The sequence below is a fragment of the Pseudokineococcus marinus genome, from assembly GCF_013004605.1.
Classification (GTDB): domain Bacteria; phylum Actinomycetota; class Actinomycetes; order Actinomycetales; family Quadrisphaeraceae; genus Pseudokineococcus; species Pseudokineococcus marinus.
The window spans coordinates 1-43,126 of sequence record NZ_JABEMA010000005.1 but is presented as its reverse complement, the minus strand read 5'-3'; the positions used below and the strand labels follow the sequence as shown (position 1 = coordinate 43,126).

General features: G+C 74.6%; 31 protein-coding genes. 19 read left to right on the top strand and 12 right to left on the bottom strand.

The window, feature by feature from the left end; all coding sequences use genetic code 11:
• Positions 1-37: 37 nt before the first annotated feature.
• The 3 genes from glmU to HLB09_RS01065 are packed head-to-tail and all read left to right on the top strand — an operon-like array spanning position 38 to position 3,034.
• The gene (glmU, locus tag HLB09_RS01075) at positions 38-1,555 is read left to right on the top strand and encodes a bifunctional UDP-N-acetylglucosamine diphosphorylase/glucosamine-1-phosphate N-acetyltransferase GlmU (protein WP_171201566.1); all 1,518 of its coding nucleotides are present in this window, start codon (positions 38-40) and stop codon (positions 1,553-1,555) included.
• The gene (locus HLB09_RS01070) at positions 1,552-2,529 is read left to right on the top strand and encodes a ribose-phosphate diphosphokinase (RefSeq protein WP_171201565.1); all 978 of its coding nucleotides are present in this window, start codon (positions 1,552-1,554) and stop codon (positions 2,527-2,529) included. The genes glmU and HLB09_RS01070 overlap by 4 nt, the downstream gene beginning before the upstream one ends.
• A 40-nt stretch (positions 2,530-2,569) precedes the next feature.
• Positions 2,570-3,034, top strand: coding sequence for an RrF2 family transcriptional regulator (locus HLB09_RS01065; protein WP_171201564.1), 465 nt, complete (start codon positions 2,570-2,572; stop codon positions 3,032-3,034).
• On the opposite strand, the gene HLB09_RS01060 is transcribed toward HLB09_RS01065, so the two are convergent.
• Positions 3,031-4,809, bottom strand: a complete 1,779-nt coding sequence (locus tag HLB09_RS01060) for a PHP domain-containing protein (protein WP_171201563.1) — start codon at positions 4,807-4,809, stop codon at positions 3,031-3,033. The genes HLB09_RS01065 and HLB09_RS01060 overlap by 4 nt on opposite strands.
• Positions 4,810-4,990: 181 nt before the next feature.
• Between HLB09_RS01060 and HLB09_RS01055 the strand changes: the two genes are divergently transcribed.
• The 9 genes from HLB09_RS01055 (at position 4,991) to HLB09_RS01015 (ending at position 13,727) form a co-directional block, all read left to right on the top strand.
• Complete coding sequence (locus HLB09_RS01055) at positions 4,991-5,929, top strand: sulfite exporter TauE/SafE family protein (RefSeq protein ID WP_171201562.1); 939 nt, start codon at positions 4,991-4,993, stop codon at positions 5,927-5,929.
• Positions 5,930-6,183: 254 nt separating this feature from the next.
• The gene (locus tag HLB09_RS01050) at positions 6,184-6,840 is read left to right on the top strand and encodes a 50S ribosomal protein L25/general stress protein Ctc (protein ID WP_171201561.1); all 657 of its coding nucleotides are present in this window, start codon (positions 6,184-6,186) and stop codon (positions 6,838-6,840) included.
• Positions 6,841-6,938: 98 nt separating this feature from the next.
• Complete coding sequence (gene pth / locus HLB09_RS01045) at positions 6,939-7,514, top strand: aminoacyl-tRNA hydrolase (protein ID WP_322789969.1); 576 nt, start codon at positions 6,939-6,941, stop codon at positions 7,512-7,514.
• Between the two features lie 184 nt (positions 7,515-7,698).
• Complete coding sequence (locus HLB09_RS01040; protein WP_171201560.1) at positions 7,699-9,276, top strand: sugar transferase; 1,578 nt, start codon at positions 7,699-7,701, stop codon at positions 9,274-9,276.
• Positions 9,277-9,453: 177 nt separating this feature from the next.
• Positions 9,454-10,275, top strand: coding sequence for a 3'(2'),5'-bisphosphate nucleotidase CysQ (locus HLB09_RS01035; protein WP_171201559.1), 822 nt, complete (start codon positions 9,454-9,456; stop codon positions 10,273-10,275).
• Positions 10,272-11,198, top strand: a complete 927-nt coding sequence (cysD, locus tag HLB09_RS01030; RefSeq protein ID WP_171201558.1) for a sulfate adenylyltransferase subunit CysD — start codon at positions 10,272-10,274, stop codon at positions 11,196-11,198. The genes HLB09_RS01035 and cysD overlap by 4 nt, the downstream gene beginning before the upstream one ends.
• Complete coding sequence (gene cysN, locus HLB09_RS01025) at positions 11,198-12,517, top strand: sulfate adenylyltransferase subunit CysN (protein WP_171201557.1); 1,320 nt, start codon at positions 11,198-11,200, stop codon at positions 12,515-12,517. Before cysD ends, cysN begins: the two co-directional genes overlap by 1 nt.
• Positions 12,518-12,612: 95 nt before the next feature.
• A complete protein-coding gene (locus HLB09_RS01020; RefSeq protein ID WP_409372968.1) occupies positions 12,613-13,116 on the top strand; it encodes a UDP-N-acetylglucosamine--LPS N-acetylglucosamine transferase in 504 nt (167 codons plus the stop codon).
• On the top strand, positions 13,113-13,727 hold the full coding sequence (locus tag HLB09_RS01015) for a glycosyltransferase (protein ID WP_212755682.1): 615 nt from the start codon (positions 13,113-13,115) through the stop codon (positions 13,725-13,727). Before HLB09_RS01020 ends, HLB09_RS01015 begins: the two co-directional genes overlap by 4 nt.
• A 1-nt stretch (position 13,728) precedes the next feature.
• Here HLB09_RS01015 and cysC read toward each other — a convergent pair whose 3' ends face one another.
• Entirely contained in the window at positions 13,729-15,126 is a 1,398-nt protein-coding gene (gene cysC, locus HLB09_RS19650; protein ID WP_171201555.1) for an adenylyl-sulfate kinase, read from the bottom strand.
• A 234-nt stretch (positions 15,127-15,360) separates the two neighbouring features.
• Between cysC and HLB09_RS01005 the strand changes: the two genes are divergently transcribed.
• A complete protein-coding gene (locus HLB09_RS01005; protein ID WP_171201554.1) occupies positions 15,361-16,884 on the top strand; it encodes a CBM96 family carbohydrate-binding protein in 1,524 nt (507 codons plus the stop codon).
• Between the two features lie 53 nt (positions 16,885-16,937).
• On the opposite strand, the gene HLB09_RS01000 is transcribed toward HLB09_RS01005, so the two are convergent.
• The 8 genes from HLB09_RS01000 to HLB09_RS00965 form a co-directional block, all read right to left on the bottom strand.
• A complete protein-coding gene (locus HLB09_RS01000; RefSeq protein WP_171201553.1) occupies positions 16,938-17,867 on the bottom strand; it encodes a glycosyltransferase family 2 protein in 930 nt (309 codons plus the stop codon).
• Positions 17,867-18,883, bottom strand: a complete 1,017-nt coding sequence (locus tag HLB09_RS00995) for a sulfotransferase family protein (protein ID WP_171201552.1) — start codon at positions 18,881-18,883, stop codon at positions 17,867-17,869. Before HLB09_RS00995 ends, HLB09_RS01000 begins: the two co-directional genes overlap by 1 nt.
• Positions 18,880-20,457: a lipopolysaccharide biosynthesis protein gene (locus HLB09_RS00990; protein ID WP_171201551.1), complete on the bottom strand. Its 1,578-nt coding sequence runs from the start codon at positions 20,455-20,457 to the stop codon at positions 18,880-18,882. The genes HLB09_RS00995 and HLB09_RS00990 overlap by 4 nt, the downstream gene beginning before the upstream one ends.
• Positions 20,454-21,320 carry a sulfotransferase family protein gene (locus tag HLB09_RS00985; RefSeq protein WP_171201550.1) on the bottom strand — a complete coding sequence of 289 codons (867 nt, stop codon included), beginning with the start codon at positions 21,318-21,320 and terminating at the stop codon, positions 20,454-20,456. The genes HLB09_RS00990 and HLB09_RS00985 overlap by 4 nt, the downstream gene beginning before the upstream one ends.
• Positions 21,317-22,171, bottom strand: coding sequence for a phosphotransferase (locus HLB09_RS00980; RefSeq protein WP_171201549.1), 855 nt, complete (start codon positions 22,169-22,171; stop codon positions 21,317-21,319). The genes HLB09_RS00985 and HLB09_RS00980 overlap by 4 nt, the downstream gene beginning before the upstream one ends.
• Positions 22,172-22,545: 374 nt before the next feature.
• Complete coding sequence (locus HLB09_RS00975; RefSeq protein ID WP_171201548.1) at positions 22,546-23,892, bottom strand: O-antigen ligase family protein; 1,347 nt, start codon at positions 23,890-23,892, stop codon at positions 22,546-22,548.
• 3 nt (positions 23,893-23,895) lie between these two features.
• Positions 23,896-25,389 (bottom strand): Wzz/FepE/Etk N-terminal domain-containing protein, encoded by a 1,494-nt coding sequence (locus HLB09_RS00970; protein ID WP_171201547.1) that lies wholly within the window; start codon positions 25,387-25,389, stop codon positions 23,896-23,898.
• A 106-nt stretch (positions 25,390-25,495) separates the two neighbouring features.
• Complete coding sequence (locus tag HLB09_RS00965; protein ID WP_171201546.1) at positions 25,496-26,299, bottom strand: sulfotransferase family protein; 804 nt, start codon at positions 26,297-26,299, stop codon at positions 25,496-25,498.
• Between the two features lie 203 nt (positions 26,300-26,502).
• Between HLB09_RS00965 and HLB09_RS00960 the strand changes: the two genes are divergently transcribed.
• The gene (locus tag HLB09_RS00960; protein ID WP_171201545.1) at positions 26,503-27,522 is read left to right on the top strand and encodes a glycosyl hydrolase; all 1,020 of its coding nucleotides are present in this window, start codon (positions 26,503-26,505) and stop codon (positions 27,520-27,522) included.
• A gap of 77 nt (positions 27,523-27,599) precedes the next feature.
• The gene (locus HLB09_RS00955) at positions 27,600-28,376 is read left to right on the top strand and encodes a LamG-like jellyroll fold domain-containing protein (protein ID WP_171201544.1); all 777 of its coding nucleotides are present in this window, start codon (positions 27,600-27,602) and stop codon (positions 28,374-28,376) included.
• 318 nt (positions 28,377-28,694) lie between these two features.
• Here the strand turns inward: HLB09_RS00955 and HLB09_RS00950 are convergent, their stop codons facing one another.
• A complete protein-coding gene (locus tag HLB09_RS00950) occupies positions 28,695-33,263 on the bottom strand; it encodes a PKD domain-containing protein (protein WP_171201543.1) in 4,569 nt (1,522 codons plus the stop codon).
• A gap of 365 nt (positions 33,264-33,628) precedes the next feature.
• A complete protein-coding gene (locus HLB09_RS19645) occupies positions 33,629-36,775 on the bottom strand; it encodes a PKD domain-containing protein (protein WP_171201542.1) in 3,147 nt (1,048 codons plus the stop codon).
• A 218-nt stretch (positions 36,776-36,993) separates the two neighbouring features.
• Between HLB09_RS19645 and HLB09_RS00940 the strand changes: the two genes are divergently transcribed.
• The 4 genes from HLB09_RS00940 to HLB09_RS00925 form a co-directional block, all read left to right on the top strand.
• Positions 36,994-37,770, top strand: coding sequence for a LamG-like jellyroll fold domain-containing protein (locus HLB09_RS00940; protein WP_171201541.1), 777 nt, complete (start codon positions 36,994-36,996; stop codon positions 37,768-37,770).
• 154 nt (positions 37,771-37,924) lie between these two features.
• Positions 37,925-41,536 (top strand): transcription-repair coupling factor, encoded by a 3,612-nt coding sequence (gene mfd, locus HLB09_RS00935; protein ID WP_171201540.1) that lies wholly within the window; start codon positions 37,925-37,927, stop codon positions 41,534-41,536.
• A 140-nt stretch (positions 41,537-41,676) separates the two neighbouring features.
• On the top strand, positions 41,677-42,606 hold the full coding sequence (locus tag HLB09_RS00930) for a TSUP family transporter (protein WP_171201568.1): 930 nt from the start codon (positions 41,677-41,679) through the stop codon (positions 42,604-42,606).
• On the top strand, positions 42,603-43,126 hold a 524-nt coding region (locus HLB09_RS00925), incomplete at its 3' end, for a MazG family protein (RefSeq protein ID WP_322789968.1). The genes HLB09_RS00930 and HLB09_RS00925, both read left to right, overlap by 4 nt.

Below are 43,126 nucleotides of genomic sequence, written 5' to 3'. Positions count from 1 at the left end.
CGGCGCCCCCGCACCCCGCCCCGAGGAGCCCGCTCGCGTGAGCAGCCCCAGGCCCGCCGCCGTCGTCGTCCTCGCCGCCGGGGAGGGCACCCGGATGCGCTCGGCCCTGCCGAAGGTGCTGCACCCCCTCGGCGGTCGCAGCCTCCTCGGCCACGCGCTCGTCGCGGCGCGCGGCGCCGATCCGGAGCGGCTCGTCGTCGTCGTCCGCCACGAGCGCGAGCGGGTCGCCGCCGAGGCGCGGGCGGTGGACGCGGACGTCGTCGTCGCCGAGCAGGACGACGTCCCCGGCACGGGCCGCGCCGTCGCCTGCGCCCTCGACGCCCTCGTGGCGGCGGCGGGCGCCGAGCCCTCCGGCACCGTCCTCGTGACGTGCGGGGACGCGCCGCTCCTGCAGCCGGCCACGCTGCGCGACCTCGCCGCCGCGCACGCCGCCGCCGGCAGCGCCGTCACCGTGCTCACCGCGGTCCTCGAGGACGCGACCGGGTACGGCCGGGTCCTGCGCGGCGCCGACGGCGGCGTCGAGCGCATCGTCGAGCAGAAGGACGCGACCGAGGCCGAGCGCGCCGTCACCGAGGTCAACAGCGGCGTCTACGCCTTCGACGCCGCGGTGCTCGCCTCCGCGCTCGCGCGCGTGGGCCGCGACAACGCCCAGGGCGAGGTGTACCTCACCGACGTCCTGGCCCTGGCCCGCGCGGACGGCCTGGCCGTCTCCGCCGTGCCGGTCGACGACGTCGCCCAGACCGAGGGCGTCAACGACCGGGTGCAGCTGGCCCGGGCCGGCGCCGAGCTCAACCGGCGCGTGCTCGAGGGGTGGATGCGGGCCGGGGTCACCGTGGTCGACCCGGCGACGACGTGGGTGGACGTCGACGTCGAGCTCGCCCCCGACGTGCGCCTCGAGCCCGGCGTGCAGCTGCTGGGCGCCACGCGCGTGGCCGCCGGCGCCGTCGTCGGGCCCGACGCGACCCTGCGCGACTGCGTCGTCGGCGCCGGCGCGTCCGTCGTGCGCACGCACGGCAGCGGCGCGGAGGTGGGGGAGGGGGCCTCCGTCGGGCCCTTCAGCTTCCTGCGCCCCGGCACCCGGCTCGGGCCCGAGGGGCGCATCGGCGCCTACGTGGAGACGAAGAACGCCGTCATCGGGCGCGGCTCGAAGGTGCCGCACCTGTCCTACGTCGGCGACGCCGAGATCGGCGAGGGCTCGAACATCGGCGCCGCCACCGTCTTCGTCAACTACGACGGCGTCGCCAAGCACCGCACCCGGGTCGGCGACCACGTGCGCGTCGGCAGCGACACCATGCTCGTGGCCCCCGTGGTCGTCGGCGACGGCGCCTACACGGCGGCGGGGTCCGTCATCGACGCCGACGTCCCGCCCGGCGCCATCGCGGTGGCGCGGGCGCGCCAGCGGACGATCGAGGGCTGGGTCGAGCGGCGGCGGGCCGGCAGCCCGTCGGCCGAGGCCGCCGCCCGCGCCCGGTCGGCCCGCGAGGGCGCGACCGGGGAGACCCCCAGCGAGACCACCAGCGACACCACCGGCGACACCTCGGGAGACGCGCGATGACGGGCATCAAGGCCACCGGCGAGAAGCGGCTCGTCCTGGTGAGCGGGCGGGCTCACCCGGAGCTCGCCGCGGAGGTCGCCGAGGAGCTCGGCGTCGAGCTGGTCCCGACGTCGGCGTACGACTTCGCCAACGGCGAGATCTACGTGCGCTTCGGGGAGTCGGTGCGCGGGGCCGACGCCTTCGTGCTGCAGAGCCACACCGCGCCGATCAACCAGTGGCTCATGGAGCAGCTGCTCATGGTCGACGCGCTGAAGCGCGCGTCCGCGAAGCGCACGACCGTCGTGGCGCCCTTCTTCCCCTACGCGCGCCAGGACAAGAAGCACCGCGGCCGCGAGCCGATCTCCTCGCGCCTCGTCTCGGACATGTTCAAGACGGCGGGCGCCAACCGCCTCATGAGCGTGGACCTCCACACGGCGCAGATCCAGGGCTTCTTCGACGGCCCCGTCGACCACCTCTGGGCCATGCCGCTGCTCGCCGACCACATCGCCTCGCGGGTCGACCGGCAGCAGCTGACCGTGGTGTCCCCGGACGCGGGGCGCGTGCGCCTGGCCGACCAGTGGTCGGACCGCCTGGGGGCGCCGCTCGCGATCATCCACAAGCGCCGCGACCCCACCGTGCCCAACCAGGTGAAGGTGCACGAGCTCGTCGGCGAGGTCGAGGGCCGCACCTGCGTGCTCGTCGACGACATGATCGACACCGGCGGCACCATCGTGCAGGCGGCCCAGGCGCTCGTCGACAACGGCGCGGCGCAGGTGCTCGTCGCGGCGACGCACGCCGTCCTCTCCGGGCCGGCGCCGGAGCGCCTGCGCGACAGCCCGATCACCGAGCTCGTCACGACGAACACGCTGCCGATCGCCGACGAGCGCCGGTTCCCCCAGCTCACGGTGCTGTCCATCGCCCCGCTCCTGGCCCGCGCGATCCGCGCCGTCTTCGACGAGGGCTCGGTCACGAGCCTCTTCGACGGCAACAGCTGAGCCCCCGGCTGCGACGACGGGGTCGAGGGGAGAGCCAGCGGTGCGCCTGACCGCCAAGACCGACTACGCGCTGCGGGCCGTGTGCCAGCTGGCCTCGCGGCCCGGTGGCGCCACGAGCGACCACATCTCCGAGGCCGAGGCCGTGCCGCAGCGCTTCCTCGAGGCGATCCTGCGCGACCTGCGGCGCGCCGGCCTCGTCACGAGCCGGCGCGGGCCCGACGGCGGGCACGCCCTGGCCGTCGACCCCGAGGAGCTCACGGTGGCCGACGTCATCCGGGCCATCGACGGCCCGCTGGCCCTCGTGCGCAACCTGCGTCCCGAGCAGCTCGACTACCGGGGGGCGTCCGTGGCGCTCCAGGACGTGTGGGTGGCCCTGCGCGCCAGCGAGCGCGCCATCCTCGAGGCCACGACCGTCGCCATGGTCGTGCGCGACCAGCTGCCCGACGTCGTCGTGGACCACCTGCCCGACCGGCGCCCGCCCTACGAGGTCGGGATGGACATCTAGCCGAGCCGCTCGGCAGGCGCCCCGGCGGGCGCCTCGTGCAGCATCCACAGGGGGTTGGAGAAGCCGACCAGGCTCCCGCCCGCGTCCCTGACCTCCACGCGCGCGTAGGCACCGCGGTCCCGGGACGCGTCCACGAGCGCCGTGCCGCCCGCGTCGAGCGGGACGCGCGTGACGCGCGGCGACAGGTCCGCTCGGCCGGCCATGTCCACGGCGCCGACGACGAGCGTCGTCGTCCCGCCCGCGGGAGCGGGGGTCGCGGTGGCGACGACCTCCACCGAGTCCGACCGGGTGAGGAGGACGCCGCCCATGCGCGTGCGCCCGTCGGCCAGCAGGTCCACCTGTCCGCGCCACGCTCGGGGGTCCCAGAACCAGGCGCGCCCCGCCCGCAGCGCCGCGGCGAGGTCGGGGAGGTCGGTCGACGGCGCCCACGCCGAGGTGAGCCAGCGCTGGGACTGGGCGAGCCAGTCGCGGCCGGTGTGGTCGTCGCTCACCCCGGTCGCGGTGACGAGCACCGCGTTGCGGGCGGCCACGTCGTAGGCGGCCACGGTCGAGGCCAGGTCCTCCTTGCTGCCGACCTCCACGACGTCCGCTCCCAGGGCCCTCGTCGAGACCAGCAGGTCGGCCAGCGCCTCGGTCGTCCGGGCGTCCTCGAGGGGGTGGTTGAACGCCACGAGGTCGGCGCTCGACCGGAGCTCCCGCACGGCCGCCGCGGCCGCGGCGACGCTCGTGTCCTTCGTCGCCCGAGGGGTCGGCGGCGTGGGCAGGACCAGCGCGTCGCCGTAGGCGTTGAGGTGGCGCACGAGCGAGATCTCGCTGCCCTGGTGCTGGCGGACGGACGGGTAGCGCTGCGCGTACGCCGCCATGGCCTCGCGCTGGAGGGCGAGCGGCTCGCCGCTGCGGCGGGCGCGGACGATCTCGAGGCGGTCGAGGACGACCTTCGCGGCGGCGCCCCGGCGCGAGCGGGCGCTGACGGCGACGCCGCAGAAGCCGGCGTCCACGGCCACGAGGTCCGGCCACAGGGCCTCGACGTCCGCCTGCAGGTCCAGCGCCAGGGACTGCCAGCCGGCGGCGACGGGCAGCCCGACGACGCCGACCAGGCCCCCCGACTCCGTCCAGCGCCCGGTGCGCCCGCCCATGCGGTACTCCAGGCGGTACTGGCCGGCGGGACGCCCCGCCGTCGCGGGGCGGTAGGACGACGTGACGGCCAGCACCAGCTCGGCGTCCGGGCCCAGCTCCTGGGCGAGGACGTCCAGCTCGAGGACCGTGGCCGCCAGGCTCGTCGTCGCCAGGGAGTTCTTCACCGAGCCGGTCAGGCGGGTCGAGCACCACGTGGTCGCGCGCGAGGGGGCGCGGTTCTGCAGGCGCAGGGCGCGCCCGTCCTGGCGGGGGGAGCGCGGGTCGGTCACGAAGGTGGCGGCCGCGTAGCTGGCGGTGCCCTCGTCGGCGCGCGTCCACGTCCACGTCGCCTTCACCGCGTCGTCCTCGACGAGGCCGTCGAAGCGCACCGCCGTCCGGTACCCGTGCGCCTGCAGCCGGAAGTCGTGGTCGGTCCACATGACGACGTCGACGCCCAGGCGGCTGGCCTGCTCGAGGTGCGCGTGCATGCTCGCCGTGCCCTCGCTGAACGAGCTGTGCACGTGCATGGCCATGGAGACGGCGCGCTCGTCCGTGCCGAGCGCCGTGGTGGCGGCGGCGGCCGTGGGGGCCGCTCGGTCGCCGAGCGCCGTGGCGGCGGCTCCCGCCGCCGCTGCCGCGAGCACCGTGCGGCGTGCCACCGGTCGTCCTGCCATGACGGCTCCCCTCGTCGCGGCGCCCGCGCCCCGCCCCGAGGGGAGTGTGGGGCAGCGGGACGGCGCGCGTCGCCCGATCCGGCGACCTCACCGCCCGGACCTTGACGCGGCGGTCGATGAGCACCACGGTGTTCCCTACAAGACTGGTCAACTTAGTGAGGTCACCGTGCGCGGATGGATCGTCCTGGCTCTCGTGGGACTGGCGGCGCAGCTCGTCGACGGCAGCCTCGGCATGGCGTACGGGGTGACGTCGACGACGCTGCTCATCGCCTCCGGCACCTCGCCGGCGCTGGCGTCGGCCTCGGTGCACCTGGCCGAGATCGGCACCACGCTGGCCTCCGGCGCCTCGCACTGGCGCTTCGGCAACGTCGACTGGCGCATCGTGGGCCGGCTCGCCCTGCCAGGCGCCGTCGGCGCCTTCCTCGGCGCCACGGCGCTCAGCAGCCTGTCCACGGAGGCGGCCGCCCCGTACATGGCGGGCGTGCTGCTCGCCCTCGGCGTCTACGTGGGCGTCCGCTTCACCACCGGCTCGCTGGTGCGCCGCCCGGGGCGCCTGCGCTCGCGCTTCCTCGTGCCGGTCGGGCTCTTCGGCGGCTTCCTCGACGCCAGCGGCGGCGGGGGCTGGGGCCCGGTGGCGACGCCGGCCCTGCTCGGCTCCGGTCGCGTCGAGCCCCGCAAGGTCGTGGGCTCGGTGGACACCTCGGAGTTCGTCGTCGCCGTCGCCGCCAGCCTCGGCTTCCTCCTGGGGCTGGGCACCGCCGGGCTCGACCTCGTCGTCGTCTCGGCCCTCCTCGTCGGCGGGGTCGTCGCGGCGCCGGTCGCCGCCTGGGTCGTCCGGTACCTGCCCGCGCGGGTGCTCGGGGCGGCGGTGGGCGGCGTCATCGTCGTCACGAACGTGCGGACCCTGCTCCGGGCCTTCGACGTCGAGGCCTCCGCCGGCGTCTGGGTCTACCCGCTGCTCGCGCTGCTGTGGGCGGGCGCCGTCGTCTACGCCGTGCGCCGCCACCGGCGCGAGCGGGCGCTGGGGCAGGACGCCGGCTGGGGCCCGGGGGACGACTCCGGGGAGGACGAGGGGGAGCGCGAGCTCGCCGGAGCCCGCTCCTGACGTCCTCTCCTGACGCAGGCCTCCGAACCCCTGGCGGGCCGCCGGCCGGTGCCCTCCTCGCCCCACGGCGCGGAGGGCTCGCGCCGGCGGCTATGCTCGCGCGGTTGCCTCGGCGAGGGAGGCGCACCGGCTGGGCCGGGCGCCCCGCACTCGACGCGGTGGTCACGGCGGTCCCCGCCCGTGCCGTCCGCGTGAGCCGCCGCAGGACGGAAGACCACCGCGCACGCCGCCGACGAGCCCCCAGGAGCACCGCCATGGCCGACGAGATCCGCCTGTCCGCCCAGACCCGCAACGAGTTCGGCAAGGGCGCCGCCCGCCGCATCCGCCGCGCGTCCATGATCCCCGCGGTCGTCTACGGCCACGGCGAGGCGCCCCGCCACGTCACGCTGCCGGGCCACGCCACGATGCTCGCCGTCAAGCGCGAGAACGCCGTGCTGACGATCGACGTCGAGGGCGAGGAGGTCCTCGCGCTCGTCAAGGACGTGCAGCGCGAGCACCGCCGCCGCGAGATCGAGCACGTGGACCTCGTCCTCGTGCGCCACGGCGAGAAGGTCGAGGTCGAGGTGGCCGTCCACGTCGAGGGCGAGGCCGCCCCCGAGACCGTCGTGACCGTCGACCACCAGACCCTCCTCGTCGAGGTGGACGCGCTCCGCATCCCCGAGAGCGTCACGGTCTCCGTCGAGGGCGCCGAGCCGGGCACCCAGGTGCTCGCCAGCCAGGTCGCGCTGCCGGACGGCGCGACGCTCGTCACCGACCCCGAGGCCCTCGTCGTCAACGTCTCCGCGGCCCGCACGGCCGAGGACCTCGACGCCGACCTGGCCGAGGCCGAGAGCGAGCTGGGCATCGAGCGCGACGAGTCCGACGCCGACGCCGAGGCCGGGGCGGCTCCGGCCACGAGCGACGAGAGCTGACCCTGGCTCCCTCTCACCCCGCGCCCCCGGCGGACCGTCCCGCCGGGGGCGCTGCGGCGTCCCCGGCGGGGGAGGCCGCTGACGGGCCCTGGCTCGTCGTGGGCCTCGGCAACCCCGGCCCGGAGTACGCGGCCACGCGCCACAACGTCGGCCAGATGGTGCTCGACGTCCTCGCGGCCCGGACAGGGGCCGGGTTCCGGTCGCACAAGGCGCGCGCGGCGGTCGCGCAGGCCCGCCTCGGCGTGCTGCCGGGCGGGCGCCCGGGCCCGGCCGTCGTGCTGGCCAAGCCGAGCACCTACATGAACGTCTCGGGCGGCCCGGTCGCCGGGCTGGCGCGCTTCTTCTCCGTGCCCGCGGAGCGGGTCGTCGTCGTCCACGACGAGCTCGACCTGCCTGGGGACGTCGTGCGCCTCAAGCGCGGCGGCGGCGAGGGCGGCCACAACGGCCTGCGCGACACGTCCAAGGCGCTCGGCACGAAGGACTACGTCCGCGTCCGCGTGGGCATCGGCCGTCCGCCCGGGCGCATGGACCCGGCCGACTTCGTCCTCAAGCCCTTCGGCTCCGCGGAGCGCCGGGACCTCCCCGTGCTCCTGGAGGAGGCGGCGGACGCCGTCGAGCTCGTCGTGCTGCGGGGCCTCGAGGCCGCCCAGCAGCAGGTGCACGCCCCGCGCTGAGCGGCGGTGCCGTCGGCCGGCTGGCCGTGGCTCCGGTGGAGGGGGCAGGCCCATCCGGGTGGATCTGCGGGAAGTGGGCGCCGGGGCCCCTCCCTCTGAGTAGCGTCCCGGGGGCCGAGCGACCCCGACCCGCCCGCTCCCGCGGACGACGAGCCCGTCGACAGCGATGGAGGTGCACGAGCGCATGAGCGCTGACGTCGGACCCCGCGTCGAGGAGGACCGCCTCGGCGGCGACCTGCCGCCGGACCCCGACCGCCGCGCCCACCCCGCGCCGAGCCGTCGCCCCTGGACCGACCGCACGCCCTTCGTGCTCGAGCGGGAGGTCTACCGCGACGACCCCGCCCTCGCGGCGGTGCGCCGTCGCTCCGCGTGGACGACGCCGCTCCTCGTGCGCGCGGCCCTCGGTGACGCCGTGGTCGCGCTGGTCGTCGTCGCGATCGCCGCCGTGACCCTGCGCGACGTCGGGGTGCGGCTCGACGCCCTCGCCGTGGTCGGGCTCTCCGTCCTCTCGGCCGCCGGCTGGGTGGGCACCCTCGCCGTCCTGCGCGGTTACGAGTGGCGCCGCGTCGGCGACGGCCCGGACGAGTTCTCCTCGATCCTGCGCGCCGCGGTCGCCGTCGTGGCGGCGGTGGGCGTCGTCTCCTTCAGCCTCCAGCTCCTCGTGCCGCGGCGGATGGTCCTCGTCGTCGTCCCGCTGGTCGCCCTGCTGACCGCCCTGCACCGGCACCGCCTGCGCGTCTGGCTGCGGGGCCAGCGCCGGGCCGACGGCGCGGCGGCCCTGCGCACCCTCGTCGTGGGCGACGGCTCCAGCGTCCGGTCGGTGGTCGGCGACCTCCGCCGGACCGCCGACCACGGCATGCGGGTCGTCGGCGTGGCCGTCCCGCTGCCGCACCAGTGGGAGCTCGACGAGGGTGAGCCGCCGTGCCTCGGCGCGGTCGCCGAGGTGCCGCAGGCGGTCGTGGACCACGACGTCGACGTCGTCATCGTCGTGGGCTCCCACCTGTCGGGGCCGGCCCTGCGCCGGCTCTCGTGGGCGCTCGAGCCCACCGGCGCCGACCTCGTCGTCGCCCCCGGGCTCGTCGAGGTGACCGGCCCGTCGGTGCACCTGCGCCCCGCCGCCGGCCTGTCGCTCCTGCACGTCGAGCGCCCGTCGGCGCGCTCGGGCCGCCTGCTGGGCAAGGCGGTCCTCGACCGCACCCTCGGGTCCCTGCTCCTGCTCGCCGCGTCGCCCGTGCTCCTGGCCTCCGCGGTGGCGGTGCGGCTCACGAGCCCGGGCCCGGCCTTCTTCGCCCAGGAGCGGGTGGGCGTCGACGGCTCCCTCTTCACGATGTACAAGCTCCGCAGCATGGTCGTGGGCGCGGACCGGCAGGTCGACGACCTCACCGACCAGAGCGACCGCGACGGCCTCATGTTCAAGATGAAGGCGGACCCGCGCGTCACCCCGGTGGGCCGCGTGCTGCGCCGCTTCTCGCTCGACGAGCTGCCGCAGCTGTGGAACGTCGTGCGCGGCGACATGTCCCTCGTCGGACCCCGACCGCCGCTGCCGCGCGAGTACGTCGAGTACCACGACTCCGTGCACCTGCGGCTGCGGGTGCGCCCGGGGCTCACCGGCCTCTGGCAGGTGAGCGGGCGCGCGGACCTCTCCTGGGAGGAGTCCATGCGGCTCGACCTGCGGTACGTCGACAACTGGTCGCTGGCGATGGACGCGCTCATCCTGTGGAAGACCGCCCGAGCGGTGCTGGGGCGGTCGGGCGCCTACTGAGCGTCCACGGCCGCCCGCGCACCGAGGAGTGGTTAGGCCGTCCGGTGACAGCGCGTGAGCCGATGGGTGAACACGCGGACACGCGCCGTCGACGGCGGATAGCCTTCCGGGACGAGGTGGACATGCCTCCGCACCCACGGCGCGGACGCCCGCGACGAAGCACAGGAGGACCCGACCATGCCGACCGCCACCAGCGACGCCGACCTGGCGCGCCAGGCAGCCGACGAGGCCGGTCGCGTGCTGCTCGCCGTGCGCGAGCGCCTCGCGGCGGAGGGCCGCGGTGGGCGGGAGATCAAGGACGCCGGCGACCGCAGCGCCCAGGAGGCGCTCGCCGCCTTCCTCGCCGAGCACCGCCCCGAGGACGCCGTCCTCTCGGAGGAGGCCGCCGACGACCCCGTCCGCCTCACCTCCCGCCGCGTCTGGATCGTCGACCCGCTCGACGGCACCCGGGAGTTCTCCGAGGTCGGTGGCGACGGCGTCCCCGCCCGCACCGACTGGGCGGTCCACGTGGCGCTGTGGGAGGACGGCGAGCTCGTCGCCGGCGCGGTGGCGATGCCCGCCGCGGGCACGACCTACTCCACCGACCCGGCGCCGCAGCGGCCCGAGGGCGCCCCCGACGTCGTCCGCCTCGCGGTGAGCCGCTCCCGGCCGCCCGCCTTCGTCACCGCCCTCGCCGAGGAGCTGGGCGCCGAGCTCGTCCCCATGGGGTCGGCCGGCGTGAAGGCGACCTCGGTGCTGCGCGACGAGGCCGACGCCTACGTGCACGCCGGCGGGCAGTACGAGTGGGACTCCGCGGCGCCCGTCGCCGTCGCGCGGGCCGCCGGGCTCCACACGAGCCGGGTCGACGGCTCGCCGCTGGTCTACAACCGCCCCGACCCGACGCTGCCCGACCTCGTCGTCGCCCGCCCCGAGGTGGCCGAGCGCGTGCTCGCCGCCATCGCCCGGGTGGCGGCCCGCCCGTCCGACCAGACCGCACCGACCCCGGAGACCGCCCGATGACCTCCCCCGGCACGCCCTCCGCCGGCCGCTACCAGCTCACCCAGCTGCAGGCCCTCGAGGCCGAGGCCATCTTCATCATCCGCGAGGTCGTCGCGGAGCTGGAGCGCCCCGTCCTGCTCTTCTCGGGCGGCAAGGACTCGATCGTCATGCTGCGCCTGGCCGAGAAGGCCTTCGCGCCGGCGCCCATCCCCTTCCCGGTCCTGCACGTGGACACGGGCCACAACTTCGCCGAGGTCCTCGACCTGCGCGACCGCCGCGCGGCCCAGCTGGGCCTGCAGCTCGTCGTCGCGAGCGTCCCCGACGCCCTGGAGCGCGGTCTCGTCACCGAGCCGCCGGACGGCACGCGCAACCGCATCCAGACGCCCGTCCTCCTCGACGCCCTCGAGAAGGGCGGCTACACGGCGGTCTTCGGCGGGGCCCGCCGCGACGAGGACAAGGCGCGGGCCAAGGAGCGCATCTTCAGCTTCCGCGACGACTTCGGGCAGTGGGACCCCAAGAACCAGCGGCCGGAGCTGTGGGGGCTCTACAACGGGCGCATCCACCCGGGGGAGTCCATCCGCGTCTTCCCGCTCTCGAACTGGACCGAGCTCGACATCTGGTCCTACATCGCGGCTGAGGGCATCGAGCTGCCCGCCATCTACTTCGCCCACGACCGCGAGGTCTTCGAGCGGAACGGGATGCTCTTCGCCGTCCACGAGGTCTGCCGCCCGCGGGAGGGCGAGGAGGTCTTCACCGCGCGGGTCCGCTACCGCACGGTGGGCGACGCCAGCCTCACGGCCGCCGTCCGCTCCGAGGCCGACACGGTCGAGAAGATCGTCGAGGAGGTCGCGACGACGCGGATCACCGAGCGCGGGGCCACCCGCGGCGACGACAAGTTCAGCGAGTCCGCCATGGAGGACCGCAAGCGCGAGGGGTACTTCTGATGAGCACGCACACCAGCGAGCCGACCGAGCCCGTCGCCGGCGCTCCCGTCGCCATGCAGCGGGACGCCGACCTGCTGCGCTTCGCGACGGCCGGCTCCGTCGACGACGGCAAGAGCACCCTCATCGGGCGACTGCTCTACGACACGAAGACCGTCTTCGAGGACCAGATCGAGTCCGTCGAGCGCGCCAGCCGCGACCGCGGCGACGAGTACACCAACCTCGCGCTGCTCACCGACGGCCTGCGCGCGGAGCGCGAGCAGGGCATCACCATCGACGTGGCCTACCGCTACTTCGCGACGCCGCGGCGGAAGTTCATCATCGCGGACACCCCGGGCCACATCCAGTACACGCGCAACATGGTCACGGGAGCCTCCACGGCCGACCTGGCGCTCATCCTCGTCGACGCCCGCAAGGGCCTCGTCGAGCAGTCGCGCCGACACGCGTTCCTCGCGACGCTGCTGCAGGTCCCGCACCTCGTGCTCGCGGTGAACAAGATGGACCTCGTCGACTTCTCCGAGGAGGTCTTCGAGGGCATCCGGCGGGACTTCGCCTCCTTCGCCACGAAGCTCGAGGTGCCCGACCTCACGGTCATCCCGGTCTCGGCGCTCGAGGGCGACAACGTCGTGTCCCGCTCCTCGCGCACCCCGTGGTACGACGGGCCGAGCCTGCTGCACCACCTCGAGCACGTGCACGTGGCGAGCGACCGCAACCTCGTCGACGCGCGCTTCGCCGTGCAGTACGTCATCCGGCCGCAGTCCGGCCGCCACCTGGACTACCGCGGCTACGCGGGGCAGGTCTCCGGCGGCGTCCTCAAGCCGGGCGACGAGGTCATGGTGCTGCCCTCGGGCTTCACGACGCGGATCGCCTCCATCGAGACGGCGGACGGGCCGGTGGCCGAGGCCTTCCCGCCCATGTCGGTGACCGTGCGGCTGGAGGACGAGCTCGACGTCTCGCGCGGCGACATGATCTGCCGGCCGCACAACGCCCCGACGCCGAGCCAGGACATCGACGCGATGGTCAGCTGGATGGACGAGTCGTCGGCGCTCGTGCCGGGCCGGAAGTACGCGATCAAGCACACGACGCGGACGGCGCGCGCCGTCGTGAAGGAGCTGCAGTACCGGCTCGACGTCAACACGCTCCACCGCGACGAGTCCTCGACCCAGCTGGGGCTCAACGAGATCGGGCGCATCCGGCTGCGGACCACCGCGCCGCTGCTGGCCGACGAGTACCGTCGCAACCGCACGACGGGCGGGTTCGTCCTCATCGACGAGGGCACCAACAGGACGGTGGGCGCCGGGATGATCACGGCCGCGGAATGAGCCTCTTCACGAGGACGGGGGAGGACGCGGCGCCGCGCGTCCGTCGCCGGTCGTCCACGACGGCGGAGCGCGGCCACGCGCTGGTGGAGCGCCGCGTGGGCGTCGCCCCCCGCCAGCGGGCGGCGGGAGGCGACGACCGGCGCGTGCCGCCGGACGTCCTGCTCGTCTGCTCGAGCGGGGGGCACCTCGCGCAGCTCGTCACGCTCTCCTCCGAGCTCGTCGAGAGCCGGCGCCGGTGGGTGTGCTTCGACACCGAGGACGCCCTCAGCCTCCTCGCCGACGAGGCGCTCATCCCCGCCCACCACCCGACGACGAGGAACGTGCGCAACCTCCTCCGCAACACCCGACTGGCGTGGGACGTGCTGCGCGACAGGCGTCCCGACGTGGTGATCTCGTCAGGGGCGGCGGTGGCGGTGCCCTTCTTCGTCCTCGCCCGTGCTCTCGGCGTGCCGACCGTCTACGTCGAGGTCTTCGACCGTCTCGACGGGCCGACGCTCACGGGGCGGCTGTGCCGGCCCTTCACGACGCGGATGCTCGTGCAGTGGGAGGAGCAGCTGGCCTTCTACCCGCGGGCGACCGTGGTGGGACCGCTGCTGTGACGACCTTCCGGCCGCGCCAGGCCCTTCCCATCGAGTCCCTGCCCGAGCCGCCGCTGGTGCTCGTCCTCGTGGGGACCGACCACCACCCCTTCGCCAGGCTGGTCGAGTGGGCCGAGCGCTGGGGTGGCGGACGGCAGGACGTCGTCGTCCACGTGCAGCACGGGGCGACGCCAGCGCCTGCGGGGGTGCGGGCCAGCGCCCTCGTCCCCCACGAGGAGATGCAGCGCCTGTTCCAGCGGGCCAGCGCCGTCGTCTGCCACGGGGGCCCGGCGACGATCATGGAGGCGCGTCGTGCCGGGCTCGTCCCGGTCGTCGTCCCGCGCGACCCGTCGCGGGGCGAGCACGTCGACGAGCACCAGCAGCTCTTCAGCCGGCGCATGGGTCGCGAGGGCATGGTCCTGCTCTGCGAGGACGTCGACGAGCTGGACCGCCTGGTCGAGCACGTGCTGGGCGACCCCGCGGCGGCGAGCACGACGCCCGAGGGGGAGCAGGCGCGTCGTGAGGCGTCCGCGCGCCGGGTGGGTGTCGTCGTCGGCGCTGTCGTGGACGAGGCCCGCCGGCGCCGGAAGGCTCCCCGGCGGCGCCTCGGACGCCGTCGGGCGGGCGGCTGACCTACGGGGCCGGGGCGGGCGCGAGCACCAGCCCCTCCTCCCGGAGGAGCGCCATGACGGCGGAGACGCACTCCTCGAGCCCCTGCCGACTGGTGTCGAGGACGAGAGAGGCGTCCGTCGGCGCCTCGTAGGGGTCGCTCACACCCGTGAAGGCGGGGATCTCGCCACGGCGCGCCTTCGCGTAGAGGCCCTTGCGGTCCCGTGCCTCGCACACCTCCAGGGGTGTGGCCACGTGCACGAGGACCAGCACGCCCCCGGCCTCCTCCACCATCCTCCGGACCTCCGCCCGCGTCGACGCGTAGGGCGCGATGGGGGCGCACACGGCCGTGCCCCCGTGGCGGGCCACCTCCGCGGCCACGTAGCCGATCCTGCGGACGTTGAGATCGCGGTCCTCCCGGGAGAAGGTCAGGCCCGAGGAGAGCATCGTCCGCACGCGGTCGCCGTCGAGGACGGTGACGGTCCGGCTGCCCTCGGCGCGCAGCGCCGCCACGACCCCCGACGCGACCGTGGACTTCCCCGAGCCCGACAGGCCGGTGAACAGGATCACGGCCCCTCGTGCGTGTCGTGCGGGGTGGAGCCGCCGCAGCTCGCGCACCACGGCGGGGGAGGCGGTGCCGGCCGGGACGTCCGCCCCGCGCTCGAGGGCGTCGACCACCTCGTCCCAGGTCGCCGACGTCGGACCGCCGTCCAGAGGGCCGACGGCGCCCTGGCTGTGGGGCCCGGTCCGCGCCAGCGCTCGGGCGCGTGAGGTGCGAGCCGCGCCCGCTCGCTCGAGCAACGCCGGCAGCAGCGCGACGTCGGCGCCTTCCACCGCGGGCAGGCTGAGCAGCGCCACGCCCACCTCAGCTCCGAGCTGGGTCGCCAGGTCGGCGGCGACGGCGTCGAGGCCGCGAGCGAGGACCTCTCGAGGGGTGGGCCGACCCTCCCCGACGAGCCCGAGGAGGACGAGGGGGAGGGCGTCGAGGGCGGCGCCCACCGCCGCCACGTCAGCCTCCAGCAGGAGTCGGTCGGTCACGACCACGTGCACCCCGGTGAGGCGCCCGCCCGGGCTCCCGTCGACCTCGAGCCCGGGGTAGGTGGCGGCGGTGCGCCCGGCGAGCGGGCGCAGGCGTCCTGACACCGTCCGGTCGGAGGCCTGTCGAGAACCGTCGGCCCGGGTGATCGCCAGGGCGGCGAACGGCACCAGCTCGGGGTCGACGACCACCAGCTCTTCGCCGCCGGTGAGCTCCGCGTCGGCGAGGTCGAGGCGCACGCCGGCGCCCGGTTCGGCCGGCTCGACGCGCCACACGCCGCCCGTCCAGGAGAGGGACGCCTCCAGGCCGGACCGCGCGAGCAGGTCGACGAGCTCCGCCCCCGCGTCGTCGACTCGGAGGGGTTGACCGTCACGCGCTCGCTGCACGGGAGCATCTTGCCCGGTCCGTCCGCCCTTCTCGGCGACGGCGCAGTCCGGCGGCTCGGGGGCGGACGTCCGGCGGGGTGAGCAGCCCGCCCCTTCTTCACCCCGGCGGCGTACAGGCGATGCGCCGTTCGGCTGTGGCCTCGGCAACCGAGGTGAGGGCGGGGTGCAGACCCCCTCGGCGGGGGTCGAGAGCAGTGGCACACCACCCCGCTACCCACCTCTCGAGGAGACGCCATGACCGCGAAGCATCGGCGCGCGCGCCGTTCCCTGCTCGCCCTGTCCGCCACCGCCGCCGTCGCGGGGAGCGCCCTCGTGGGCGTGCCCTCGTCCCAGGCCGCCACGACGACGGGGACGGTGACCAGCACCGCCTCCGCCGACGCCTACGTCGAGAAGCAGGCGCCGGACCGGACCACCGGGACCAGCACCAAGGTCGTCGCGGCGTCCACGTCGGCGATGACGAAGCGGGCGCTCATCCGCTTCCCGGCCCCCCGCGTGCCCGCGGGCGCGAAGATCACGAAGGCGGAGATCCGCGTCAGCTCGACGCGCACCCAGCCCGGCCGTGTCGACGTGCAGAGCCTCGGCTCCTCATCGTGGGACGAGAAGAAGGTCACCTGGAAGACGGCTCCCGCGAGCACGGGGAGCGTCACCTCGGTCTCGTTCCCCAAGACGGCCAAAGCCTTCACCGTGGACGTCACCGGCCACGTCGCGAAGAGCCTTCCTCTCAACTTCTCCGTGACCGTGCCCTCGGGCGTCAGCGAGATCCTCAGCCGCGAGTCCGGCGCCGCCACGGCGCCCAAGCTCGTGGTCACCTACTCCCTCGTCACGCCCGACCCGACCCCGCCGGCGCCCACGACGCCGCCCCCGGCGCCGACGCCGGTCACGCCGCCCCCGGCGCCGACGCCGGTCACGCCGCCCCCGGCGCCGACACCGGTCACCCCGCCCCCGGCCCCCGCGCCGGTCAGCGAGGTGCCGACCCTCTTCGGGGCGAACGCCTACCGCAACGCCGGCGAGACCTACGCCACGGCCTTCCAGCGTCAGCAGGAGAGGTACGGGACCTTCGGGGTGAGCCGGTACTTCTTCTCCGGCCTGCCGGGCACGTGGCCTGGGGACGCGGGCCTGAGCGGCAAGCCAGTGGTCGTCTCCTTCAAGGCCCCGCCGCGCGACATCCTCGCTGGCACGTACGACAGCCGCCTCCGCACGTGGTTCGCCACCGCGCCGCGCGACCGCCAGGTGAACTGGACCTACTTCCACGAGCCTGAGGACGACATCGAGCGCGGCAGCTTCACGGCGGCCGACTACCGGGCGGCGTGGCGGCACCTCGACCGTCTCGCGACCGAGGCGAAGAACGACCGACTCAAGGCCACGCCGGTCCTGATGTGCTGGAGCCTCAACCCGGCCTCCCGCCGCAACTGGAAGGACTACTACCCGGGCGACGACGTCGTCGACGAGATGGGCTGGGACTGCTACAACCACGGCGCCAACTCCGGCCAGTACGCCTCGCCCGCGAGTGTCTTCGGCGTCGCCAAGGCGGCGTCCGACTCCGTGGGGAAGCCCTACGGCATCGCCGAGATGGGAAGCCTCCTGGTCGCCGGTGACACGGGTGTGCGGCGTGCCGCCTGGATCCGCGACTCGGCGACGTGGCTCCGCCAGAACGACGCCCGGTGGGCCATCTACTTCGACGCCCCGGTGGGCGGTGAGTTCCGCCTCCTCGACGAGGCGTCCGCGCAGGCCTGGCGCTGGGCGGTCTGCGGCGGCTGACTAGTGCCACGAAGGACGGGCGGGGTCTCGGACCCCGCCCGTCCTTCCGTCGTTCAGACGCCGCGGCCCCGGCGGTGGAGCGCGGCCAGGACCCAGGCGGGACGCACGAGGCCCGTCGCCACGGCCAGGGCGACCACGGCCCGCAGCTCCTGCGGTCGGTCCCTCAGCGCGCGGACGGCCACGGCCACTGCTCCCCGCCGCCGGCCGGCGGCGGCGTCCGCGAAGGCGATCTGGCCGAGGACGCGCGCTCTTCCGGCGGGCTCGCGGTCGAACTCGGGGTAGCGCGCCAGCAGCCACCGGAGAGCGGCCGAGATGGTGTCCCACCGTCCCGCGAAGTACGAGCGCCGGTGCCAGTGCACGTCGACCATCGCCTCGGGCAGGTTGACCACGGGGGAGGCGCGCGCGACGCGGAGGAGGAAGTCGTAGTCCTCGGCGTAGCTCCCCGGGATGTCCTCCTCCACCGGGCCGACCTGCGATCGGAGGCGGGCGGTGTCGAGGAGGAAGGTCGAGGGGTGCAGCTCGGTGAGCCGTGAGCGCAGCAGGTCGTCGAAGCCGATGCGCGTTCGCGGCAGCGCGCGGACGACGGTCGTCTGCTCGTAGACGACCCGGATGCCGCAGGTGACCAGCACCGCGCCCGGGACCTGCTGGACCGCCGCGACCTGCCGACGCAGCTTCGACGGGTGCCAGACGTCGTCGTCGTCGCAGAAGGCGACGAAGGGCGTGCTCACGCGGTCCACCCCCGCGTTGCGGGCGCCGGCGAGCCCGGGCGAGCGGTCGTTGGCGACGACGGAGAGCGGGCGCCCCGGCCGCGAGGGCATCCCGTCCGGCGTCCGGCCGCCCTCGTCCACGACGACCACCGTCTCCACCACGCCCTCGTAGTCCTGGTCCTGGACGGCGGCGATGGCCCGGAGGAGCAGCTCGGGGCGGTCTTTGGTGGGGATGACGACGGTGACGCTCGGTGGGGCGGACAGTGGCTCGGGCATCAACGACTCCTCTCGTCACGGCGGTCGTCCGAGGACGCCGCGGGTCCGGCGTAGCCCAGGAGCGCTCGCACCGGCAGGGTCAGCAGGTGGACGAGAGCCCTTGTCGAGGGCTTCATGTCGGTCCGCCAGGCGTCGTCCCGGCGGAGGGAGAGGTTGCCGGTCCGGAAGCGCATGGGGTTGCCGGCGACGGTGTGCGAGGACGTGAGGTGGACGTCGAGGCCGTCGACGAAGTCGACAGCGCCGTCGTCGAGCGGCAGACCCGCGTGCTGCGCCACCGACGCCAGCGCCTCGCGGGGTGCGCGGACCACGTCCTCGTACCGCAGGACGAGGGGGCGCGAGCCGGCGGTGGTGACGAGCCGCAGCGCCGCGTTGGTGAACGACCACAGCAGGGCGACGTGCAGCGGACTGTAGACGGGCATGTACTCGACGCGGTCCGTAATCTCGGGCCGGATCACCCTCTTGCCCCACGAGTGCGCGACGCCGGCGGAGTCGCGCACCATCTGCACGGTCCTCAACCGGACGACGCTCGAGCGGCGCAGGCAGGCGGCGAGCGAGAGGTGTTTGCTGGAGTCGACGACCACCCGGGCCCCCGAGACGTCCAGTGCGGCTGCGTACACCCGCTCGTAGTAGGAGAGGTACTCGGAGAGGACTTCGCCGCGGCGTCGGGTCAGATGCGGCAGCAGGAGCAGCGGCACGAAGCGCGTCCGGTCGACGGCGTGACGCAGCTGCAGCACGTGGTGGCCGTCCACGCGGTCCCACCCGCCGAAGGCCTCCCGGCCTACGGCCCGCCAGAAGGGGCAGGCGTGGAAGGAGCGCCCGCAGCCGCACTGCTGGTCCTCCAGCAGCCCTCGTTCCCAGAGGTGCACCACCTCGCCCAGCGGGGCGACCCCGGGGAGCTCGGCGATCATCCGCTCGACGAGCGTGGAGCCGCTGCGACCGAGGCCCCCGAGGAAGAGGACCCGCGGACCCTCGGACTCGCGTGCCTGCCGCTGACGTCGTACGGGGGCGTCCGTCATCGAGTCCTCCGACGCAGCGACACGAGCGCGTCCACGGCGAGGAGCCGGCGTCCGCGCAGGACCAGCGCGGCGTAGAGCCCGACCGCGAGGGCGACGACCAGCAGCTGGGCGACGAGCTCGTGCGGGAGGGTCAGCCGGCCGAGGAGGGGGAACACGCCGAAGCACCCGACCGCCAGGAGCGCCGCCGTCGCCGAGGAGCGGCCCAGGGGGTGGATGTCCAGGGAGATCGCGAGCTGGGCGAGCGGGAGCAGGTTGTTCACGAGGATGGCGGCCGCCCACGCGAGCGCCGCTCCCAGGACGCCCAACGGCGGGACGAGGAGCGCCAGGAGGACGAGGTTGGTCGTCAGGCCCAGCACGGCGTTCCCCATGACCCACGACGTCCGCCCCGCCATGGTGAGGACGACGTCGACGGAGCCGCACCCCGTCGCGACGAGCATGACGAGGCTCAGGACGACGACCACGACGGCGCCGTCAGCGTACCCGGTGCCGAAGACCCGCAGCAGGTCCTGCGCGTGCACGGCCGTCAGCAGGTAGAGCGGCCAGGTGAGGAGCACCAACCAGGTGGTCGAGACGCGGTAGAGGTCTCGCGCGCCGGCGACGTCCTGCCGGGCGACCAGGCTGGCGATCTTGGGTTGGATGCTCGACCCGACGGCCCCCGCGCCCAGCTGCCCCACGACGAGGAAGCGCGTCGCGGCCGCGTAGACGGCCGCGTCCGCGGGCCCGCGGACCGCGGCGACGACGACGATGTCCGCGCGCTGGAGCACCGTTTGGCACAGGCCCGTGATGCTGCGCGGGCCGGAGAAGCGCCAGAAGGACCCGATGACGTCCCGCGCCCGGCCGCGGTCCTGGGGACCGATGCCCTGCCGCGCCTCGACGCCCGCGCGCAGGCGCCGCGACCACAGGGCCAGACCGGCGCTGGTGACGACGAAGGGCAGCACCCATGCGAGCCCCAGGGAGAGCGGGTCGGCCCATCCGAGGAGGAGCACCGCTCCCGCGCCGAGGATCTGCAGCAGCGGGCGGGCGACCTTCTCCAGGGCGACGAGGGGGCGCATGGCTCCCATGCCCCGGGTGGCGCCGACCCAGACGTCGCCGAGGGCGGCGGCCACGAGGCAGGCGGCCAGCACGCGGGTGAGCGTGACGGCTCCGGGGCGCTGCTCACCGACCGCCGCCTCCACGATTGGCCCGGCCAGGACGAGCCCGAGGACGCCGACGACCACGGCGACGACGGCGACGACTGCGACCGCTTGGTGCACCGTCACGGCCAGCAGGCGCTGCTCGCCCGTGGCCCGCTGGCGGGCGAGGAAGTAGACGAGTCCTGTGGGTGCGCCCAGGCGGGCCGTGGAGTAGGCGACGACGAAGACGCTCGTGAGGGTGAAGAGCGTGCCGGCCTCGGCCGCCGGGAGGCTGCGCGTGACGAGGACCGTGAAGCCGAAGGCGGCCGCGGCCGTGACGACGCTTCCCGCGAGGTTGAGCGCTCCACCGCGCGCGACGCGGCCCAGGTCCGTCGTCCGAGGACCGGGTGCGCCGGTCGTCGGCGGGACGTCCGTCCCCGCCGTCGGGCCCGGCGCGCTCACCGTCGCCAGGACGGGGTCCGCCCCCACCAGGAGGCCAGCTCGTCGTCGAAGGGGGCGAAGTGCTCCTCCAGCTCGCGGCGCAGCCCGGCGTCCATGGGCGAGCGTCCTCGTGCGTTGTGACGCTCGAAGCTGATGTCCTCGTGCGGCGCCAGTCCGAGGTGGCGGCACACGGCGGGGAAGACGCCCTCGGGCGAGTCGAAGAAGTCCTGGCTGTCGACGACGAGGAGGCGATCCCGCCCGACGATTCCCTCGAGCCGCCGCAGCTGCTCGACGTAGCGACCGCGGGCGAGGTATGCGTGGTGCTGAAGGGAGAAGCTGTCGTAGGCCGGGTCGGCCAGCATGGCCTCGCGCTCGCCCGACGTCCGGCTGTCCTCCAGCTCGAGGGCTCGCGGGAAGGACTCGGTCTCGTACCCGCGAGCCGACTCGTGGCTGTGGCTCGAGTACGCGCGCTCCACCGGGTCGCGGAGCAGCGCGATGAGGCGAACCTGGGGCAGCTCGTCGGCGATCCGGGCCGCGGCCGTCGGGTGGAACATGTAGTACGGGCTCGACTCACCGGTGATCGGTCGGGCACCCGAGCGGCGCAGCCGCGACGTCGCCGCCACGGGGAAGTGGCTGCGGTACCAGAGGTGGTCGCGGTCGCGGTTCTTGTCGAAGTAGTGGACGCCCTTGCGGAGGAAGGGCGGAGCCACCGACGGGTGCTGGGCCAGCGTCTTGAACATCGAGGTGGTGCCGCAGCGCTGCGCCCCCACGATCAGGAAGTCCGGCTCAAGGCGCAGGGAGGCGGTAGCCCGGCGGGGGACGTCCGACGCCCGCAGGAGGGCTGCTCTCGCCGTCTGCTCGATCCTGCTGCGTGAGACCTTCACCTGTGCTCCTCCACTGCCTCGCGAACCGTCGTCTCCAGCGCGGGCAGCGCCCACTCCTCGATCCTGCCGAGCGGTGACCCTGCCTGATCCTGCCGGTCCTCGAGGTACCGCGTCACCAGCTCGAGCAGGTGCAGCGCAGTGACGAGGAGGACGTCCGAAGATGTCAGGCCCAGCGACTCGAGTCCGGCGCGCGACCGGCTCGCCAGGCTCGCCGCAGCAGCCACCGGTGGCTGCACGTCCATCGCCGACGTCAGGTCGTGGTGGAGGAGGTCGAGGCCGAGGGGGACGCCCTCGCTGTAGCGCTCCCAGTCCCAGACCACGGAGGGACCCCGCGCGGCCAGTCGGACGTTGCCCGGGTTGAGGTCGCCGTGCCAGGGCGCGAAGGTCAACTCCTCCCCGCCGCGCTCGTCCATGAGTCGCCGGAGGAGCTGGGCGGCGGGCAGAGCTCTTGCTCCCGCCGCTGCCAGCCTCCTCGCGAGTCCTCCGGCGAAGGCGCTGGCGCCCCACGGCTGCCGTGCCCGGCGGTCGGGGGCTGCGATGGCGCTGACCACGTCGAGGAGGACCCGCCGCGTCGCCGCGTCGCCGGCTGGCGGCTCGGGCGCCTCCAGCGGGCTCAGCACGAGGGCGACGAGGTCGTCCTGCTGCACTGTGCCGCGCACCTCAGGTACGCGGACGTCCGCCAGGGGTCTCTCCGCGAGGAGGTGCAGCGCGTCAGACTCGTGCCGGACCAGAGTGCTCGTGAGCTCGTCGTGGCCGATCTTGACGAAGGCGAGCACCCGCCCTGCGCGGTCCGTCACCTGCGCCACCGGCTTCCAGTTCGCGCGCGGTGGGCCGAGGCGCATGGTGAGCACCAGCTCTGTTTCGTCGACTGCGTCGGCGAGGCGGGCGACGACGGAGCGCGACGTCTGCGGGACGGTGAGTGTCGCCCCCGGCCACCGGCCGAGGAGGCCGCTGCGGGCGACAGCGACGGCAGCGCCTCGGAAGACGCGCCGTCGGCCACCGCCCTGCAACAGTCGTCCCAGTGCGGCGGCCGCCGCTCGGGGTGCCTCGGCAGGCAGCACTAACCGCGGTCGGGACGCCGAGGGGAGCAGGACGTACCGCACGGTTGACTCCTCCGCCGCGGACCGGCCGTCGTGGACGAGCGGCGCGCCGGCGTGGAGCCTGCGCACGACGGCCTCGACTCGTCGTTGCGCCGACACGGTCTGCGAGCCGAGAGGAGCGCCGGTCATCGAGCTGCTCCAACAGGGGCCGCGGCTTCCGAGCACTGGACGGCACGCTGTCGGTGCAGAAGTCCGATCGCGATGAAGGTGACGAGCAGGGGCAGCACGAGAGCCGTGTAGAAGGCTGAGTAGTAGAGGCACAGCAAGACCGAGGCGCTCGCCGCCACGCTCGTCGCCGACCAGTCGTTCCGGAAGGCCCACGCCGAGCGGACCAGGAAGGCGAGGTAGAGGCCGGCTCCGAGGAGCCCCTGCGAGACGAGGACGAGCCACAGCTGGCCGGTGCTGCCGATGACGCGGTTGCCGCACCGCGGGCAGTCGGGTGACTGGCCGATGGCGATCGAGCGTCCGCTGCCGAGGGTGTCGCGTGTCGTGCCGTAGCCCAGAACAGGGGAGGTGGTGGCGAGACGCACGGCGTCCTCGGCCAGGGTTGTGCGGATGTCGTCACTGTGCCCGGACTGCGCCCGCGCGCTCACCACCTCGCCGAGAGGGGACGCGGCGACGGCGCCACCGCCGAAGACCGCGGCGAGGGCGACGACGCCGACGAGGAGCAGGCGTCCTCTCAGGGCCGTGCGGACGGCGACGTAGAGGACCACGAGGCCGGCGCCGATCCAGACGCCGCGGTTGAGGGAGAGGACCAGCGGCACGACGGCAGCGACGACCACGAGGACGCCCGCCGTCCGGCGGAGCCCGCGTGCGCCGACCACCCAGGTCGCCGTCAGCCACACGAGCAGCAGGAGCAGCGAGGCCCCCCAGGCGTTGGTGTACGCGAAGGGGGCCGCCGGCCTCGGAGCCGGTGTCCCGATGACGTCCTGCACCTGCGCCAATGACGCCGTCGACGGGGCGCCCGGGACGAGCCCGCCCAGCAGGGTGGGGAACGAGAAGCCGGGGAGGAGCAGCGCCAGCCAGCCGAGCGCCGCCACCTGCACGGCGAGGGCTACGAGCCAGCCCTGCACCCGCCGGCGCGACAGCTGCTCCTCATCGGTGCTGACGAGGAAGACCGCGACGACAAAGACGGCGACGTAGCTCACGAGCCGTACCGCGTAGGCGACGTAGCGCCCACCGCCGGAGGGGGGGACCGTGCCCGGGGCCGCCAGGTCCAGGGCTGTCGCGCTGGCGACCACGCAGACGAGGAAGAGGAGCCACAGGCCCCACCCGACGGGCAGCCTCACCCGCTTCGGCATCTGGAAGAGGAGCAGGAACGCCGTCACCGGCAGCAGCAGGTCGGTGGCACCTACCGCCCACCAGAGCGGGTAGCCGGCGAGCGCGAGGCCGAGGGGCCAGCCTGTCCGCAGTCGTGCGCGAGGGCGGGGACGTGCGGTGGTCGGCGGCGCCGCGAGCGTCGTCGGGCTCACGCGTCAGCGCCGCGCCGACGGCTGGTCGTGCCGGACCAGCTCGCCGCGGAGCGCGGCGGACCACTGGGGGGCGCGGCCGCGCGAGACGACCGCTCCCGCGACGTGGGCTCCCATGCGGCGGGAGGCGTCTCGGGCAGAGACCAGGCGTCGGACGTCGGTGGCGCCCTCCTCGACGCTGAGCACGACGACGTCGGCCCGCGAGCTGACAGCCTGAGCGGCGGGGGACCGGTCGGCGGAGCCCGTCAGGAGCACGACACGGTCTCGGCGACGCCGGAGGTGCTCGACGACCTCGCTGAACGCCGACGACTGCACCAGGTCCTCCAGCGACGCCGGAGAGCGCCCGGGAGGCAGCAGCAGGAGGCGCGGGTCGTCGGTGCTCTCGAGGAGCGCGGTGCCGAGGTTCTCGTCACCGCGCAGCACGTCGCTCAGGCCGGCGGTGTCGGGCGCCCACGAGCTCTTGAGCTCCTCGCCGTCCGTCGCCACGACGAGGACGCACCGCCCGCTGCTCCGGGCGATGGAGCGCCACAGCCCCACCGCCGCGCGCTCGGCCGCGACAGCCCCTCCGGCCGCCTGGACCTGGACGACCGTCAGCGCCCCGCTCGTGTCCAGGGTCTGCGCGCGGACGAGGTCGAAGGCCGTTGTGGGCGACAGGTCCTGGGCGTGCGCGGCCTCGTCCAGCACGCCCAGGACGGGCAGGTCCGCCTTGCGGAGGACGTCGCTCGGGCGGCCGACCCGGTGCGACCAGCGGTCAGCGGCGAGGGCCAGGAGCACGCCGGCCACCAGGCCCAGGAAGGCCCCGCCCGCGAGGTAGAACGCCAGGACGGGGGCCACCGGGACCCGGGGAAGGGTCGCGTCGGTCAGCACGGTCCCCGGGTCCGTGCTCGTGGCGCCGACCGCGGCGAGCCGCCCGCTGAGGGTGACGATCTGGTCGACGATGATGTCCCGCTCGGCTGAGGCCACCGGGTCGGTCGCCGCCCGGGAGTCGGCCAGCTGGCTTCGCAGGGCGTCGATCTGCGACTGGAGGGTGGTCGCCTGCGCCTGGGCGTCGGCCTCGGCGGCGGCACGACGCTGCGCCAGGTAGGAGTCGACGTACGCGCGCGCCCCCTCCTGAGCCCCCGTCGGCGTCGGCGCCTCGAAGGCGATGGTCAAGACCTGGCTGTTCGGCGGGACCGTGACCGTCACGGACTCACGGAGGTCGTAGAGCGTGCGGTCGGTGCCCAGCGTCTGGGCGACCACGCTGGCGAGGCGGGCAGACTGGACGATCTGCGCCTCGGTGTCCAGGTTCAACTGGCTGCGCTGACCGGTCGAGGGCGAGGAGGCGTCGACCGCTTCGGCGACGAGCACCGAGCTGGTGGAGACGTAGGTGCGGGTCTGCAGCGCCCAGGCGGCTGCGCTGGCGCCCAGACCGAGGAGGGCGACCACGACGACCGCCCACCAGCGGCGGGCGACCGTCCTCATCGCCGCCGAGAGGTCCACGGCGGTGTCCTGCGTCTCCATCGGCCCCCCTCGCTGCGGGCGCTCCTCGGTCCGCGCAGGCATGAGAGGACCAAGCATAGGTGTGACCCATGGGTCGACCGTCCGGCGTCACCCGGACGCCGGAGCATCAGCCGTCGGCGGAGGAGGTGAACAGCGGGGTCGAGAGGCGTGCGGACAGGTCGGTCAGCGAGTAGCCGAGCCGTTCCACCCGGTCGGAGAACTCCTCGACGACCGCAGCCACCCTCTTCCCCTCGCGTCCGCCGGCGGCGGCACGACGTGCCCACTCGCTCGAGTAGGCGTCGCTGCGGTGAGTCTCGAGCTGGTCGGTCGGGATGTCGCCCTCGAGCCGCAGGCTGCGGGCCACGGCGCCCAGCGCCTCGTCCGGCGTCGCGACGAGGTCCTCGTACCGCAGGACGACCTTGCGCTCCACGCGGGACGCGTCCGCCGCGAAGGTCTCGTGAGCCACGACCCAGTGGTGGACGAGGTCGCGGAAGGACGTGCTGCGCCGCCACTTCTCCGTCGACAGCGCCACGACGACGGGGTGGCGGATTACGACGACGAAGGAGCTCGTCGGGAAGAGGTGCTGGAGGAAGCGCGTCATCACGAGGTTCGGGGGGGACTTCTCGACCAGCACGGCGCGGCTGGTGTCCCAGTGCGGCTCCCACGCCCGGTAGAGGCGACGGGCGTTCTCCTCCGTGGCGAGGGGGGAGTCCTCCGTGAGGTGCGCGGCGGGGTCGAGTGCGAAGCGCCCCGCCCCTCCGTACGTGCGCGCCGGCGGGTAGAGGTCCTGCAGGTGCTGCCCCTCATCCTCGGTGGCCCCTGTGCCGGAGAAGCCGCTGACGTCAGGGTGAGCGGCGAGGAGGCGCGCCAACGGCGTGGTGCCGCTGCGGTGCAGCCCCGCGACGAAGACGAGCTGGTGGTCCGTCGACATGGGGGCGCTCCGAGCCTGCTCAGGGCCGCGGAGCAGCCTCCCAGCCAGGTGCCTGGAACCTACAGGTGCGGCTCCGTCCTGCCGACCCCTCTGGACGAAGACGTGGTGAGGGCTTACCTTCCACGCCGGTCACTGCTCCATCCGGGTGACATGGGAGCAAACCACTCACGTCTGACGACGGCGTGAGGCAGAGAGGTGGCGGCGTGAGGCTGACGACGGAGAGCGAGACGTCCCGGCGCGGACCGGTACGAGGGCTGCTCGAGCGCTTCGGCGTGCTGGCGGCGACCGCCGCGCTGGCCGCGACGACGCTGGTGGCGGCAGGTGCACCCGCCGCGCAGGCGCAGGAGCCGGCGAAGATGTTCGGGTCCAGCGGCAGCACGCGGACCCTCATCGAGCAGAACGAGAAGACGGCCGGCACGGCCGTCCGCGGGGCCCGCGTCTTCCGGTCCTGGGACAGCACGCTCTTCGGCCGCGACCAGACCTGGGCGCGCGACACCGGCCACACGATGTTTCTCTCGGTCAAGTCGTCGCGGTCCAACGGCACGAAGGTGCGGTGGGCGGACGTCGCGAACGCCAAGCCCGGCAGCACTCTCTACCGCGACATGCAGCGGCAGGCCGCGCAGATCAAGGCTTTCGGCAGCAAGGTCTACATCGGCTACCACCACGAACCCGAGGCCACCCCCGGCCACGGCACGCCCGCGGAGTTCGCTGCCGCCTGGCGCAAGCTTGTCTCCGTCTACCGGGCTGAGGGTGTCCGCAACGCGGAGTACGTCTGGGTCATGACCGCCTGGGGCTTCCTCCGCAAGGACGACCGTCGGGCCGAGCTCTTCTACCCCGGCGACTCCTACGTCGACGGCATCGCCGCCGATGCTTACAACTGGTACCGCTGCCGTTCCTCGACGGGCAAGTGGACCAGCCTGCGCTCGGTCATCGAAGGACAGCGGAAGTTCGGGCTCAAGCACCCGGGGAAGGACCTGATGCTCTGGGAGTTCGGCTCGGTGGAGGACCCGGCCCAGCCGGGCCGCAAGGCGCAGTGGCTGCGGGACGCTCGATCGATGCTCAAGGAGCCCGCCTACTCCCAGTACAAGGTTGTACTCACCTGGGAGGGCCGCAACTACGACAACGGGAACTGCCACTTCGATTACCAGACGTCGTCCACGGCTCGTAGCGCGTGGGTCGAGTTCACCCGGGACGCGGCGTTCAGCGCCCGCAGCCTCGCCTGACTGGCCATCACCTACCGAGCTGGCCTGCGCGGAGGTGGCAATCTGCTCCGGTGACAGCCGGGGGAAGGGTTCTGCTCATGGCCGCTGCGTCGACGACGCTGGTCCTGTCGTCGTGCAGCCAGGGCGACCCGGTCGTCGTGCCCTCGATGGCGCCGGAGACCGCGGTGGGCGGTGAGGCGGGCTTCTCCGTCGACTTGGGAGGTCTCGTGCCCCCGCTCGTCGATGGCGCAGCGGTCTCGGTGGACGTGGCGGGTGGGAACGCGTCGACCGTCGACGCCGTCCTGCGGGTCGCAGGGGCCGTCGACGGGCTCGCGCTCGTCGACGGCCCTCTCGGAGCCACTGCGTTGCAGATGCCCGCGCGCTGCGAGGACCCGGAGACCTGCGGTCGCGCTGTCGTCGAGGTGCCGGCCGAACTACTGCCCACTGGCCCGGGGACGGGCGCGTTTCACTTCGGGGCCGAGGTGCAGTTGACGGAAGAGCAGACGAGCATGGGGGCCAACGTCCTCCAACGCGGCTTCTCCACGGGTGGCGGCGGGCAGTGGAAGGTCCAGGTCGACGGTCTCGCCGGGCAGCCGTCCTGCGTGGTGGCCGACAGCAGCGGCTCGGGGCGCGTCCTCGTCGCCAAGGGCAAAGAGGGCGTAGCCGACGGCTCGTGGCACGAGCTCGAGTGCCGGCGCGCTGACGGCAGTCTCGCTCTGTCGGTCGACGGGGGCGTGGTCGCGGAGGTCGACGTCCCTCCTGGTGTCGACGTAGCCCCTGGCGGGCCCGTCCGCGTCGGTGGCAAGAACCTCCGCTTCGACAACGACCCCTATCTCGGCGCTGTCGCTCGGGTCTGGTTCGACATCGACGACTGATCGGCTCTAACTCCGAGGCACGACCCGATGGCGGCGCTCTGGACACCGCCGCGGACGGAACGCGTCACCCGCGCCTCGCGCGCGCCACTGTCGATGGGGCAAGCAGCCGCTCGAGGGCGTCCGGTAGCACCCGTCACAGAGTCCGCAGCGCGCGCTGGCGTGGCGGCTGTCCAGCCGCGACGCCTCTCGGACGCCGGCTGCTCCCCACCGCACGACTTCTACCGTCTGCGTCTGTGGCGTCGGAGGGCGTTGCTGGACGCCTCGGTCGGTTGTCGGGTCCACGAGGTCGGTGTCGAGCCCGTCGACCCGGCCTCGTGCTCAGCCGTCGGTGGGGGTGGGGTGGAGCACGAGGGTGAGGGTGGTGGCCTTGAGGCTGGCGGAGTCGGCGGTGGCGGTGAGGCCGGGGTGGGTGCCGGTGGGCAGGGGGGCGTCGGAGTCGGTGAGCAGTGAGGTGATGCGCCCGGAGCCGGTGCCGATGGTCTCGGCGCGGTCGGTGGTGGTGGTGGGGGAGGTCCAGCCGGTGGTGGCGCTGGTCTTGTCGGCCCAGTAGGAGACGACCCAGGAGCCGGGGACGGTGGTGGTGGCCGGCGGGGTGGTGTGGGCGGCGCGGTTGGTGGTCTCGGCGGCCAGGGTGGCCGACTCCAGGACGGCGCCGCTGTGCGCGGTGGCGGTGATCGTGAACTTGGAGAAGGCGTCGAGGCCGATCGTGAGGGTGCGGCCGGCCTCGGTGCCGTCGGCGGTCTTGGCGTAGACGGTGGTCTCGACCTGGCCCTTGTCGCCGGTGCCCTGCTGGACGGGCTGGCCCCAGTCGCCGGCGCCGGTGGGGCCGGTGAGGACGGCGTCGCGGTTGGTGGTCAGGACGACGAGGAGCTGGTCGCCGGCTCGCAGGGACGTGGGCAGGGTGACGGTGGCGGCGGTGGCGTTGCCCTGGTTGTCGGCGGCGGCCCGGAAGGCGATCGGGGTGGTCGGCGCCGGCGGCGGGGTGGTGCGGGGGGAGAGGGTCGTGGTGGTGGTCGCGGTGGCGCCGTCGTCGTCGGTGACGGTGAGGGTGGCGGTGTAGTCGCCCTCGGTGGCGTAGGTGTGCTGCGTGGTGGCGCCGGTGCCGGTGGTGCCGTCGCCGAAGTCCCATGCGTGGGCGGTGATGGTGCCGTCGGTGTCGGTCGAGCCGGTCGCGTCGAAGGTGCACACCAGCTCGTCGCACGTCGCGGTGGCCGCCGCGGTCGGAGCCACGTTCGCCGGCGGCGGCTCCTCCGTGCCGTCTCCTCCCTCACCGCCGCCCTCGTCGGTGGGGGTGGGGTGGAGCACGAGGGTGAGGGTGGTGGCCTTGAGGCTGGCGGAGTCGGCGGTGGCGGTGAGGCCGGGGTGGGTGCCGGTGGGCAGGGGGGCGTCGGAGTCGGTGAGCAGTGAGGTGATGCGCCCGGAGCCGGTGCCGATGGTCTCGGCGCGGTCGGTGGTGGTGGTGGGGGAGGTCCAGCCGGTGGTGGCGCTGGTCTTGTCGGCCCAGTAGGAGACGACCCAGGAGCCGGGGACGGTGGTGGTGGCCGGCGGGGTGGTGTGGGCGGCGCGGTTGGTGGTCTCGGCGGCCAGGGTGGCCGACTCCAGGACGGCGCCGCTGTGCGCGGTGGCGGTGATCGTGAACTTCGAGAAGGCGTCGAGGCCGATCGTGAGGGTGCGGCCGGCCTCGGTGCCGTCGGCGGTCTTGGCGTAGACGGTGGTCTCGACCTGGCCCTTGTCGCCGGTGCCCTGCTGGACGGGCTGGCCCCAGTCGCCGGCGCCGGTGGGGCCGGTGAGGACGGCGTCGCGGTTGGTGGTCAGGACGACGAGGAGCTGGTCGCCGGCTCGCAGGGACGCGGGCAGGGTGACGGTCGCGGCGGTGGCGTTGCCCTGGTTGTCGGCGGCGGCCCGGAAGGCGATCGGGGTGGTCGGCGCCGGCGGCGGGGTGGTGCGGGGGGAGAGGGTCGTGGTGGTGGTCGCGGTGGCGCCGTCGTCGTCGGTGACGGTGAGGGTGGCGGTGTAGTCGCCGTCGGTGGCGTAGGTGTGCTGCGTGGTGGCGCCGGTGCCGGTGGTGCCGTCGCCGAAGTCCCAGGCGTGGGCGGTGATGGTGCCGTCGGTGTCGGCCGAGCCGGTGGCGTCGAAGGTGCACACCAGCTCGTCGCACGTCGCGGTGGCCGCCGCGGTCGGAGCCACGTTCGCCGGCGGGGGCTCGGGCGCGGCCGTCACGGACGTCGTCGCGGTGGCGCCGTCGTCGTCGGTGACGGTCAGGGTCACGGTCCGCTCACCGGGGGCGGCGTAGGTGTGCTGGGTGCTGGCGCCGGTGCCGGTGGTGCCGTCGCCGAAGTCCCAGGCGTAGCCGGTGATCGTGCCGTCGGCGTCGGCCGAGCCGGTGGCGTCGAAGGTGCACGTCAGACCCGCGCACGTCACCGCCCCCACCGCCGACGGCGCCTGGTTCGGCGGCTCCGGCGCCGGGCCGGCGACGACGAGCCCGCGGGAGGCCCAGGTGCCGTCGCTCGACAGCGTGGTCACGGGCCCCCTCAGGGCGCCACCGGTGAAGGCGACGGAGCGCAGGGAGCCGTCGCGACCGGCCACGAGCACCCGGCCGTCGGCGAGCGCCATGCCCGTGACGCCGGAGAGGTCGAGGCCGCCGGCGTCGCCCACGAAGGTCTGGGCGCCGACGACCTCGCTCTCGGGCGTGAAGTAGCGGTACAGCAGCCGGGCGTCGCCGCTGACCGTGTAGAAGAGCCGGTGGGTCGCCGGGTCGAAGAAGGCCCCCGTCAGCTGCCCCGTGGGGAAGGGGATGCGCCGGCCGTCCTCGGGGTCGTCGTGGAGGTCGACCTCCCGCGGCGCCCCAGCGACGCCGTCGGTGAAGTCGCGGGCCGCCAGGCCGGTGGAGGTCCCGTAGTACATGGTCTTCCCGACGAGGAAGGTGCCGCGGGCGGCCGCCCAGCTCGCGTCGGTCGACACGGTCTCCGAGGGCCCGACGGGCGCGCCGGTCGCGTCGACGGGACGACGGACCAGGGAGACGGCGCTCGTCCCCGAGGCGGCCGGGTCGACGATCTCGATGGCGTTGACCATCGGGTTCTCGAGGACGTGCAGGAAGTCGATGTCGACGGAGCCGTCGCTGACGACCGTGCGCCGCAGGACGGTGCCGACCGTGTGGCCGGGGGCGGCCGACAGGTCCAGGTCGTCGAGCCACAGCTGTCCGTCGACCGCGACGTCGAACTTCCTCTGGCCGGCCCGGCTCGTGCAGCTGCAGAGGTTGGAGAGGTACAGACGGACCTCGACCGTCCGGCCGGTGGTCACGGGGAAGCGCCAGCGCATCTCGTCGCCGCCGGCGCCGTCCCAGCGGTAGGCGTCGAAGATCGCGCGGGGCGTCCCCGCGGGCACGCTCGGGTCGAGCGACGTGGTCGTCCCCGTCGACGTCGAGCTCCCGGACGTGCGGAGCGGCGACGTCGTCGCCGTGTCCGCCGCCCAGTCGGGGCCGTCGTCCTGGCTGAGCACGAGGGGGCCGCCGGCGTTCACCCGGTACAGCACCGACGAAGGAGCGGTGCCGCGCTGGACGGCGTAGACGCTGCCGGGGAGGGACGCCTGCTGCACCTCGGGGATCGACGTCCCGCCAGCCAGGGGCAGGAAGGCGAGGCGCTGACGGAGGTACCCGGCGAAGCGGTCGGTGTCGCTGCCCACCCACAGGCCCTGCGGCGTGGCGAAGAGGGCCTGGGCGCCGACGCCGCGGTCCTTGCCCGGGTTCCACGACAGCGGCAGACCGTTCTTGGGGTCGAGCGCCGCGATGCCCTCGCGGGGGACGGCGCCCGGGCCGGCCTGGTCGCCCTGGAAGGCGTTGTTCTGCCAGCGCATGTGGCCGCCGACGTAGACGGCCGCGCCCGTGACCGCGACCCCGTAGGTGGTGTCGCCGCCCGTGTAGTCGACCCAGGTCGGCTGCTGGCCGGACGCCTTCGCCCCGGCGCCGATCTCCCAGCGCGTCGTCGTGTCGCACAGGACACCGGCGTTGGCGCCTCCGCCGTAGGCGCCCGTCGTGCTGATCACCACGTAGGCGCCGTCGGGGGAGATGTCGAGGTCGCGCGTCCAGGTGTCGAAGTTCTTCGAGCAGCCCGTGTTGCGCGCAGCGTCGTAGCGGTCCGTCGCCCAGCTGCTCACCGCGGCCGGCCCGGTGGTCGGCAGATCGAGCACCGCGACCTGCTGCCGCGGCTGGCCGCCGACGGTGGTGAAGTTGCCGACCGCCACGAGGGTGCGCCCGTCCGGGCTCACGTCGAATCGCTTCACGTTCGTCGCGCCGCCGTTGTACTGGCCCTCGAAGGGGACGTCCACGTCGCCCAGCAGGCGACCGCTCGTCGTGTCGACGGCGGCGAGGCCGCCGCGGAGCATGCCGCCCACCGACGAGAACGAGCCGCCGAGGTAGAGCCGCTGCCCGCTCACGACGACCTCGTTGACGCCGCTGTTGGGCATCGCCGGCTGCCCGCCGGCGAGCGCCCCGCTGGGCGTGAGCTTGGCCACCCGGCGCTGGACCGTGCCGTTGACGCTGCCGAAGTAGCCACCGGCGAAGAGGGACGTGCCGTCGGTGCTGAGGGAGTTGACCGCGCCGTCGAGGGCCGGGGCGAAGCCGGTGAGCACCCGGCCCGTCGCCGCGTCCACGGCGAAGAGCGAGCGCCGCGCGAGAGTCGCACCGGTGCTGCGGTCTCGCACCTGGGTGAAGCTGCCGCCGACGTAGACGGTGCTGCCGATCTGCGTGATGGCGAGGACGGCCCCGTCGAGCACGTCGGGGGTGGTGGCGGCCGGCCTCACCGAGACGACGCCCGACTGGGCCGTGCTCACGGCCGACGCGCCGGAGGTGGTCGTCAGCACCATGAGGATCGCCGCGAGGACCGCGGTCACGGCGTACGCCCCGCGAGCCGCTGACGTCCTGGTGCAGTGCTGCTCGCCCATGCCACTCCCCGTCCCCGCAGCGAGTGCCTCGATGGCCCCCGCGTCATCACCGACGGTAGACGCCTGGCGAGGCCTGCGTCTTCGACATCACCCGATCGACCCAAGAGCGCCCGCCAAGCGGCTCCGGGAGGCGCCGGCGGCGACGACCTCGTCACGTTGGGTCACGAGGAGGCATCTCCGGCCCCGCAGGCCCTCTGGCTGGCTGCGACCGGTGACGGAGGTCCCAGGTCGAGACGCAGGAGGACGCCCCACCGCGATCTCTCCCGCGTCGGGGCGTCCTCCTGGAGCCTGAGCCCCGCACTGCTCGTCGTGCGTCAGAGCGGGCGCAGCACGACCGAGAGCATGGCCGCCTTGAGGGAGCCGCCGTCGGTCGTGGCGGCGAGGCCGCCGGCCGTGCCGGCGGCGACGGGGGCGCCCGAGTCGGCGACCAGCGCGGTGACCCGTCCGCTGCCGCCCGTGAGGGCGGTGGCCCGGGGGAGGACGCCGACGGGCGGCGTCCAGGTCGTCGTGGCGCTCGACTTCTCGCTCCAGACCGAGACGACCCACGAGCCGGGGCGCTGCACCTCGACCGTCGGGGTGACGTGGGTGCCCGCCGTCGGCGTGGAGCCGCCGACGGCGACGGCGTCGACCACGGCGCCGGACCAGGCGCCGAGCACGGCCGTCGACTTCGTCGCGGCGTCGTGCTGGACGACGACGGGTCGACCCGCCTCCGTGCCGTCGGCGGTGCGCGCCCAGAGCGTCGTCACGAGCTCGCCCTTGTCGCCGACCGCGCGGCCGGCCTCGGTCCAGTCCCCGACTCCCGCGGGCGGCGAGGACACCGCGGCGCGGTTGGTCGAGACGGCGAGGAGAAGCTGGTCGCCGGCCTGGACCTCGGCCGGGACGACCACGGAGACCGAGCTGCTGGTGCTCCCGGCCGAGGCCGTGGCCCGGTGCGCCACCTGCGTGGTGGCAGGGGCGAAGGTCCTCGCCACGGCCGTGACCGAGGCGGTCGTGCCCGCGGAGTCCGTGACGACGAGGGTCGCCGTCCGCTCGCCCGGGTCGGTGTACGTGTGCGAGACGACGGCGCCGTCGGCGGTCGTGCCGTCACCGAGCTGCCAGGTGTAGCGGGCGAGGGGGCCGTCGGGGTCGCTCGAGCCGGACCCGTCGAAGGTGCAGGTGAGGTCGGTGCACGAGGCGGTGGCCACCGCGGTCGGCGCCCGGTCCGGCGGCGGCGTGGTGGTCGCCGTGACCGTGGTCGACGCCGACGTCCCGGCGGAGTCGGTCACCGTGAGGCGGACCGTGCGGGACGCGGCGCTCGTGTACGTGCGCGAGACCGTCGGGCCGCTGGCGGTCGTCCCGTCACCGAGGTCCCAGGTGTAGGAGGCCAGGGGCCCGTCCGGGTCGGTGGAGCCGGTGCCGTCGAAGGCGCAGGTCAGGTCGGTGCAGGTGGCCCTGGCGACCGCCGTCGGCGGCTGGTCGACCTGGGGGCCGCCCACGAAGATGCCGTTGCCCCGCCAGCTCGTGCTCGTGCCCACGCGCACCGCCGTGCCGCTGACCATGGACCCGCCGGAGAAGGCGACCGAGCGGAGGCCGCCGTCGCTCGTGCTGCCGTAGTAGACGCGGCCGCCGGAGAGGGTCATGCCGCCGACGTACCGCAGGTCCAGACCGCCGGTGCCGGCGGTGAAGGTGACAGCGCCGACCACCTCGCTCGAGGGCGTGAAGTACCGGTAGTAGAGCCTGGGGTCGTTGCTGAGGGTGTAGTAGAGGCGGTGCCGCTCGGGGTCGTAGAACGCCCCGCTCAGGCTCCCGGTCGAGAAGGGGATGGCTGTGCCCGTGGCCGGGTCCGGTCGCAGGTCGACCTTGCGCTCCGGGCCGAGGGCGCCCTGGGCGGAGAAGCTGCGGGCGAAGAGGCCGGTGCTGCGGCCGTAGTACAGCGTCGAGCCCACGCGGAACGCGCCCCGCGTGTTCGCCCAGTCGACGGTCTGGTCGACCGTGGTCGGGGCGGGCGTGCCGGCTGCGAGGCTGTCAGCGGGCGTGCGCTGCAGCGCCGCGGGCGTGAAGAGGGTGCCGGAGCGCTGCACGGAGTACAGGTGCTGGTGCAGGAGGGAGGGGGCGGGGTCGTCGTCGGCGGCCACCGACGCGCCACCGGTGAGCGGCACGAAGGCGATGCGGGCGCGGAGGCGGTCGTTGAAGCGGTCCGTGTCGCTGCCCACCCACAGCCCCGCGTCCGTGGCGAGCATCGCCTGGGCGCCGACGCCCCGGGTGCGCCCCGGGTTCCAGGCGAGGGGGAGGCCGTTGCGCGGGTCGAGGGCGGCGACGCCCTCGCGGGAGACGGCGCCGGGGCCCTGGCGGTCGGCGCGGTAGGGGTTGTTTAACCAGCGGAAGTGCCCGCCGACGTACACGGCCGTCCCGGTCACGGCGACGCCGTAGGAGGTGTCGCCCCCCGTGTAGTCGACCCAGGACGGCTGGGCGCCGGCGCCCGTCCCGGCCGCGGCGGTCTCCCAGCGGCTCACGGTGTCGCACAGGGTGCCCGTGCCGCTGCCGCCGCCGAAGGCGCCCGTCGTGCTGACGACGAAGTACTTGCCGTCCGGGGAGTAGTCGACGTCACGCACGAAGCTGTCGAAGGAGAGGCTGCACGAGGAGTTCTTCGCGCGCGAGAAGCGGTCGGTCGCCCAGGCGCTGACCGTCGCGGGCCCGGTGGACGGGAGGTCCACACCGACGACCTGCTCGCGCGGCAGGCCGCCGACCGTGAGGAAGTTGCCGACGGCCACGAGCGTCCGTCCGTCCGGGGCGACGTCGAAGCGCTTGATCGCCGTCGTGCCGCCGTTGTACTGGCCCGCGAAGTCGAGGGCGACGTCGGGCAGCAGGGCCCCCGTCGTCGCGTCGTAGGCCGCCAGCGCGCTGCGCGGCGTCGTGCCCACCGCGGTGAAGGCGCCGCCGACGTAGAGGCGGCCGCCGCGCACGACGACCTCGCTGACGGCGCTGTTGGGGGTCTTCGGCTGGCCGGGGGCCAGGGCGCCCGCAGGCGTCAGCTTGGCGACGCGGCGCTGCGTCGTCTTCCCGGCGACCCCGCCGAAGGTCCCCCCGACGTAGATCGAGGTGCCGTCGTTGTCGAGCGAGCCGACCGACCCGTTGACGAGCTTCGCGTCGAAGGCGGTGTCGATCTTCCCCGTGAGGGCGTCGAAGGCGAAGAGCCCGTTGCGGGGCAGCGAGGTGCTGCTGCCGGCCTCGCGCACGGACGTGAAGGTGCCGCCGGCGACGACCGTCCGCCCGATCTGGGTGAGGGCGACGACGGCGCCGTCCTCCACCTGCGGGGTCCAGGAGGCCGGCACCTCGCTCACGACGGAGGCCTGGGGCGCGTTCGCGGCGGACGCCGGCGCCGCGCCGACGGCGGCGAGGACCGCGCCGACGAGGCCCGCGACGACGGCGCGCCGTCGCCGACGGACGGTGCGGGTGGGGGTGGTGACGGTGCTCCTGGTCACGGAGGGCTCCTCGAGCTCGAGCGGACGGCGGTCCTGCTGGCGTGCGGCCGACGCCTCGTGCACAGACGGTAAGTGGCTGCTGCCCTGGACGTCTGCGCGTTCACGCACCGCGACGACGGACGTCGACCGATCGGCGTAGTCGCACTTCCGCGCCGCGCGCGCCCACTTCGTCCTATCGTGGTCCGGATGCGACCACGGTGGTCGTCCGGAGGAGAGCCATGCGCCGCGCGATGACGTCCACCAGCAGGCCCCGCGTCCGCGCGACCGCCACCGCAGTGCTGCTCGCGGGTGCTCTGGGGCTCTCCTCCGCGCCAGCGCAGGCGGCTCCGAGCCGAGGCTTCGACGTCGACCTCGGCGCGGCGGCCGCGAGCGCCGAGCGGCTCGCCGGCGGCTCCGTCCTCGACGACGGCGCGGGCGGTGCCGGCACGCTCAGGACGGCGCGCGGGGCGGCGGTGACCGCCCGCACCGTCGACGGCGTCCCGGCGCTGCGGCTCGCGCAGGTCTGCCGGACGGCGCTGCAGTCCTGCCCGCGCGCCCTCGTCGAGGTCGCCGGCAGCGAGGACGTCGACCCCGGTCGCTCGGACTTCTCGCTGACCGCGCAGGTGCACCTGGAGCCCTGGCACACGAGCGACGGCGCCAACGTCGTCCAGAAGGGCTGGAACTGGGGAGGCGCCGGGCAGTACAAGCTGCAGGTCGACGGTCGAGCCGGGAAGCCGAGCTGCGTGGTCGTCGGCACCGGCACGACGAAGACCTACCGCGCGGTCGCCCGTGAGTCGGTCGCGGACGGCACGTGGCACGAGCTCGGCTGCCGGCGCACCGGCGACCGTCTCGAGGTGCTGGTCGACGGGGAGGTCCAGCGCTCGACCGCGATCCCCGCGCGCCTGTCGATCAGCAACGACAGCGTCGTCCGCATCGGGGCGAAGGGGCTGGGCGGCCTGGACGTCGACCAGTTCCCCGGGCACATCGGCCGGGTCTCGGTGCACGTCGGGGCCTAGGGCCGCCGGCGAGAGCTCGTCGGCGGCGCCGGTGAGCTCGTGGGCGGGGCCGGGGCCCGGCGTACCGTAGAGGTCTCCCGCCGCTCCTCCTCCGCGCCTCGTAGCGCGCGGGGAGGGTCGTGCTGCCGCCCCGCCCCCCGAGGAGCCCCGCCCCGTGAGCCTCACCGGCCTGCTCGACGTCCTGCGCGCCGACCCCGCGCTCGCCTCCGCGACGTCCGCCGCCGCCGAGGGCGTCACCGACGTCCTCGACCTCACCGCCCCCGCGGGCACCCGCCCGGCGGTCGTCGCCGAGCTGGCCGCGCGCCGGCCCCTGCTCGCCGTGACGGCCACGGGCCGTGCCGCGGAGGAGCTGGCGGCGTCGCTGCGCTGCTTCCTGCCCGAGGGGCAGGTCGCCGAGCTGCCGTCGTGGGAGACGCTGCCGCACGAGCGGCTCTCGCCGCGCAGTGACACCGTCGGCAAGCGCCTGGCCGTCTTCCGACGCCTCGCCCACCCCGGCCCTGAGGGTGCGCCCGACGGGCCGGTGCGCGTCGTCGTCGCGCCCGTGCGCGCCGTGCTGCAGCCGGTGGTCCGCGGCCTCGGCGACCTGCGCCCCGTCCGGCTGCAGGCGGGCGACGTCGTCGACCTGGACGACCTGGTCGAGCGCCTCGCCGGCGCGGCCTACAGCCGCGTCGACATGGTCGAGCGGCGCGGCGACTTCGCCGTCCGCGGCGGCATCGTCGACGTCTTCCCGCCCACGCGCGACCACCCGCTGCGCGTGGAGCTCTTCGGCGACGAGGTCGAGGAGGTCCGCGCCTTCGCCGTCGCCGACCAGCGCTCGCTCGACGTCGTCCCCGAGGGCCTGTGGGCGCCGCCGTGCCGCGAGGTGCTCCTCACCCAGGAGGTGCGGGACCGGGCGCTGGCCCTCAAGGAGCAGCTGCCGGGCGCCGCCGACATGCTGGACAAGATCGCCGCGGGCGTGGCGGTCGAGGGCATGGAGTCCCTCGCGCCGGCCCTCGTCGACGGCATGCAGCCGCTCACCGACCTGCTGCCCGACGGCGCGCACGTCGTCGTCCTCGACCCCGAGCGGGTGCGGGCGCGCGCCCACGACCTCGTGGCGACGACGCAGGAGTTCCTCGCCGCGGCGTGGTCCAACGCCGCGGCGGGCGCGCAGACGCCGGTCGACCTGTCCTCGGCCAGCTTCCTGCCGCTGTCGGTCGCCCGCGGTGCGGCGACGGCGGCCGGCCACCCGTGGTGGTCGCTGACGGCCTTCGGGGCCGACGAGAGCCTCGCGGACGCCGGCCTCGCGGGCACGCAGGACGACACCGGCGGCGTCCAGCTGCGCCTCGGCGCCCGGGACACCCGTTCCTTCTCCGGTGACGTGACGACGACGCTCGACGACGTCCGCGCCCACGCCCGCGACGGCTGGCGCGTCGTCGTCACCGCGGAGGGGCACGGCTCGGCCGACCGCCTCGCCGAGGTGCTGCGCGAGGCCGACGTGCCGGCGCGGCGCGTGCAGACCCTCGAGGAGCCGCCCGAGGAGGGCGTGGTCCACGTGACGACGGGCGCCGGGGGAGCGGGCTTCGTCGCCGAGCCCCTGCGCCTGGCCGTCCTCACCGAGGCCGACGTGCTCGGCCGCAGCGGCCCGAGCTCGACGAAGGACATGCAGCGGCTGCCGAGCCGCCGCAAGAAGCAGGTCGACCCGCTGCAGCTGCGCCCGGGCGACCCGGTGGTGCACGAGCAGCACGGCGTCGGCCGCTTCGTCGAGATGATCCAGCGCACGATGGGCGGCTCGACGCGCGAGTACCTCGTCATCGAGTACGCGCCGAGCAAGCGCGGCCAGCCGGGGGACCGGCTGTTCGTGCCGACGGACACCCTCGACCAGGTCACCCGCTACGTGGGCGGGGAGGACCCGCCGCTCAACAAGATGGGCGGGGGCGACTGGGCGAAGACGAAGAGCCGCGCGCGCAAGGCGGTCAAGGAGATCGCCGGCGAGCTCGTGCGCCTGTACTCGGCGCGCATGGCGACCTCGGGCCACGCCTTCGGGCCGGACACCCCGTGGCAGCGCGAGCTCGAGGACGCCTTCCCCTACGTCGAGACGCCCGACCAGCTCTCGTGCATCGACGAGGTCAAGGCCGACATGGAGAAGTCGGTCCCCATGGACCGGCTCATCTGCGGCGACGTCGGCTACGGCAAGACGGAGATCGCCGTCCGCGCCGCCTTCAAGGCGATCCAGGACGGCAAGCAGGTCGCCGTCCTCGTCCCGACGACGCTGCTCGTGCAGCAGCACCTCGAGACGTTCTCCGAGCGCTTCGCCGGCTTCCCGGTCACGGTGAGGGCCCTGTCGCGCTTCACCTCGGCGGCGGACTCGAAGGAGACGATCGCCGGCATCACCGACGGGAAGGTCGACCTCGTCGTCGGCACCCACCGCCTGCTCGGCAGCGAGGTCCGCTTCAAGGACCTCGGCCTCGTCATCGTCGACGAGGAGCAGCGCTTCGGCGTCGAGCACAAGGAGACGCTGAAGGCGCTGCGCACCGACGTCGACGTCCTCGCGATGAGCGCGACGCCGATCCCGCGCACGCTCGAGATGGCGGTCACGGGCATCCGGGAGATGTCGACGCTGGCGACGCCGCCGGAGGAGCGCCACCCGGTGCTCACCTTCGTCGGCGCCTACGACGACAAGCAGGTCACCGCGGCCATCCGGCGCGAGCTGCTGCGCGAGGGCCAGGTCTTCTACGTCCACAACAAGACGGAGTCGATCGACCGGGCCGCCTCGCACCTGCGCGAGCTCGTGCCCGAGGCCCGCATCGCCGTCGCCCACGGGAAGATGAGCGAGCAGGCGCTCGAGCAGGCCGTCCTCGACTTCTACGCGAAGAAGTTCGACGTCCTCGTCTGCACGACGATCATCGAGACCGGGCTCGACATCTCCAACGCCAACACGCTCATCCTCGAGCGGGCCGAGCGCTTCGGTCTCTCCCAGCTGCACCAGCTGCGCGGGCGCGTCGGCCGCGGTCGTGAGCGCGCCTACGCCTACTTCCTCTACCCGGCGGACCGGCCGCTCACCGACACGGCGAACGACCGGCTGACGACGATCGCGCAGAACACCGACCTGGGCTCCGGCATGCAGGTCGCCATGAAGGACCTCGAGATCCGCGGCGCGGGCAACCTGCTCGGCGGCGAGCAGTCGGGGCACATCGCCGGCGTCGGCTTCGACCTCTACATCCGGCTCGTCGGCGAGGCCGTCGCGGACTTCCGCGGCGACGGCGTCGGCAAGCCGCCCGCCGAGATCAAGGTCGAGCTGCCCGTCGACGCGCACCTGCCGCACGAGTACGTGCCGCACGAGCGGCTGCGGCTCGAGGCCTACCGCAAGCTCGCCGTCGCCGAGACGCTCGAGGCGGTGCAGGAGGTCCGCGACGAGCTCGTCGACCGCTACGGCGACCCGTCGGAGGCCACGGGCGGCCAGGCGGTCGAGAACCTCCTCGCCGTCGCGCGCTTCCGCGTGCGGGCCCGGGCGGCCGGCGTCACCGAGGTCAGCGCGCAGGGCACCAACGTCCGCTTCGCGCCGATGGAGCTGGGCGACAGCCAGACGCTGCGGCTGCGCCGGCTGTACCCGGGGTCGCTGGTCAAGCCCGCCGTGCGGTCGGTGCTCGTGCCCATGCCGAGGACGGCGCGCATCGGCGGCAAGCCGCTGCAGGGGACGGCGCTGCTCGACTGGGCGGCCGACCTGCTCGACGCGGTCGTGGGGGAGGACGTCGGCGCGGCGGGCAAGGTGGCCGCGGGCGTCGGCTGAGCCGAGCGGGGCGCTCCCGCCCCGAACGGCTCCACGCCCGGACGCCGGTTCCCTACAGTGCCGGTCGCACCAGTCGGACCCACCGGGCCCGGCGAGACCCGCCGGGCCCGGTGGGACCCCGGAGGAGGCCGCTCGTGGACATCGACCCGCTGCTCGTCGCGGCGACGTTCTTCATCGGGATCGTCGTGGGCCTGACGGGCATGGGCGGCGGCGCCCTCATGACGCCCGTGCTCGTGCTCTTCTTCGGCATCCCGCCGCTGACGGCCGTCTCGAGCGACCTCGTCGCCTCGGCGGTCATGAAGCCGGTCGGCTCGGTGGTCCACCTGCGGCGGGGCACCGTCAACCTCCAGCTCGTGAAGTGGCTCTGCGTCGGGTCGGTGCCCATGGCGTTCGTCGGCGTGCTCATCGCCCGGGCGCTGGGGGACGGGCAGGAGGTGCAGGACGTCATCCAGGTGGCGCTCGGCGTCGCGCTGCTCGTCGCGGCCACGGGCCTCGTCGTGCGGGCCTACGTGCGCCTCGCGGAGCGGGCCCGCAAGCGCGACGGGCGGGCGGCGCCGCTGCCCCAGGACCGGCCCGACGTCGTCGTCCGCAAGCTGCCGACGGTCGCGGTCGGCATGGTCGGCGGCGTCGTCGTCGGGATGACGTCCGTGGGCTCCGGCTCCCTCATCATCATCGCGCTCATGGCGCTCTACCCGGCGCTCAAGGCGAGCTCCCTCGTCGGCACCGACCTCGTGCAGGCGGTGCCGCTCGTCGTGTCCGCGGCCCTGGGGCACGTCCTCTTCGGCGACTTCCAGCTCGACCTCACGACGTCGCTGCTGCTCGGCAGCGTCCCTGGCGTCTACGTCGGGGCCCGGCTGTCGTCGCGGGCGCCCGGCGGGATCGTGCGGCGGGCGCTCGCCTTCGTCCTGCTCGCCTCGGCGCTCAAGCTGCTCGGCGTGCCGACGGTCACGACCGGCCTCGTCCTCGTGGTCGTGGCGCTCGTCGCGCCCCTCGTGTGGATGCAGGTGCGCCGCCGCCACGGCCTGCCGGCGCTCGCCTCCCGCGAGCGGCGTCCGGCGGAGGTGCCGTGACGGCGTCGGCCGACGGCTCGGCGGTCGGGGCCGCGCCGGGCGCGCGGCTGCTCGAGCTGGTCGCCGTCATGGACCGCCTGCGCTCGCCGGGCGGCTGCCCCTGGGACGCCGAGCAGACCCACGCCTCCCTCGCGCCGTACGCGCTGGAGGAGGCCTACGAGGTCGTCGAGGCCGTCGAGTCGGGCTCGCCCGAGCACCTGCGCGAGGAGCTCGGCGACCTGCTGCTCCAGGTCGTCTTCCACGCCCGCGTGGCGCAGGAGGCGCCCGAGGGCGAGCGCTTCGACGTCGACGACGTGGCCGCCGGCATCGTCGCCAAGCTCGTGCACCGGCACCCGCACGTCTTCGGCGCGGAGGCGGGCGGGTCCGCGGACGACGCGCTGAGCGCCGCCGACGTCGAGGCCGGCTGGGAGGCGCGCAAGCGCCTCGAGAAGGGGCGCGCGAGCGCGATGGACGGCGTCCCCGCGGCGCTGCCGGCGCTCGCGCGGGCCGCGAAGCTGCTGGGCCGCGCCCGACGGGCCGG

What these genes read in the sequence shown, in the direction of transcription:
- HLB09_RS01005 (WP_171201554.1), top strand. Translation starts at nt 15,361, where the DNA reads ATGACCGCGAAGCATCGGCGCGCGCGCCGTTCCCTGCTCGCCCTGTCC.
- HLB09_RS01040 (WP_171201560.1), top strand. Translation starts at nt 7,699, where the DNA reads ATGAGCGCTGACGTCGGACCCCGCGTCGAGGAGGACCGCCTCGGCGGC.
- HLB09_RS01050 (WP_171201561.1), top strand. Translation starts at nt 6,184, where the DNA reads ATGGCCGACGAGATCCGCCTGTCCGCCCAGACCCGCAACGAGTTCGGC.
- HLB09_RS00995 (WP_171201552.1), bottom strand. Translation starts at nt 18,883, where the DNA reads ATGACGGACGCCCCCGTACGACGTCAGCGGCAGGCACGCGAGTCCGAG.
- HLB09_RS00955 (WP_171201544.1), top strand. Translation starts at nt 27,600, where the DNA reads ATGGCCGCTGCGTCGACGACGCTGGTCCTGTCGTCGTGCAGCCAGGGC.
- HLB09_RS01035 (WP_171201559.1), top strand. Translation starts at nt 9,454, where the DNA reads ATGCCGACCGCCACCAGCGACGCCGACCTGGCGCGCCAGGCAGCCGAC.
- HLB09_RS00940 (WP_171201541.1), top strand. Translation starts at nt 36,994, where the DNA reads ATGCGCCGCGCGATGACGTCCACCAGCAGGCCCCGCGTCCGCGCGACC.
- HLB09_RS01000 (WP_171201553.1), bottom strand. Translation starts at nt 17,867, where the DNA reads ATGCCCGAGCCACTGTCCGCCCCACCGAGCGTCACCGTCGTCATCCCC.
- cysN (WP_171201557.1), top strand. Translation starts at nt 11,198, where the DNA reads ATGAGCACGCACACCAGCGAGCCGACCGAGCCCGTCGCCGGCGCTCCC.
- HLB09_RS01070 (WP_171201565.1), top strand. Translation starts at nt 1,552, where the DNA reads ATGACGGGCATCAAGGCCACCGGCGAGAAGCGGCTCGTCCTGGTGAGC.
- HLB09_RS00965 (WP_171201546.1), bottom strand. Translation starts at nt 26,299, where the DNA reads ATGTCGACGGACCACCAGCTCGTCTTCGTCGCGGGGCTGCACCGCAGC.
- HLB09_RS00970 (WP_171201547.1), bottom strand. Translation starts at nt 25,389, where the DNA reads ATGGAGACGCAGGACACCGCCGTGGACCTCTCGGCGGCGATGAGGACG.
- cysD (WP_171201558.1), top strand. Translation starts at nt 10,272, where the DNA reads ATGACCTCCCCCGGCACGCCCTCCGCCGGCCGCTACCAGCTCACCCAG.